Origin of the sequence: Cognatiluteimonas sedimenti, assembly GCF_022808325.1 — a bacterium.
GTDB classification, from domain to species: domain Bacteria; phylum Pseudomonadota; class Gammaproteobacteria; order Xanthomonadales; family Xanthomonadaceae; genus Cognatiluteimonas; species Cognatiluteimonas sedimenti.
This window is the reverse complement of record NZ_JALGCL010000001.1, coordinates 1,241,970-1,299,640: the sequence shown is the minus strand read 5'-3', so window position 1 is coordinate 1,299,640 and position 57,671 is coordinate 1,241,970. Positions and strand designations below refer to the sequence as shown.

The window sequence follows — 57,671 nt, the reverse complement described above, 5'->3', positions numbered from 1 at the left end:
TCATCGGCTTTTCGTCCACGCCCGACAGGGGCGCCTGGCGCAGCACGTCCAGCGGCAGCACGGTCAGGTCGAACGCCAGGTCCTCCGCCGAAAAGACCCAGACCGGGGCGTCGAGCGTGCGCTGCTGGTCCAGGCGCAAGCGCCGCGACCGCGCTTCGGCGGGGATGTCGCGTTCGTCCAGGAACCGGGGCACCGCGTCGGCATCGTCGCTGTACAGGTGCAGTGCGACCGGGGCATGGCTGTCGGCGGTGCCGTCCAGCACTGGGCCGACCAGCCGCGGCTCGAACGGCGCGAAGAACTCCAGTGCGCGCATCGCCGCCTCGCGCCGGGTCCGCAGGCCGGTGGCCTGGGCATCGCCGGCGAACAGGCGCTGGTATTCGCGCAACGCATCCTCGATCTCGCGGTTGCGCGGCAGCGAGGCGTCGTCGTGGATGCCGAGCCGGTCGGCGGCCTTGAGCTTGGCCTGGTGGTAGTCGCGGATGCCGCCTTCCGCCATCAGCCGCGCGGCCTCGTGGGCGAGGCGGTGGCGGCGTTCGCGGGTGCGGGTGAGCGCGTGCTGGTGGGCGTGCTGCCGGGCGTGGTGCATGGTGCGGCCTCCAGTCCAGTCGAACCCGCATCGACTCTACCGCATCCGGCGCCTGCTTCGTCCATCGACCGGCGCGTGGCCGGCCGCCTCGCGCCGGGCGGCGGCCGCTCAGAAGATGTCGAACGCTTCCTCGTCCTGGGCGGACTGGTCCTGGTCGGTCTCGACGTAGCTTTGCATCCGCTCGAGGTCCTCGGCCTTGACCCACTCGGTGATGCCGCCGCTGCCGCCCGGCAGCAGTTGCCCGCCGGCGCCGACCGCGACCTTGACCATGCCGTCGGGTGGATCGTTGCTCGCGATCGGCTTGTCCTTGAGCGCCACGCGCATGTAGTCGATCCAGATCGGCAGCGCGGCCTTGCCGCCGTACTCGCGGTAGCCCAGCGAGCGGAAATCGTCGCGCCCGACCCAGACCGTGGTGACGACGTCGCCGCCGAAGCCGGAGAACCATGCGTCGCGATGGTCGTTGGTCGAGCCGGTCTTGCCGGCCACGTCCTCGCGGCCGAGCACCTTGGCGGCGGTACCGGTGCCGCGCTGGACCACGTCGCGCATCATCGACACGAGCTGGTAGGCGACGCGGGCATCGATCGCGCGCGGGGCCAGCACCGTGTCCGCCGGCAACGCCACCGGCGGCGCCGCCGGTTTCGGTGCGTCCTTCGCGCCGGCAGCCGGCTTCGGCGCGGGCGCCGCGCCGCCTGGGCCGAGGTCGAACCCGGCGACCACGATGGCGGCCTGCACGGTGCCGGCCGTGCTGCTGCCGATGCCGCAGGCGCGGCACGCGGTCGCCGGCTTTTCCTTGAAGACCAGCTTGCCGTCGCGGTCGCGGACCTCGTCGATGAACCACGGCGTGATGCGGAAGCCGCCATTGGGGAACGTCGAGTAGCCGCGCGCGATCATCAGCGGGGGCAGCGACGCGCTGCCCAGCGACATCGACAGGTTCGGCGGCAACAGCGCCTCGTCGATGCCGAAATGGCTGATGTACTTGCGCGCGTAATCGATGCCGATGGCATCGAGCAGGCGCACCGAGACGAGGTTGCGCGACTGCACCAGCGCCTCGCGCAGGCGCATCGGACCGGCGAAATTGCCGCTGTCGTTCTGCGGGCGCCACATGTGCCCGCGGCGGTCCTTGAACACCACCGGGGCGTCGAGCACGATCGAGGCCGGGTTGAAGCCGCGCTCCATCGCGGCCGCATACAGGAACGGCTTGAAACTCGAGCCCGGCTGGCGCCGCGCCTGGGTGGCGCGGTTGAACTTGTTGCCGGCGAAGCTGAAACCGCCGACCAGCGCGCGCAGCGCGCCGTTCTCGGGATTCAGGGAAACGAGTGCGGCCTGGGCCTGGGGCAACTGGTCCAGCTGCCAGCGCGCTGCCGGGGCGGGCCGGGCCGTGGCCGCGGCAGCGCCGCCATCCTTGTCCTTGCCGGCCGTGGCCACCGGCGCTTCCAGCCGGCGCACGCGCACCAGGTCGCCGCGGGCGAGCAGCGCCGACGGGCTGCGGCCCGTCCAGCGGCTGCTGGCGGCATCCAGGGTGACCGTACTGGCATCGGCGAGGACCACATCGGCACTTCCGTCGCCGCTGCGCAGCACGATCGCGGGCAGCAGGCCGCCCTGCGCCGGGATTCCGTGCAGGCGCGCGGCGGCAGTGGCGGCGTCCTCGTCGGTGGCGAGGTCGAAATGCCGCTCCGGCGCCTTGCGCCAGCCGTGGCGATGGTCGTAGGTCTCCAGGCCGTCATGGACGGCTTTCTGGGCGGCGGCCTGCAGCACCGGGTCGATGGTGGTGGTGACGTGGTAGCCGCGGGTCAGCACGTCGCCGCCGAAGCGCGCGATCATCTCCCGGCGCACCATCTCCGCCACGTACGGCGCCTCCACTTCGATCGGGATGTCGTGCGGGCTGGCGTGCATCGGTGCGGCGCGTGCGGCGGCCTCCGCGGCGCGGTCGATGAAGCCGAGCTCGCGCATGCGCTGGAGGACGTAGTCGCGGCGGACGCGCGCCCGTTCGGGGTTGCTGACCGGGTTGCCGCTGGACGGGAATTTCGGGATCCCGGCCAGGGTCGCCATCTCGTCGAGGGTGAGTTCCCCCAGCTTCTTGCCGTAGTAGAACTCCGCGGCCGCGCCGATGCCGTAGGCGCGATTGCCGAAGAAGCTCTTGTTGAGGTACAGCTGGAAGATCTCGTCCTTGCTGAGCTCGCGCTCCATCTTCATCGCCAGCATCATCTCGGCGAGCTTGCGGGTGTAGCTGTACTCGGAGCTGAGGAAGAACTGCCGAGCCACCTGCTGGGTGATTGTGGATCCGCCGGGAACGCGCTTGTCGTCGGTGGTCGCCAGCAGCCACACCGCGCGCGCGATGCCCTTGAAGTCGATGCCATGGTGGCGATAGAAGCTGTTGTCCTCGATCGCGATGAAGGCCTGCTTCTGGCGTTCCGGGACCTGCGCGATGTCCACCGGGTACCGTCGGGTCTCGCCGAACAGGGCCATCAGGCGGCCGTCGCGCGCATACACGTACATCGGCTCCTGCAGCTCGACGTTGCGCAGCGACTGCACGTCCGGAAGCTTGGAGGAGACCACCACGTAGAGGGTGCCAAGGGCCAGCAGGCCAAGGAGCGAAACGGCGGCGAAAGCGAACAGGGCCCAGCGCAACAGGCGGCGAAACGGGGGCATCAGGCGGGATTCCTTGCGCGTGGGCGTATTGCGGGTGTCAAGCCCGCAGAGTATAGAGGACCCGCCTGCAGGCCCCGCCAGCGGCCGAATGCAGGCCTGGTCCGCGTTGATTCCGGACTGGGCGGGGGGTGATCGGGGCAGGGGGGAGTTGCCATGACGTAAAAAGTCCGTTATTTAATGCGACGGGGCACGTTGTGCGCGTAAGCGCCCGTGATAAGGGGAGAAAACGTGGGACTGATCACAAAAAGCCAGCCGCCCTTGGTCGGCGTCGACATCAGTTCGACCGCGGTCAAGCTCCTCCAGCTGTCGCGGACGGGCAATCGCTACCGGGTCGAGCACTATGCGGTCGAGCCGCTGCCGCCCAACGCGGTGGTGGAGAAGAACATCGTCGAGATCGAGGCGGTCGGCGAAGCCATCCGTCGCGCGATGGCCCGGTCCGGCAGCAAGGCCAGGTACGCCGCGGCCGCGGTCGCCGGTTCGGCGGTGATCACCAAGCTGATTCCGATGCCGGCGGACCTGGACGAGGACGACATGGAGTCCCAGGTCGAACTCGAGGCCGTCAACTACATCCCGTACCCGATCGAGGAAGTGAACCTCGATTTCGAGGTGCTGGGCCCGATGCCGGGCAATGCCGAGATGTCGCAGGTGCTGCTCGCCGCGTCGCGCTCGGAGAACGTCGAGAACCGCGCCTCCGCGCTCGAGCTTGGCGGGCTTACCGCCAAGGTGATGGACGTCGAGGCATTCGCGATCGAGAACGCGTTCGCGCTGCTGGGCGAAACCCTCAACGTGCCGCGCGACGGCGTGGTCGCCCTGGTCGACGTCGGCGCCACCATGACCACGCTCAACATCCTGCGCAACGGCCGCAGCCTGTACAGCCGCGAACAGGTCTTCGGCGGCAAGCAGCTGACCGACGAAGTCATGCGCCGCTACGGCCTGAGCTACGAGGAAGCGGGCCTGGCCAAGCGCCAGGGCGGGCTGCCGGAAAGCTACGAGATCGAGGTGCTGGAGCCGTTCAAGGAGGCGCTGGTGCAGCAGATCAGCCGCCTGCTGCAGTTCTTCTATGCGGGCAGCGAATTCAACCGCGTCGACCAGATCGTGCTCGCCGGTGGTTGCGCATCGATCCCGGGCGTGGCCGAAATGGTCGAGGAACAGCTGGGCGTCCCGACAGAGATCGCCAACCCGCTGGCGCAGATGACGCTCGGCCCGCGCGTGCAGGCGCACGCGCTGGCGCAGGATGCGCCCGCGCTCATGATCGCCGCCGGCCTGGCCCTGAGGAGCTTCGACTGATGGCACGGATCAATCTCCTCCCGTGGCGCGCCGAACGGCGCAAGCTGCGCCAGAAGGAATTCGTCACCATGCTGGGGCTGGCGGCACTGGCCGGCGTGGTTCTCTGGTTCGTCGTCAACACCTACTACAACAACCAGATCAGCGGCCAGAACGAGCGCAACGCCTACCTCCAGGACCAGATCACGCAGGTCGACAAGCAGATCAAGGAGATCGAGGAGCTCGACCAGAAGAAGGCCAAGCTGCTGGCGCGCAAGGAAGTGATCGAGCAACTTCAGGCGAACCGCTCGCAGATGGTGCACCTGTTCGATTCGCTCGTGCGCACCATCCCCGATGGCGTGACCCTGACCTCGATCAAGCAGGAAGGCGACAAGCTGACGCTTAGCGGCCGCTCGCAGTCCAATGCGCGGGTCAGCACCTACATGCGCAACCTCGAAGGCTCTGGCTGGATGACCAAGCCCGACCTGTCGATCATCGAGGCGAAGGATGGGGAACCGGGCCTGCCCTTCACGTTCACCCTGAGCGTGACGCTGGCCAATCCGAACGCACCCAAGGACAGCGACGGCGACGGCGTGCCGGATGCCCCGGCCGCGGTCGCCGCGCCGGCCGCAGGCACGCCCGACGGGGACGCAACAGCGCCGGCCGAGCCGCAGCCGCAGCCGCAGGCGGCCCCCGCGCCTGCCGCACCGATACCTGCGACTCCGGCATCCGCAACCCCGGCGCCGGCGGCGCCCGCACAGGGAGGAGCCGCGCCGTGAGCCAGAAAAAGATGGCCCTCAAGGACCTGAACCTCAACAACACGGGTTCTTGGCCGCGCGAATACAAAATCGGGTTTTGCGTGCTCGTTGGCCTGCTGATCTTCGGCCTGCTGTGGTGGCTGTTCATCCGCGACAAGACGTCCGAGCTCGAAGGCCTGGAGCGCCAGGAAAGCGACCTGCGCGCTGAGTACGAGACCAAGCAGGGGCGCGCGGCAAACCTCGAGCCGCTGAAGCTGCAATTGGCGCAGATGGAACAGCAGCTGCAACAGATGTTGCGGCAGCTGCCAAGCAAGACCGAGATGCCGGACCTGATCGTCGACATCTCGCAGACCGCGCTCGCCACCGGCCTGTCCAACGAACTGTTCCAGCCAGGGCCGGAAACCCCGAAAGAGTTCTACGCGGAGAAGCCGATCGCGCTGCGAATGGTGGGGACCTACCACCAGTTCGGCGCCTTCGTCAGCGGCGTGGCTTCGCTGCCGCGGGTCGTGATCCTGACCATGCACGACATCTCGCTGCAGCCCAAGAACGCGAACGCCGGCGGCATCCGCGCCGATATCCCGCTTGAGCTGGCCGGCACGGTCAAGACCTACCGCTACCTCGACGAGGAAGAGTCCGTCGAGCAGGAAAAGGCCGCGGCCGGGAAGGGGGGGCGCTGACATGCACAAGCATCCGATCAACGCGGTCCCGCGCACTTTCCAGGCCTTGGCCTTGTTGCTGCTCGTCACCACCCTCGGCGCCTGCGGTCGCAGCGTCAGCAGCACGCCCGGCGATGCGCCAAACCTGGAAAAGTGGACCGCCGAGGTCCGCAACCGCCCGGCGCCGCCGCTGGATCCCCTCCCGGTGATGCAGCAGTTCGAGACCTTCGAGTACGCAGCGCAAGGTCTGCGCGATCCGTTCAGTAACGCCTTTAGCGACCAGAGCAACGGCAGCGGGCCGCGCCCGGATCCGAACCGTCGCAAGCAGACGCTCGAACAGTTCCCGCTCGACAGCCTTGACATGGTCGGCACCATTGGCAGCGGTGGCGGGTTGGTGGCGCTGGTCATGGCGCCGGACAAGGTGACCTACCGCGTGCGTCCCGGCGTGTACCTGGGACAGAACGATGGCCGCGTGACCGCGGTGTTCGACGACCGGATCGAACTGGTCGAACTGGTACCCGACGGCGCGGGAGGCTGGCTGGAACGGCCGGCGTCGATTGCGCTCGAAGATCAATGATTGGGGGATAGGACGATGACCGTATTCAAAGCCACAAGCCGGCCTGCCCGGCGCCCCCTGCCTTCACGGGCGGCCATGCTTGGCCTCGCAGCGGGATTGCTCGCGGCACTGGGAGGCGTCCAAGCGGCACCGCAACCAGCCAGTGCAGGCGCGCTGGTGGCAGGCGCGCAGAGCGCGGTGCCCCTCGCCGCTGATCCCGCCAAGCAGGTGCCCGGCGCTCTGACCGTCGCCAACATCGACTTCAAGCGCGGTGAGGGCGGATCGGGGAAGCTGATCCTGCGGTTCAGCGGCGACGGCGCCGCGCCGGACCTGCGCAACCAGGGCTCGACGGTAGTCGTGGATGTGGGCAACGCCTCGCTGCCTGCGTCGCTTCAGAAGCCGCTTGACGTCACCGATTTCGCCACGCCTGTGCAGCGGGTCGACGCCAGCCGGGCCGGCGGCGGAACGCGGCTGGTGCTGAGCACCAATGGCCCGTTCGAGTCCCTGGCGTACCAGACGGGACGCGACTACATTGTCGAGATCGTGCCGCGCGCGGCGGCGCCGGTGGCTGCGGTCGGTGCCACGACCTCGATGGGCGCCTCCACTTCCACCTCCACCGCGCGCGCTTACAGCGGCCGCCCCGTGACATTCAACTTCCAGGACGTGCCGGTACGCACGGTGCTTCAGCTGATCGCCGAGGAATCCAACCTCAACATCGTCGCCTCCGACACCGTCGCCGGCAACGTCACCCTGCGGCTGATCAACGTGCCTTGGGACCAGGCGCTGGATATCGTGCTGCAGGCCAAGGGCCTGGACAAGCGCCGTAGCGGCAACGTGGTCTGGGTCGCGCCGCAGTCGGAGATCGCCAAGTACGAGCAGGACAAGGAAGACGCCCGCATCGCGATCGAGAACCGTGCCGAGATGGTCACGGAGTACATCCCGATCAGCTACGGCAATGCCGAAGACATCGCCAAGCTGCTGACCGATGAGGCCAAGGGCAGTACTGGTGGCGGCGGTGGTGCCGGTGGCGGCGCTGGCATCCAGAATCGTGGCTTCCTCTCGCCCCGCGGCAGCATCAGCTTCGATCGCCGCACCAACACCCTGCTCGTGATCGACATCCCGCAGCGGGTGCAGGCGATCAAGGACCTGGTGACGACGCTCGACACACCAGTCGACCAGGTGGTGATCGAAGCCCGCATTGTCATCGCCAACGATTCGTTCGCACGCGAACTGGGCGCCAAGTTCGGCATCAGCGGCAAGAACGACAACGTCTATTTCAACGACAAGGTTTCCAGCAACGTCAGCACCCAGAACTCCTACAACACGGCGGCAAACGCCAACAGCGCCAACCCCCCGCCGAATCCCCCGGTGATGGGTACGCTGACGCGGGGCTTGAACGTCAACCTGCCGTCGACGCTGGCTGGGGCCGGTTCCCTGGCACTGTCGATCCTCAATGGCGGTTATGCGCTGGATGTGGAGTTGTCGGCTCTGCAGACCGAAGGCCGTGGCGAAGTCATCTCCAACCCCCGCGTGGTGACGAGCAACCAGAAGGAAGCGGTGATCACCCAGGGTCAGGAGGTTGGATACCTGACCATCACCGGCGGCACCGGGCAGTCGCAGATCCCGCAAGTGCAGTTCAAGGATGCAGTGCTCGAGCTCAGGGTCACACCCACCATCACTGCCGATGGCCGCGTGTTCCTCAACATGGCGGTCAAGAAGGACGAAGTGCAGGGTTTCGTCGATACCGGCTTCGGCCAGGTCCCCACGCTCGCCAAGCGTTCTGTCAACACCGCAGTGCTGATGGAGGATGGGCAGACAGTGGTGATCGGCGGCGTCTACGAGTTCAAGGACCAGCAGAGCATGTCCAAGATACCGTTCCTGGCCGACCTTCCGGTCATCGGCAACCTGTTCAAGAAGCGCGGCCGCGACAAGAGCAAAGCCGAGTTGCTGATCATGGTGACGCCGAAGGTGCTTCGGGTCGCGCAACGACCGGCGCTCTGACCGTCGGACGAGCTGACGAAGGGGCCCAGGGGCCCCTTCGTCATTCCGGGGCATCGCTGGCGCCGGCCTGAACGCGCGTCGCAGGCGCTGAACCAAGCCGCCACGCATCGGTCAAACTGGTCCCGGCGCGCCCCGCGCCGACCGACCGGACCGCGATGGACAGCCGCAGCGACGACCCTTCCCGCCTCCACGACGCCTTCCGCGCATTGCGCGACGAGCTTGCAACCGAGATCGTCGGCCAGTCGGGGTTGATCGAACGCCTGTTGATCGCGCTGCTTGCCGACGGCCACCTGCTGGTCGAAGGCGCCCCCGGCCTGGCCAAGACCAGCGCGATCCGCGCGCTCGCCGCGCGACTGGAAGCCGATTTCGCCCGGGTCCAGTTCACGCCCGACCTGTTGCCGGCGGACCTGACCGGCACCGAGGTCTGGCGACCGCAGGACGGGCGCTTCGAATTCCAGCCAGGCCCGATCTTCCACCCGGTGCTGTTGGCCGACGAGATCAACCGTGCCCCGGCCAAGGTGCAGTCGGCGCTGCTGGAAGCGATGGGCGAACGCCAGGTCACCGTCGGCCGCCATACCTATCCGCTGCCCCGGTTGTTCCTGGTGATGGCGACGCAGAACCCGATCGAGCAGGAAGGCACCTTCCCGCTGCCCGAGGCGCAGCTCGACCGTTTCCTGATGTACGTGCGCATCGGTTATCCCGAAGCCGCGGCGGAAACCGAGATCCTGCGATTGGCGCGCGCTCGCGCGCGCGATGCACTGCAGCCCGCCGCCGTCGCCCCTTCGCGGATGCCGTTGGCCGACGTGTTTGCCGCACGCGCCGCGGTGCTGGACCTGCACGTGGCACCGCAGCTGGAGCGCTACCTTGTCGAAGTGGTGCTGGCCTCCCGCGATGCCGCGCGTTACGACGCCGATCTCGGGCGTCGCATCGCCTGGGGTGCGAGCCCGCGTGGCTCGATCGCGCTGGAGCGGTGCGCGCGCGCCCGCGCGTGGCTGGCGGGCCGCGACTATGTCACTCCCGACGACATCCGCCAGGTCGCGCCGGACGTGCTGCGGCACCGGGTACTGCCCAGCTACGAGGCAACCGCGGAGGGCTGGGACGGCGAGCGCCTGGTCGCCGCGTTGCTGGACAAGGTGCCGCTGCCGTGAAGCCGGGACTCGGCAAGCCGGGATCGGACGCGCGACATCGGCCAGTGCAGCCAATCCCCCCACTTGCATCGAAGGCCGCGAGGCTCCGCGGGCTGGCGAACAAGGTCGATGCGGGCCGCCGCAGGGTCCGGGATTGAGCGCGTCCGGTTCCCGCTCCGCGACGCCCGGCATCGAGCCCACGCTCGCGGAACTCGTGGCACTGCGCGCTGCCGCGCAGGGCCGGCGTCCACCGCGACGTGGACGCCTGGGCGTCAGCGGGCAGGCGCTGTCGCCGTTGCGCGGGCGCGGCATGGAGTACGCCGAGTCGCGCGAGTACGCCCTCGGCGACGACGCCCGCCGCATCGATTGGCGCCTGACCGCACGCAGCGGGAAACCGCACACCAAGCTGTTCCAGGCCGAACGCGAGCGCGTGACGCTGGTGGTGGCCGATACCGCGCCTGCGCTGTACTTCGGCACCCGCGTGCGCTTCAAGTCGGTGCAGGCGGCCCGTGCCGGCGCCATCGCGGCATGGGCCGCCGTGCGCGATGGCGACCGCATCGCCGCATTGCGCGGCAGCGCCACGGAAGCCCCGATCGCGCCCGCCGCCGGCCCCCGCGGGGCGCTGCGCGTGCTCGACGCGCTGGTGCGCTGGTATCGCGCACCGCCCGCCGATGACCTCGGCCTGGGCGTGGCCCTCGATCATGCGCAACGGTTGCTGCGGCCGGGCTCGCGCCTGCTCGTGCTCGCCGATCCCGCCAGCATCGCGGCGTTGCCGCCACGGCGTTGGCCGGCACTGGCGATGCACAACGAAGTGATCGTGCTACTGCTCAGCGACCCGCTGGAACGCAATCCCCCGCAGGCCAGCCTGCCGTTCCAGGCCGCCGGCCATCGCGTCGAGCTGGACCTGGCCGCCGCCGCGCAACGCCAGCGCTGGCGCAACGCTTTCGTCGCGCCGCTGGACGCCGCGCTGGCGCAATTGCCGGCACGTGGCGTGCGCGTGCAGGTGCTATCCAGCGAAGCGGCGAGCGACGCCTGGCTGCCGTTGCTGGGCCGGGCCCGGGCGGCATGACGGCGATGCCGCATTCCGATCCTGCGCTGGTGCTGCGCGACATCCACCAGCCGCCGGCGCCACCGTGGTGGCCGCCGGCCCCGGGCTGGTGGATCGTCGCGGCGCTGTTGCTGCTCGTATCGGTGGTCGCAGCGGGCATTGCGTGGCGCCGCCAGCATCGCCGGCGTGCGCTGCAACGCCTGTTCGACGACAGCGTGCGCGCCGCGGCGACGCCCGCGGCCCAGCTGGCCGCGGTGTCGGAGCTGTTGCGCCGCGCCGCGCGCCGCCGCGATCCGCGGGCCGACACCCTGCAGGGCGAGGACTGGCTGCAGTTCCTCGACCAGGGCAGCAATCCGCCGCTGCTGGCCGGCGACGCCGGGCGGCTATTGCTCGAAGGCGGCTTCCGCCGCGATGTCGACGCCGGCGCGGTCGCCGATCTGTTGCCGCGTGCCCGCGCCCGCTTCCTCGACTGGATGGCGCGATGAGCGACTGGTGGCCCGCGGCGTTCGACGGCTTTGCCTGGCCGTGGCTGCTGCTGGCCTTGCCGTTGCCGTGGCTGGTGCGCTGGCTGCTGCCGCCGGCGCGCAGCGCCTCGGCGGCATTGAAGGTGCCCTACGGCCCGCGCCTGGAGGCGATTGCCGGCACCATGGGCCCCGCGCGAGGCGCTGGCATCGGGCTGCTGGCGTGGCTGGCGTGGGCGATGCTGTGCGTGGCCGCAGCGCGACCGCAACAGCTCGGTGCACCGGTGGCACCGCCACAGGCCGGACGCGACCTGATGCTGGCGGTGGACCTGTCCGGCAGCATGAGCGACGAGGACATGGCCCTGGGCGGCGGCCTGGTCGATCGCCTGACCGCCGCCAAGGCGGTGCTGGCCGATTTCCTGGACCGCCGCGAAGGCGATCGCGTCGGCCTGATCGTGTTCGGCCAGAGGGCCTATGCGCTGACGCCGATGACGCTGGACCTGGACTCGGTGCGGCAGCAGCTCGACGACAGCGTGGTGGGCCTTGCCGGGCGCGAAACCGCGATCGGCGACGCCATCGGACTGGCGGTGAAGCGCTTGGCCGCGCAGCCGGCGCAGCAGCCATCGTCCGCAGAGCACGTGCTGATCCTGTTGACCGACGGCGTCAACACCGCTGGCGTGCTCGATCCGATCAAGGCCGCGGAGCTCGCCCGTGACAACGGCGTGCGCATCCACGCGATCGCCTTCGGCGGCAGTGGCGGCGGCATCTCGGTGTTCGGCCTGCCGATCCAGCTGCCCGGTGGCGGCGACGACATCGACGAGGCGACGCTCAAGCGCATCGCCCAGCTCACCGGCGGGAAGGAATTCCGCGCACGCGACACCGAACAGCTCGCCGGCATCTATGCCGAGATCGACCGCCTCGAGCCGGTACGGCGCGAGGGCCAACGCGTGCGCCCGAAAATCGAACGCTATCCGTGGCCGTTGTCCGCCGCCCTGGCGATCGGCCTGCTGGCGTTCGCCGTACCGCGACGAGGCCGCGCATGACCTTGGAAGCCATCGCCGCCGGCCTGGTCGCGCCCCATTTCCTGCGCCCGCAATGGCTGCTGGCGTTGCTGGCATTGCCGCTGCTCGCGGCGCTGTGGCGGCGCCGGCGCATGCGCCGCAACGCGTGGCGCGATGCGGTCGATCCGCACCTGCTGCCGCACCTCCTCGAGGGTCCTTCCGGCACGCAGGGACGGCTTGCCCCGTGGATCGGCCTTGCGGCCTTCGCGCTGGCGGTGTGCGCGCTCGCGGGGCCTTCGTGGCAGCGCATCGCGCAGCCGTTGTGGCAGAGCCGCGCGCCGCTCGTGGTGGCGCTCGACCTGTCGGACGCGATACTTGCCACTGACCTGCCGCCTTCGCGGCTGGCGCAGGCGCGGGCAAAACTGGCGACCTTGCTGCGCGAACGCAGCGGTGGCCAGGTCGGCCTGCTCGCCTACGCCGACGATGCCTACACCGTCGCTCCGCTGACCGACGACGGCGGCAACGTCGCCTTGTTCCTGGATGCGCTGGCGCCGGACATCATGCCGGCGCAAGGCCAGTCCAGCGACGGCAGCCGCGCCGACCGCGCGATCGAACGCTCGGCGCAGCTGTTGCGGCAGGCGGGGTTCGACCGCGGCGACATCCTGCTGCTGAGCGATCATGCCGATGCCCGCGCGCGCGATGCCGCGGCCGCCGCGGCGCGCGCGGGGTATCGCGTGTCGGTGCTCGGTCTCGGCACCAGCGCCGGCGCGGCCTATCGCGATGGCGCCGGGGTCATCGCGCAGGCGCGGCTGGATGCCGGCTCGCTGCGGGCGCTGGCGCGGTCTGGCGGCGGCGGGTACGCCACGCTTGCGGCTGGCGATGGGGATCTCGACGCACTCGGCGTGCTCGATCCCGGGCAGGCCGGCACCATCGCCGCGCAGGGCCAGAAGACCTGGCTGTGGCACGACCAGGGCTACTGGCTGCTGTTGCCGCTGTTGTTGCTCGCGGTGTTCGGGTTCCGCCGTGGCGGGGTGCTGGCGGCATTGCTCCCATGCCTGTTGCTGCTGCCGTGGCAACCGGCGCGCGCGGCCGGCAGCGACTGGTGGCAGCGCGCGGACCAGCAGGCGCACCAGCAGCTGGAGCAGGGCGCGCAGGCGTACCGTGGAAAGGATTTCGCCGCCGCCGAAAAGCACTGGCAGGGATTGCCTGGTGCGGACGCGGCCTACAACCTCGGCAATGCGCTGGCGAAACAAGGGCGCTACGAAGAAGCCATCGCCGCCTACGACGAGGCCTTGCGCCTGCAGCCACGCATGGACGACGCGATCGCCAATCGCAAAGCGGTGGAAGCGGCGATGCGGCGCAAGCCACCGTCGGGCGGACAGCAGGGCCCGCAGGACCCGCGGGACCAGGGCAAGTCCGGGCAGCAGGCCGGGAACCCGTCGTCGCAGGGCAAGCCGTCGTCGGGCAATGGCGGTCAGGGCGAGGCCAGGCGCGATCGGCAAGCGCCGTCGCAACCCCGGACGGCGCCGCCCCGGCAGGACAACGATCCGCAAGCAGCCCGGCCCGACGACGGCCAGGCCCAGCGCGCCGCCGATGCCGCGCAACGCGCGCGCATGCAGCAAGCCTTGCGCGATGCGGAGCGGGGCAAAAGCGCGAAACCGACGCAAGCGCAGCCAGCCACGGGCAAGCGCAGCGAGACTGCGTCCGAACGCGAGCGCCGGCTGGCCAACGAAGCCTGGCTGCGACGCGTGCCGGACGATCCCGGCGGCCTGCTGCGCGCGCGCTTCCGGCTCGAATACGAGCGCCGCCAGCAAGGAGGCAACTGAATGCCGCGTCCGACCCTCGCCCTGGCCATGATGCTGTTGTCGACGCTGTCGCTACTGGCACCACCGGCGCAGGCCCAGCAATTGCGGGCGTGGCTGGACCGCGACCGGATCGCGCTCGGTGAAACCGCCACCCTGAACATCGAGATCGACCGCGCCGATGCCGACGCGCCCGATTATTCGCCGTTGCTGGGCGAGTTCCGGCTCAGCGGCAATACCAGCAGCCGCAGCTTCCAGAGCATCAACGGCCGCAGCCGCGTGCGCACGCTGTTCGCGATCGCGCTGCAACCCAGGCGGGAAGGCGTGATCGGCATCCCGGCCCTGCTGGTGGCCGGCCAGCGCACGCAACCGCTGACGCTCACGGTGACGCCGCCGGCGGCAACGCCCGCGCGCGCCGGCGGCATGGTCTTCATCGAATCCGAGGCCGATGCCCAGCAACCCTACGTGCAGCAGGCCGTGGGTTACACGGTGCGGCTGTACTCCGCGACGCCGCTGGTCTCCGGCCAGCTCGACCAGGCCGAACCCGACGGTGCATCCCTGCAGCGCATCGGCGATGACGTGCAGTATTCCCGCGACATTTCCGGGCGCCAATACAACGTGGTCGAGCGCCACTACCTGCTCATCCCGGAACGCAGCGGCACGCTGGCCATTCCCGGCGCGCAGTTCCGGGGCCGGGGCGCAGGCGGGTTCTTCGATGACCTGTTCGGCGACGGCCAGCGCGAACTGCAGGCCAGCGGCGCGCCGCGGGTGCTGGACGTGCGCGCGATCCCCGCGGCCGCGGCGCAGCCTTGGCTGCCGCTGCGCGCGCTGTCCCTGCGCTGGGTGGCGACGCCACGGCAGGCCCGTGCCGGCGAGGCGATGGGGGTCACCGTCGAGCTGGAAGCCGACGGCGCCACCGCCGCGCAACTGCCGGAGCTGCAGTTGCCGCCGATCGCGGGCGCCCAGGTGTTCGCCGATCCACCGCAGTCCGACGAAAGCTTCGTCGATGGCCGGCCCCGGGTGAAGCTGGTGCGCCGGTTCTCGATCGTGCCGTCGCGGGCAGGCGCCTTGCACGTTGCCGGGCCGGAACTGCCGTGGTGGGACGTGCGCGCGGGCGGCGCGCGCACCGCCTCCCTGCCGGGCCTCGACGTGCGGGTGGCGCCGGGCGCCGCGGCGACGTCCACCGACCCCGCGCCTGCAGCGGCGACCGCCCGGGGCGATGACCGCGGCTGGATGCGCGTGCCGGGGGTGCAGGGCGAAGTGCGGCCGTGGGCGTTCGCGACGGTGGTGTTCGCACTGCTGTGGCTGATCACGTTCATGTGGGGGGTGCACCGGCATCCGCAGGCGCCGCCGGCGGCCGTCGCCGGCAACACGCCCGGCACGACGCCGGGCGCGCCCTCGGCGATGCCGCTTGCGCGCGCGCTGGACAAGGGCGACCTGGGTGACGTCGCCGATGCGCTGGTGGCGCTGGCGGTGCCGCCGGTCGCCGGCCTGGAGGCGCTGAAACCGCGGTTGTCCGACGCGCTCCAGCGCGATGCGATCGACGCGTTGCAGCGTGCGCGCTGGGGCGATGGCGATGGCGCGGCAGCGCGTGCCGTGCTGCGCAGCGCCTTCAAGCGCGGACCACGATGGCGCGAACCGGCCACGTCGCAGGCATCGCCGTTGCCGCCCCTGTACCCGCAACGCTGAGCAACGCAGCGCCACGCTGATCGCATCCCCGCGCAGCGAGGAGCCTGCTTCACCCCGGCAGCAACCGGTCCGTCGCTACGCCGCGGACTGCGTCAGCCCAGACAGGCCATCGGATCAGGTTGCGGCGGGCGGCGGATCGGCCAGCGGCAGTTCGCAGCGCAGGCGCAGGCGGTCGTCCTCGACGATCGCCTCGAGGTCGCCGCCGTGGGCCTGCGCGATCGCGCGCGCGATCAGCAGGCGCAGCCCCAGGCCTTCGTCGAAAGGCTCGGCCTGCGGTTGCAGCAGCAGCGCCTGCAGTTGCGCGGCGTCGGGCGGCGGGCCGGGGACGCGCACCTCGATGCGCACGCGGCCGTCCCCGCTGCGCAACGACAGCACCGGCGGGTTGCCGCGGTTGCCGGCGTAATCGAGCAACGCACGCAGCAGTTGCGTCAGCCGTTGCGGATCGCCATCGACGATCGCGATGTTGCCGTCCTCGTCCACCGCGGTGCCGGCCAGGCCGCTGCCGACCAGCGCGTAGTCCAGCAGCACCGCCGGCTCGCAGTGCTCGCGCGGGCCGAGCAGGCGTTGCTGGGCGGCCCGCACCCAGTCGTTCAACTCGTCCAGCATGCTGCCCAGGCGCCGCGTCTGGCGTTCCACCATCGCCAGCAGTTCCTGGCGGCGAAGCGGATCGAGGTCGTCGCGTTGCAGCAGGTAGCTGGCGGTCTGCAGCGGCGCCAGCGGGCCGCGCAGGTCGTGCGCGAGGCGGTCCAGCCACGGGGCTTCGACCGCGGGCAGCGGTGGCAGGGTGGGGGTCAAGCGGCACCCTCATCGCCGGGCTCGACCAGCAGGCGGCAGATCGCCTGGATCTCGGGCAGTTCCGGTGGCTTGACCAGGTGGCGGTCGAAGCCCGCGTCCCGGGTGCGACGGCGATCCTCCGGCTGGCCCCAGCCGGTGATCGCAACCAGCAGTACGTCCTTGCCGCGCGGCGCGGCGCGCAATGCCGCGGCCACGTCGTAACCGCTGCGGCCGGGCATGCCGACGTCCAGGAACACCACGTCCGCCGCGAATTCGGCGAAGTTGGCTTCGAACGCGGCCGGATCGTAGAGCGTGCGCACCTCGAGCCCGAGCAGCTCCAGCATCATCGCCAGGGTATCGGCGGCGTCGCGGTTGTCGTCGAGCACCAGCGCGCGGTGGCCGCGGGTGCTGGCGGGCACCGCGATCCCGGCTTCCGGTTCCACCTCGACCGACCCTGCGCCTGGCGCCTGCGCGCGTGGCAGGCGCACGCGGAACTCGCTGCCGTGGCCGGGGCCATCGCTGCGCACGCTGACTTCGCCGTCATGCATCTCCGCCAGCCGCCGCACCAGCGTCAAGCCGATGCCGAGGCCGCCGCGCGCGCGTTCGATCGCGGTGTCGGCCTGGGTGAACAGCTCGAAGATGCCGTGCGCCTGTTCGGGCGTGAGGCCGATGCCGCGGTCGCGCACCAGCACTTCGACGTGGTCGTCGCCGGCGCTGGCGACCAGGTCGATGCGACTGCCGGGGTCGGAATACTTGGCGGCGTTGTTGAGCAGGTTGGCGAACACCTGCGCCAGTCGCATGCGATCCACGAACAACGGCACCGGACGGGGCGGCAGTTGCAGGCGCAGCTCGTGGCCGCCCTGCAGGATCGGCGGGCGCGCGACCTCGATCGCGGCCTGCAGTACTTCGTCGAGCGTGGTCGCCTGGCGGCGCAACACCAGCTTGCCGCGGGTGATCCGGGCGACATCGAGCAGGTCGTCGATCAGCCGCACCAGCAGCGCCAGCTGGCGTTCCATCAGGCCTTGCAGCGGGTCGTCGGCGGCGTCCGGGCTGGACAGCCGGCGCACGTTGAGCGCGTTGAGCAGCGGCGCCAATGGGTTGCGCAGTTCGTGGGCCAGGGTGGCGAGGAACTCGTCCTTGCGCCGGTCCGCCTCGCGCAGCCGCGCCTCGGCCAGGGTGCGTTCGCCGATCTCGGTGCGCAGCTCCATGTTGCGCGCGGCCAGTTCGGCGTTGGCGGCGCGCAGCGAGGCGTTGAGGTGGTCGCGTTCACGCGCCTTCTCCGCCTCCAGCGCCGCGTTGGCCTGCTGCAGTTCGCGGCGCTTGCGGTACAGCTCGACCAGCACCACCACCTTGGTGCGCAGGATTTCCGGGATCACCGGCACCATCACGTAGTCGACCGCGCCGAGCTTGTACCCGCGCAGCCGGTCCATGTCGGTGACGTTGACCGCGGTGACGAAGATGATCGGGGTCTTCTCGAAGCGCGGATGCTGGTGGATCAGGCTCGCGGTCTCGAAGCCGTCCATCCCCGGCATGTTGACGTCGAGCAGGATCACCGCGTATTCGTCCTCCATCAGCAGCTTCAGCGCCTGCTCGCCGGAGGATGCCTCGACGAGCCGTTCGCCCAGCGGCTCGAGGATCGCGCGATAGGTCAGCAGCCGCCCCGGCTGGTCGTCGACCAGCAGGATGTTGACCGGCGACGGGCTCTGTTCGGGCGCGGGTGCCGGCGCATCGGTCGCCGCCGGTTTCAGCGATGCAGCCACTGTCGCAGCACTCCCAGCAACTGGTCGGTGACCACCGGCTTGGCGAGGTAGTCGGAAGCGCCGGCCTCCAGGCATTTTTCGCGGTCGCCCTTCATCGCCTTGGCGGTCAGGGCCACGATCGGCAGCGCGCGCGAATCGGGGTCGTCGCGGATCGCGCGCATGGTGTCGTAGCCGTCCATGCCCGGCATCATGATGTCCATCAGCACCAGGTCGATCCCGGGGTCGTCCGCGACCTTCTCGATCGCCTCCTGGCCGTTGCCGGCGGTGACCACCGCCATGCCGTGGCGCTCCAGCACGCTGGACAGCGCGAAGATGTTGCGCACGTCGTCGTCGACCACCAGCACGCGCTTGTCGCGCAGCGTTTCGTCGGAATCATGCAGGCGCTGGACCATACGCCGCTTGGCCGGCGGCAGGTCGGCGATCACGCGGTGCAGGAACAGCGCGGTCTCGTCGAGCAGGCGCTCGGGCGATTCCACGCCCTTGATCACCACCGACTTGGCCGCCTTCTTCAACCGCTGGTCCTCCTCGGCGCTCAGTTCCTTGCCGGTGAACACCACGATCGGCAGGTCCTGCAGCCCGGGCATGGCCTGGATCCGGTCGAGCAGGTCGAAGCCGGTCATGTCCGGCAGCCGCAGGTCCAGCACCACGCAGTCGTAGCCACCGCGTTCGAGCGCGGCCAGCGCCTCGCCGCCGCTGCCGAAGGTGTCGATGGCGACGTCGTCGTGGTGGATCAGTTCCTCGATGCTCATGCGCTCGGCGGCGTCGTCCTCGACCACCAGCAGGCGCTTCACCCGCGGCAACGTGTATTCCTTGATCCGCTGCAACGCGGCGCCGATGGTCTCGTTGGTCGCCGGCTTGGCGAGGTAGGAGAAGGCGCCGCGTTCGATGCTGTGGTGGCGCTCTTCCTCGACGGTGACGATCTGCACCGGGATGTGGCGGGTCGCCGAATCCTGCTTCAGGCGCGCCAGCACCGTCCAGCCGAGCATGTCGGGCAGGAAGATGTCGAGCGAGACCGCGCTGGGCTTGTACTCGCGCACCAGGCGCAACGCCTCGGCACCGCGGTTGGCAACCAGCACCTTGAATCCCTGCGAGCGGGCGTGGTCGCGCAGGATCGCGGCGTAACGCGGGTCGTCCTCGACCACCAGCAAGGACGGTTCCCCGGGCACGAGGCTGGCGCGGTCGTCGGCGATATCCGCGGACGGCGCCTGGCTGCCGGGGAGCGGCGCCAGGCGCGGCGGTTCGGCGTGCGTGCGTTCGGTCGCCGCTTCGCCGGCACCCACGTAGTTCAGCGGCAGGTACAGGACGAACGTGCTGCCCTTGCCCGGGGCGCTGCGCAGGCGCAGTTCGCCGCCCAGCAGGCCGGCGATCTCGCGGCTGATGGCCAGGCCAAGGCCGGTGCCGCCGTACTTGCGCGAGGTGCCGGCATCGGCCTGCTGGAATGCCTCGAACACGATCCGCTGTTTCTCCGGCGAGATGCCGATGCCGGTGTCGCTGACCTCGAACGCTACCACCGTCGGCGCCTGGTCGAGGACCGCATGGCCAGGCGACCACCCCTCCCTGGCCACGCGCGCGGACAGCCGCACGCTGCCGTGTTCGGTGAACTTGAAGGCGTTCGACAGCAGGTTCTTGAGGATCTGCTGCAGCCGCTTGGGATCGGAATTGAATGCAGTGCCAAGCTCCGGCGCGAAATCGACCGAGAACTCCAGGTGCCGGCGCTCGGCCTCGTGGCGGAAGCCGCGCTCCATGTTCTCGCGCAGGTGGGCGAAGGAAATGTCCTCGCTGTCGACCGTGACCGTGCCCGACTCGATCTTGGACAGGTCGAGGATGTCGCTGATCAGGTGCAGCAGGTCGGTGCCGGCGGCGTGGATGGTCTTGGCGAACTCCACCTGGCGCGGGCTCAGGTTGGTGTCCGGGTTCTCGGCCAGCTGCTGGCCCAGGATCAGGATCGAGTTCAGCGGCGTGCGCAGCTCGTGCGACATGTTGGCGAGGAACTCGGACTTGTAGCGCGAAGTCAGCGCCAGCTCGGCCGCTTTCTCCTCGAGCGCGCGGCGGGCATGCTCGATTTGCTGGTTCTTCTGTTCCACCTCGGCCTTCTGCTCGGCCAGCAGCGCGGCCTTGAGCGCGATGTCCTCGTTGGTCTGCTGCAGTTCCTTCTGCTGCGACTGCAACTCGCCGGCGAGCTGCTGCGACTGCGACAGCAGGTGCTCGGTGCGCATCGTCGCCTCGATCGTGTTGAGCACGATGCCGATGGAGCCGGAAAGCTGCTCGAGGAAGGTGCGCTGGGTCGGGGTGAACTCCGCCAGCGACGCCAGCTCGATCACCGCCTTGACCTGGTCCTCGAACAGCACCGGCAGCACGATCACGCTGCGCGGCACGGCATTGAGCAGGCCCGATTCGATCTGCACCGTGTCCGGCGGCACGTCGTCGATCAGGATCAGCTGGGCCTGCGCCGCGCATTGCCCGACCAGGCCCTCGCCGAAGCGCAGGGTGCGCGCGGCCGGGGAACGATCGGCATCGGCGTAGCCGGCGAGCTGGCGCAGGCGGCGGTCGCGCGGGTTGCCTTCGTGCGCCTCGACGACGTACATCAGGCCCTGCTGCGCATCGACCAGCGGCGCAAGTTCGGACAGCAGGTTGCGGCCGAGCGTGAGCAGGTCGCGCTGGCCTTGCATCATGTCGGAGAACTTGGCGAGGTTGGTCTTCAGCCAGTCCTGCTCGCGGTTGGACTCGGTGGTGGCACGCAGGGTGCCGATCATCGAGTTCATGTTGTCCTTGAGGTCGGCGAGTTCGCCGCGCACGTCCACGGTGATCGAGCGCGTCAGGTCGCCCTGGGTCACCGCGGTGGCGACCTCGGCGATCGCGCGCACCTGGGTGGTGAGGTTGGCGGCGAGCTGGTTGACGTTGGCGGTGAGGTCCTTCCAGATGCCGGCGGTACCCGGCACGTTGGCCTGGCCGCCCAGCCGGCCTTCGACGCCGACCTCGCGCGCGACCGTGGTCACCTGGTCGGCGAAGATCGCCAGCGTGCCGGTCATGCCGTTGATGGTCTCGGCAAGCTCCGCGATTTCGCCCTTGGCCTCCACCGTCAGCTTCTTGTGCAGGTCGCCGTTGGCTACCGCGGTCACCACCTTGGCGATGCCGCGCACCTGCGCGGTCAGGTTGGTGGCCATCGAGTTGACGTTGTCGGTGAGGTCCTTCCAGGTGCCGGCGACGCCGGGCACCTGCGCCTGTCCGCCGAGCTTGCCCTCGGTGCCGACGTCGCGCGCCACGCGCGTGACTTCCGCGGCGAAGCCGTTGAGCTGGTCCACCATCGTGTTGAGGGTGTCCTTGAGCTGCGCGATCTCGCCCTGTGCATCGACCGCGATCTTGCGCGAGAGGTCGCCCCTGGCCACCGAGGTCGCGACCTCGGCGATGTTGCGCACCTGGGTGGTGAGGTTGGACGCCATCGAGTTGACGTTGTCGGTGAGGTCCTTCCAGGTACCGGCGACCCCGGGCACCTGCGCCTGGCCGCCGAGCTTGCCTTCGGTGCCGACCTCGCGCGCCACGCGCGTGACCTCCGCGGCGAAGCCGTTGAGCTGGTCCACCATCGTGTTGATGGTGTCCTTGAGCTCGAGGATCTCGCCCTTGACGTCGACGCCGATCTTGCGCGAGAGGTCGCCCTTGGCGACCGCGGTGGTGACCTCGGCGATGTTGCGGACCTGCGCGGTGAGGTTGGACGCCATCGAGTTGACGTTGTCGGTCAGGTCCTTCCAGGTGCCGGCGACGCCGGGCACCTGCGCCTGGCCGCCGAGCTTGCCTTCGGTGCCGACCTCGCGCGCCACGCGCGTGACCTCCGCGGCGAAGCCGTTGAGCTGGTCCACCATCGTGTTGAGGGTGTCCTTGAGCGCGAGGATCTCGCCGCGCACGTCGACCGTGATCTTGCGCGAGAGGTCGCCCTTGGCGACCGCCGTGGCGACTTCGGCGATGTTGCGCACCTGGGTGGTGAGGTTGGACGCCATCGAGTTGACCGAATCGGTCAGGTCGGCCCAGGTACCGGCGACGCCAGGAACGACGGCCTGGCCGCCGAGCTTGCCCTCGGTGCCGACCTCGCGCGCCACGCGCGTGACCTCCGCGGCGAAGCCGTTGAGCTGGTCGACCATCGTGTTGATGGTGTTCTTGAGTTCCAGGATCTCGCCGCGCACGTCGACCGTGATCTTGCGCGACAGGTCGCCCTTGGCCACGGCGGTGGTCACGTCGGCGATGTTGCGCACCTGCAGGGTGAGGTTGGACGCCATCGAGTTGACGTGGTCGGTCAGGTCCTTCCAGGTGCCGGCGACGTCGGGCACTTCCGCCTGGCCGCCGAGCTTGCCCTCGGTGCCGACCTCGCGCGCCACGCGCGTGACCTCGGCGGCGAAGCCGTTGAGCTGGTCGACCATCGTGTTGATGGTTTCCTTGAGCTGCAGGATCTCGCCGCGCACGTCCACGGTGATCTTGCGCGACAGGTCGCCCTTGGCGACGGCGGTGGTGACCTCGGCGATGTTGCGCACCTGCGAGGTCAGGTTGGACGCCATCGCGTTCACCGAGTCGGTCAGGTCCTTCCAGGTGCCGGCGACGCCCGGCACGATCGCCTGGCCGCCGAGCTTGCCCTCGGTGCCGACCTCGCGCGCCACGCGCGTGACTTCCGAAGCGAAGCCGCGCAGCTGGTCGACCATCGTGTTGATGGCCTCCTTGAGCTGCAGGATCTCGCCGCGCACGTCCACGGTGATCTTGCGCGAGAGGTCGCCGTTGGCGACCGCGATGGTGACCTCGGCGATGTTGCGCACCTGCGCGGTCAGGTTGTTGGCCATCTGGTTGACCGAGTCGGTCAGGTCCTTCCACACCCCGGACACGCCCTTGACCTTGGCCTGGCCGCCGAGCAGGCCGGCGGTGCCGACCTCCAGCGCCACGCGCGTGACCTCGGACGAGAATTCGCCCATCTGCTCGATCATGCGGTTGACGATGTTGGCCGAGCGCAGGAACTCGCCCTGCAGCGGGCGGCCGTTGGCTTCCAGGGGCACGGTGCGGGTGAGGTCGCCCTTGGCGACGCCGGCCATGGCCTCGGTCATGGTTTCGACCGGGCGCACCAGGTCGTCGATCAGGTGGTTGACCGATTGTTCCATGTCGGCCCATGCGCCCTGGCGATTGGCGGGAGCGACCCGTTGCCGCGTCTGGCCCTCGCGCCCGACCTTCTGCCCGACCCGGGCGATCTCGGCGGCCAGCCGGCGGTTGGAGCTGACGATCTCGTTGAAGCTCGCCGCCAGCTTGCCGGCGATGCCGTCCCAGTGCAGCGGCAACTGCACCGAGAAATCCCCGGCGTTGGCATCCTGCATCGCCGCCAGCAACTGCAGCAGCGGGTCGGCCGGGATGGCGGCGGCCGGCTGCTTCGGCGCGGACACGCCTGCGCTGCGCGTGCGGCGGCGTGCGGTGGTGCTGTCGTTGCTCACGCGATCCCCCTGAACCACGGTCCACGGGCCCCGGGCGGGACCTGATCGGACAAGGTAGCCGAAGCAATGTCGTCAACGCGTGCACATGGCCTTCACCTGCGTCCGGGCGGGATCCGGCGCTGGTGTAAGCTCGCGGCGGTTCGCGGGGAATGCCGCTTTTGGAAGACACCATGCCTGGAAACAGCCACGACGCGCCGCGCGCGCGCATGCCCCTGCACTGGAAGATGGCGATCGGGTTCGTCTCCGGATTGCTGCTGGGGCTGGTCGCGTACTACACCAGCGGCGCCGATGCGCCGTGGGTGCAGGGATTGACCACCTGGGTCACGCAGCCGGTCGGCACCGTGTTCCTGCGCCTGATCTTCATGCTGGTGATCCCGCTGCTGTTCTCGGCGCTGGTGGTGGGCGTGGCCGAGATGGGCGACATCCGCGCCCTCGGCCGGATCGGCTGGAAGACCCTGGCCTACACCGTGATCGTGTCCGGCATCGCGGTCGTCATCGGACTGTTGCTGGTGAACTGGCTCGAGCCCGGCGCCGGCGTGGACCCGGCGACCGCGCAGCAACTGCTCAGCGAGGGCGCGCAGCGCGCGCAGGCGATCGTCAGCGGCGGCAAGGAGCAGCCGCAGGGCCTGGACATGCTGCTGGCCATCGTCCCCGACAACATCGTCGGCGCGGCGGCGAGCAATTCGATCCTCGCGGTGATGTTCTTCGCGCTGATGCTCGGCATCGGCCTGGTGCTCACCGACAGCGCGCCCTCGCGGGTGCTGCTGCGCGGGATCGAGGGCCTGTTCGAGGTCTCGATGACCCTGATCGGGCTGGTGATCCGGCTGGCGCCGTACGCGGTGTTCTGCTTCATGTTCAACCTCGCCGCGCTGTTCGGCTGGGACCTGCTGGCGCGGCTTGGCGCCTATGTCGGCGTGGTGCTGCTGGCGCTGTCGATCCACATGTTCGTGGTGTATTCGCTGGCGCTGAGGTTCGTCGGCGGCTGGTCGCCGCTGAAATTCTTCCGCGGCGTGCAGGAGGCGATGGTGATGGCGTTCTCGACGGCCTCGTCCAACGCCACCCTGCCGACCGCGCTCAGGGTCGCCGACGAGCAGTTGCACCTGCCACGCAAGGTCTCGCGATTCGTGCTGACCGTGGGCGCCACCGCCAACCAGAACGGCACCGCGCTGTTCGAGGGGGTGACGGTGTTGTTCCTGGCCCAGTTCTTCGGGGTCGACCTGTCGCTGGCGCAGCAGGTCACGGTGATGTTCGTCTGCATCCTCGGCGGCATCGGCACCGCCGGCGTGCCGGCCGGTTCATTGCCCGTGGTGGCGCTGATCTGCGGCATGGTCGGGGTGCCGCCGGAAGGCATTGGCCTGATCCTGGGCGTGGATCGCCTGCTCGACATGTGCCGGACCACGCTCAACGTCACCGGCGACCTGGTGGCGGCGACGGTGGTCTCGCGCGGCGAGGTCGACAGCCACGGCGTGCTCGACGACGCGGCGGGGACGACCCCGGCCTGAGCTGCGTCAGTGGGCGCGCGCGGCCGGCTTCTGCGGGAACACCAGCACCAGCAGCGCGATCAGGCCCAGCAATGACGCCGATGCCGCGTAGCGGCCCAGTTCCAGTCCGCCGTGGCTGGCGGGCTTGTCCAGGAAGTCGCCGACCACCGCGCCCAGCGGCCGCGTCAGCACGAACGCCGCCCAGAACAGCGCCGTGCGCGACACCCGGGTCGTGAACCGGAGCACCGTCACGATCGCGAGCAGTCCGCCGAAGATGGCTGCACCACCGAGGTAACCAAACCCCGCCGAATCGGCGGTCCAGTCGCCCAGCGCGGTGCCGAGCGTTTGCGAAAACATGATGGTCACCCAGTAGAAGATTTCGGACCGGGGCGAGTTGACGGAGCCCACGTCCACCGTGCCCAGCGTGCGGTACCAGGTGAACAGCGATGCGACGAGCAGAGCGAAAAGCAGCAGGGCCCCGCCTGCGTACCCGATCCCCAGGGACCGGTCGGCATAGTCGGCCAGCGTGGTCCCGACCGTGGTGGAGGCGATGATCGTCACCCAGTAGATGGCCGGGTGGAACTTCTTCGCCGACACCTGCACGGCCACCGCGGCCACGAACAGCACTGCGAAGATGGCTGTGCCGACGAGGTAGCCCAGATCCATCGACATCGATACGGCATCGCCGCCGGTCTCGCCCAGCGTGGTCGCGAGGATCTTGATCATCCAGAACAGCAGCGTGACTTCGGGGACTTTGCTCAGCGCGGCACGGTTTTCGGCATCCATGGTCGTCTATTGAAGGGGGAATGGGCGAACGAGGGCGGATGCAGCAGGGCCCGGCATTACGGTTGGCGCGCATGGGTGCCTGGCGAGCGGCGGCTCTCCGGGCGCTTGGGGCACGGAGACGGTCGGTCGGTGGTTCCGCTTGCGTCGCAAAGATCTCCCGGCCACGGACTCGACTGGGCTTTCGGGATGTTCCGCGGCTTGCGTACTCATCTCCCAGCCCGCTGTCGCTCGATGGGCGAGCGCGCCGGGGAGACGGATTCAGAACTGTTTCGCATAGCCCACCATGACGCCATGGCCCGGCAGCAAGCCCATGATCAGCGGCGTCTTTCGGTGGTGCGCATACAAGCCCCAGGCGACGCCGATCGCGGCGCCCGCCAGCACGTCGCTTTGCCAGTGCCCCTGCACCTTGACCCGCGCGATCGCGTCGTAGGTTGGCAGAAGCGCCAGGGCCCATACGGCGGGATGGTCGTGTCCGTACCCGGTGATGAACGGCGTCACGATCGAACTGATCTCGGCGACCTCGCCACTGGGAAAACTGCCGTAGCCGCGTCCGTCGAAGAAATCATTGGGGTCGCTGTTCTGGATCGGCCGCTCGCGCGAAAACGCCAGCTTCGCCACCGAGGTCGTGCCGGCGGTCAACACCATCGCATCCAGCGCCTGGTCGAAAGTCCGGCCGATGCGCGAGTCGTCATCGGCGAACACGGCGCCGCCGATGACGGTCAACGCCGCACCCAGTGCGAAGTCCTTCTGGTAACTGCGCTTCCAGATGCCTGAATCGTCGTAGGCCACGCGGTGGTCGATGCCGAACGGGCCGCCAGAAGCACGTGCACAGGCGGGCGCCAGCAGCAGGCCGAGTGTCAGCAGGAGACCTGCCGTCATGGAACCGGATGCGGCAACGAGGTCGATGCGAGTGCCCATGGCCATCTGCCGGATAGAGACGTCCACGCTGCACGCAGGCGGGTTAGGAGGCCCTCAGGCATTCCTCAGGCAGCCGTTATGCGACGCGGCCCGTGGGCGCGTCCCGTGGCCGGATCGACGCGACAGCACGCCGCCGCGATGGGACAATGGCCGGGCCCGCGGTTCGCCGGGTGCCGCCCATTCGAGCCATGACGACGCCTTCCCCTGTGCAACCCAGCCGCCGCGACCGCGCCAATGCCCTGCGTTTCCTCGCCATCGACGCGGTCGAGGCCGCCAAATCCGGCCATCCGGGCATGCCGATGGGCATGGCCGACATCGCCGAGGTGCTGTGGAACGACTACCTGCAGCACAACCCGAACAACCCGAAGTGGTTCAACCGCGACCGCTTCGTGCTCTCCAACGGCCACGGCTCGATGCTGCAGTACGCGCTGCTGCACCTGTCGGGCTACGACCTGTCGCTGGACGAGTTGAAGAATTTCCGCCAGCTCGGCAGCAAGACCCCGGGCCATCCCGAGAACTTCGAGACTCCCGGCGTGGAAACCACCACCGGGCCGCTCGGCCAGGGCTTCGCCAACGCGGTCGGCATGGCGCTGGCCGAGAAGCTGCTGGCGCAGCGCTTCAACCGGCCCGAGCTGGCGATCGTGGACCACCGCACCTGGGTGTTCATGGGCGACGGCTGCCTGATGGAAGGGATCTCGCACGAGGCCGCGTCGCTGGCCGGCACCTGGGGGCTGGAGAAGCTGGTCGCCTTCTGGGACGACAACCGCATCTCCATCGATGGCAACGTCGAGGGCTGGTTCACCGACGACACTCCGGCGCGCTTCGAGGCCTACGGCTGGAACGTGATCCGCGACGTCGACGGCCACGATGCCGATGCGATCAAGGCCGCGATCGAGGCGGCGATGCGGTCGGAAGGCAAGCCGACGCTGGTCTGCTGCCGCACCACCATCGGCTTCGGTTCGCCGCACAAGGCCGGCAAGGAATCCGCGCACGGCGCGCCGCTGGGCAAGGACGAGGCCGCCGCCACCCGCGAGGCGCTGGGCTGGCCGCATCCCGCGTTCGAGGTGCCGCAGGAGATCCGCGACGCCTGGCGCGCCGGCAATGCCGGGCTGGTGCGCGAGCACCAGTGGGGGCAGCTGTTCGACGCCTACGCCGCGCGCCATCCCGAAGAGGCCGACGAGCTGGTGCGGCGCTCGCATGGCGACCTGCCCGAAGGCTTCTCCGCGGACGCCGATGCCTTCATCGCGAAGTTGCAGGTCGAAGCCCACGGGATCGCTTCGCGCAAGGCTTCGCAGCTGGCGATCGAGGCGTACGCGCCGCTGCTGCCGGAACTGGTCGGTGGCTCGGCCGACCTGGCGCATTCCAACCTGACCTTGTGGAAGGGCAGCAAGTCGGTCGCCGGCGATGACGCCGACGCCAATTACGTCTATTACGGCGTGCGCGAATTCGCGATGACCGCGATCAGCAACGGCCTGGCGCTGCACGGTTGCTTCATTCCCTATGACGCCACCTTCCTGGTGTTCAGCGACTACGCCCGCAACGCGGTGCGGATGAGCGCGTTGACGGGGGCGCGCGCGATCCACGTCTACACCCACGATTCGATCGGCCTCGGCGAGGACGGTCCCACCCACCAGCCGGTCGAGCACCTGGCGTCGCTGCGCTACATCCCACGCAACGACGTCTGGCGCCCGTGCGATGCGGTCGAGTCGGCGGTCGCGTGGAAGGCCGCGATCGAGCGCACCGATGGCCCCAGTTGCCTGGTGTTCTCGCGGCAGAACCTCGCCCACCAGGCGCGGAGCGAGGCGCAGGTCGCCGCCATTGCGCGCGGTGGCTACGTGCTCAAGGACAGCGATGGCGCGCCGGAACTGATCCTCATTGCGACCGGCTCGGAAGTGGGGATCGCGATGCAGGCGGCCGCCGCGCTCGGCGATGGCGTGCGCGTGGTGTCGATGCCGAGCACCTGCGTGTTCGATCGCCAGGATGCGGCGTACCGCGAATCGGTGCTGCCGAAGGCTTGCCGCAGGCGCGTGGCGATCGAGGCCGGCGTCAGCGATTTCTGGCGCAAGTACGTCGGCCTGGATGGCGCCGTGGTCGGTCTCGACACGTTCGGCGCTTCGGCGCCGATCGAGGCGCTGATGCCGCATTTCGGCTTCACCGCCGACAACGTCGCCGCCGTCGCCCGCGCCGTTTAACCAGGCCTGGTCCAGCCCGGTCCCGTTGCGTCGGGACGGGGGCTTGACAGCAACGATTACAAGCGTAAATTCATGTCATGGGTTTACAGGTGTAATCGAATGCAGGTCAGCGAAGCCGAATCGGTGGTCATGGAGGTCCTGTGGACGGCCGAGGCAGGCGGCCGCGCGCCACTGGCGGCCGAGGACGTCGTCGCCGCGCTCGCCGACCGCCAGGACTGGCAGGAGGCCACGATCAAGACCCTGCTCAATCGCCTGCTGAAGAAGGGCGCGATCAAGGCGTCCAGGGACGGTCGCCGCTACCTCTATACGCCGGTGCTCAGTCGCCAGGCCTGGCTGCTGGACGAGAGCGAAGGACTGCTGCAGCGCCTGTTCGATGGCCGGGTCGCGCCGCTGGTGGCGCATTTCAGCCGCCATCGCAAGCTCGACCGCGCCGACATCACGGCGCTGCGCAAGCTGATCGAGGAGATCGACCATGCCGGCGACTGACTTCATCGGCCCGTTGCTGGAAACCACGCTCGCCAGCAGTCTGGCCATCGTGCTGGTGCTGTTGTCGCGGCGCGCGTTGCGGACGGGGTTCGGCCCGCGCATCGCCTATGGCGCGTGGGCGCTGGTGCCGGTGGCACTGCTGGCGGTGCTGCTGCCGGCGGCGCCGGCGCCGATCGCGATCGCGGTGCCGACGGCCGCGGGTCTTGCCGCTGCACCGGCACGCGCGCTGGCTGCGGGCGCGGCGATGCCGGACCTGCGCGGGCTGTTGCTGTTGGCGTGGGCGCTTGGAGCGGCATTGGCGACGATCGCGTTCGCCTGGCGGCAACGACGCTTCCACGAAGGCCTGGGCCGGCTGCGCGCGCATGGCGACGGGCTGCAGGCAGACGCCAGCGAAGGTTTGCCCGCGGCCATCGGCTGGTGGCAGCCGACGGTGGTGTTGCCCGCCGATTTCGAGACCCGCTACAGCGCCGGCCAGCGCGCCCTGATGCTCGAGCACGAGCGCACCCACATCGCCCGTGGCGACCTCCACGCCAACGCCTGCGTGGCCGCGTTGCGCTGCCTGTTCTGGTTCAACCCGTTGTTGCACTACGCCGCGCGCCGGTTCCATCACGACCAGGAACTGGCCTGCGACGCCTGCGTGATCGCACGCCATCCGCGCGCGCGCCGGGCTTACGGCGAGGCGCTGCTGCAAGCTCAATGTGCAGCCCAGGGAATCCCCGTGGGCTGCCAGTTCGGCTTCGGCCATCCACTCAGGGAGAGAATCGCCATGCTCGTCAAACCCGTTCCGTCGCCGCGGCGCTTGCTGGCCGGCGCCGCGCTGGTCGCTACCCTGGCCCTGGGCGCAGGCGTCACCGCCTGGGCCGCGCAGATGCCTGGCCAGGCAACCGCCGTGCCGCCGCCGCCCGCGCCGCCGCCGGCTCCGGCAGCGCCGGCCGCCCCGGTTCCCCCGGCGCCGCCCGTTCCCCCTAACGCCGCCGGCCTGCAGGCGCTGCCGCCGCCGCCCGCACCGCCGCCGCCGCCGCCGCCGCCGGAGCTGCCGCTGGTCGTAAGCAAGCAGGCGCCAGCCTATCCCCCGGGATTGAACGACAAGGGGATCGATGGCGAGGTGATGCTGGTCCTGGACGTCGCCCCCGACGGCAGCGTCGGTAACGTGGTGGTCGAGCGTTCGCAGCCGGCGGGCCTGTTCGACGCCGCCGCGGTCGAGGCCGCGCGCAAGTGGAAATTCAATCCCGGGATGAAGGACGGCCGCGCCGTCGGCGGCCGCGTGCGGGTGCCGATCTGGTTCAAGTCCGAACCCAAGGCCGCGGCCCCTGCGGCGAAGGGCTGATCACGCCATGGTGGCACGGGCACGCGCAGGCGATGCCGCGCGTGCCACTCAGGCGAACAGCAGCTTCGCCGCGGCCACCAGCAGCACCACGCCCAGCACGCGCCTCAGGCCGCGCACCGGCAGCCAGTGCAGCCCGAGCTGGCTGCCGAGCAGGGCGCCGATCGCGACCACGCCCAGCCACAGCGGCAGCATCGACGGCAGCGTGCCGGTGGCGTGCAGCAGCCCGGCCAGACCGGTGAGCGAATTGATCCACACGAACGCGACCGAGGTGCCGCTGGCTTCCCGCGTTGGCATCCAGCGCGCGAACAGCAGCAGCGGCGTCAGGAAAATCGCCCCCCCGGTGCCGGTCAGGCCCGACAGCACCCCGATCGCCGTACCGGCCACCAGGCCCGGCAGCCAGGGCACGCGTCGGCCCGCGGTCTCGGCGTCCTCGCGCTCCGCGCGCGCGGCGTGATGGAACACGCCGATGGCGGCGACCAGCAGCACCATGCCCAGCAGCAGCGAATAGCTCTCGCGCGGCAGCTGGACCTGTGCGGCCAGGAACGCGGCGGGCGCCGACGCCAGCACGAACGGCAACACGTTGCGCCAGCGCACGTGGCCGCCGCGCCACCAGCGCAGCAGGCCGATGCCGCCGACCAGCAGGTTGAGCGCAAGGGCGGTCGGGCGCACCTGCTCGGGCGCGAAGCCGAGCAGCGCCATCGCGGCGATGTAGCCGCTGGCGCCAGCATGGCCGACCGAGGCGTAGAGCGTGGCGACCGCGAAGAACAGCGCGGCCAGCAGCAGGTCGGTTTCGCTCACGCGATGCCGTCGGCTGGCGGGATGACCTGCAACGGAACCTGCAGGTAGCGCCTGCCGGCCGCATCCGCATCGGGCAGGCGGCCGCCGCGGATGTTGACCTGCAGCGCCGGATACAGCAGCACCGGCACCGGCAGGCCGGCATCGCGCTCGGTGCGCGCCGCGACGAACTGCGCCTGCGTTGTCGTCGCGTCGAGCATGCGGTTGTCGCGCCGGGATTCGGCGACGCCGACGCTGGCCCGCGGCGAGCGGCCCGCGGGCGGATAGTCGTGGCACAGCCACAGCACCGTATCGCCGGGCAGGGCATGCAGGCGGCGGATCGACGCGTAAAGCTGTTCGGCGCTGCCGCCGGGGAAATCGCAGCGCGCGGTGCCCACGTCCGGTGCGAACAGGGTGTCGCCGACGAACACGTTGTCCTCGATGCGGTAGGACAGGCTGTCGGCGGTATGCCCCGGGGTCGCCAGCACCTCGATGCGCAGGGCGCCCGCCTCGATCACGTCGCCGTCCACCAGCAGGGCATCGAACGCATCGGCGATGGTGCGGTCGCCGGGAGCGATGCCGAAGACCCCGCAGAAATGCGCCTGCACCTCGCCGATGCCGGCGCCGATCAGCACCGGCGCCGAGGTGCGTGCGCGCAGGAAGGCCGCCGAACTGAGATGGTCGGCGTGGGCATGGGTCTCGAGGATCCGATGCACGTGCAGCGAGTGCGCGCCCACGTAATCCAGCACTGCCCGTGCGCTGTCGCTGGACACGCGCCCGGCCTTGCCGTCGTAGTCCAGCACCGGGTCGATCACCACCGCATCGCGGCCGCGGCTGGCGACATGGCTCCAGGTGCCGGTGTCGGCGTGGAAGAACGACTGGATCTGCAGGCCGTCGTCGCTCACGATCCCTCGCACAGCGGCGCATCGCCGCCGCAATAGATGCCGTGCAGGGTAGCAATGACGGCTTGCGCCGGGCCACTGGCCAGCGAGTAGTAGATGCTCTGGGCTTCACGACGCGTCGTCACCAGCCCGTCCTGCCGCAGCAGGGCCAGGTGTTGCGACAACGCCGACTGGCTCAGGTCCAGCCGCGCATTGAGTTCGCCGACCGAACGCTCGCCTTCCGCCAGCAGGCACAGCAGCATCAGCCGCTTCTCGTTGCCGAGCGCCTTTAGCAGCTGCGCGGCGTCGCCGGCGTGGACACGCATCGCTTCGGGATCGATCGTGGGCATCAGCGCATGGTCGGGCGCAGCCCGGCCACAGTCCAGTCGCTGGCGCCGCCGGTCGTGCAAGCGGCCTCGTGGCGCGCGCCCCGGGCCGCGCCCCCTGCGGTGCAGGCCGTTCGGCGGAGGCCTTCGGCGGGTTGGTCCCCCGCGCGGGCGTGCGCCGGTGCCCGAACGGCGACCGGCAACACAGGCCTGCCGCGCCGCACGGCGCTGGCCCCGGCGCTGGCCCCGGCGCCGGATTCGGCACGTTTCCTGATATCGATCAAGACACCCGCGCGCAGGCGGGCGTCGAATGCCCGTGGAGGCATTTGCCGGCATATGCATCCGGGCCCTGCGGCCCGGTTCGCGGCGGTTGGCGACATGGCGATTGCTCCTTCTGCAGCGTCAACAATATCAGTTGACACTAATATAAGATATAACTAATATAAATCCCGACACAGCGGCGCCACGGCGCCGGAGGATGCTGAAGATGGCCAGGATCGTGGTGCTAGGCGCAGGGCTCGGCGGCATGGCCGCGGCCTACGAATTGCGCGAAACGCTGGGCAAGGACCATCCGGTCACGGTGGTCGGGCTGGGCGACCGCTTCAGTTTCACCCCGTCCAACCCGTGGCTGGCGGTGGGCTGGCGCAAATCCGGGGATTTCACCCTGGATGCCGCCGAGCACCTGGGCCGCAAGGGCATCGCCTTCGACGGCTCCGGGGCGCAGCGCATCGATGCCGACGGCCGCCAGGTGCATACCGCTGCCGGCCAGGTGCTGGATTACGACTACCTGCTGGTCTGCACCGGACCCAAGCTCGCGTTCGAGGAAGTCCCGGGCACCGGTCCCGACGGCGGCCTGACCCAGTCGGTCTGCACCACGCCGCATGCGCAGCACGCCTGGGAGGCGTACGAACGCTTCCTCCAGGACCCGGGCCCGATCGTGGTCGGCGCGGTGCAGGGCGCCAGCTGCTTCGGACCGGCCTACGAGTTCGCGCTGATCCTCGATGCCGACCTGCGCCGCCGCAAGCTGCGCGACAAGGTGCCGATGACCTACATCACCAGCGAACCCTACATCGGCCACATGGGCCTGGGTGGCGTCGGCGATTCCAAGGGCCTGATGGAGTACGAACTGCGCCAGCGCCACATCAAGTGGATCACCAACGCCAAGGTGCAGGAAGTACGACCCGGCGAAGTCGTTGCCGTCGAGCACGACGGCAAGGGCCAGCCGCAGGACGAGCACGTCGTGCCGTTCAAGTACGCGATGCTGCTGCCGGCGTTCAAGGGCGTGGATGCGGTCGCCGCGGTCGAGGGGCTGTGCAACCCGCGCGGCTTCGTGATCGTGGACAAGCACCAGCGCAGCCCGAAGCATCCGCGGATCTTCGCCGCCGGCGTATGCGTGGCGATCCCGCCGGTGGAGGCGACGCCGGTTCCCACCGGTGCGCCCAAGACCGGCTTCATGATCGAGTCGATGGTCACCACCATCGTGCGCAACATCCAGGCCGAACTGCAGGGCAAGCCGGCCGACTTCGAGGGCACCTGGAACGCGGTGTGCCTGGCCGACATGGGCGATACCGGCGTGGCGTTCGTCGCCCTGCCGCAGATCCCGCCGCGCAACGTGACCTGGGCCAGGGAGGGCAAGTGGGTGCACCTGGCCAAGGTCGGCTTCGAGAAGTACTTCCTCTACAAGATGCGCCACGGCACGTCCGAGCCGATCTACGAGAAATACATCATGGGACTGCTCGGCATCGAGCGGCTCAAGGGCGCGAAAAAATAGGCGTCCCCACGATCTTCCCTCCCCCTTTTTTCCCCGGAGCAAGCACATGAAAACACCGATGTCCCTGGATCGCGCCATCATGGCCTTCGCCGGGGTGATGGTCCTGGCCAGCGTCGCGCTGACGCAGCTGGTCTCGCCGTGGTGGTGGCTGCTCACCGCCTTCATCGGCCTCAACTTGTTCCAGTCGGCGTTTACCGGTTTTTGCCCGGCGGGCATGGTCATGCGCAAGCTCGGGATCGGCCGGAACGCAGAGGGCGCGAGTTGCTGCCGTTGAACCGCATGCGCGCGACTCTCGCGGCTGCGTTGCTGGCCGCGCTGGCCGCGTGTGGCGGCGAACCGTCACCGGCCGCGCTGCCGCCACTGCCGAAGCTGCAAACGCTGGTCGTGCAGGCGCCCGCCGGCGACCGCGGTCGCAGCTGGGATGGCGTGGTCGAGGCGGTGCGCCAGGCCGACCTGTCGGCGCAGACCGCCGGGCGGGTGACCGTGGTCAACGCGGACGTGAACGACCGCGTCGCTTCCGGCACGGTGCTGTTGCGGCTGACGGCCGTGGAGCAGCAGGCCGGCGCCAATACCGCGCGGGCGCAGTTGCGCGCCGCCGAGGCCGCGGCGGCGGAAGCGGAGTCCAACTATCGCCGCTTCGCCGCGCTGGCCGGTGGTCAGTACGTGTCGAAATCGCAACTGGACCAGGCGCGCGCGGCCCGCGACAGCGCGGTGGCCGGGCGCGACGCAGCGCGCGCACAACTGGCGCAGGCGGGCCAGCAGGCTGACTACACGGTGGTGCGCGCGCCGTTCGACGGCATCGTCAGCGCCCGGCGGGTCGAACCTGGCGAAAGCGTCAACCCGGGCCAGCCGCTGATGTCGGTGTACGCGCCAGGCGCGCTGCGGATCGAAGTGCAGGTGCCGCAGTCCGAGGCCGACGCGATCCGCGGCGCCGGCCGCGCGCAGGTCGTGTTCGCCGACGGGCGCGCCGTCGCCGCGGCCGCAGTGGTCGTGTTTCCGGCCGCCGACCCGTTGACCCACAGCGTCGGCGTGCGCGTGGCGTTGCCCGACATCGGCGACGCTCCAGTGCCCGGCGCCACCGCCAAGGTGGTGTTCCCGATCGCCACCGGCGCCGCTGCGCCGACGAACAGCATCCCGGCGTCGGCGCTGGTGCAGCGCGGCGAGGTCAGTGGCGTGTATGTGTTGCGGGACGGCAGGCTGTCGCTGCGGCAGCTGCGCCTGGGCGATCGCCGCGGCGACCGGGTCGAAGTCCTGGCGGGCTTGGTGCGCGGCGAGACCATTGCCGCCGACCCGGTCGCCGCGGTGCAGGCGCTGGCGGCGCAACGCAAGGCCGCCGGAGGCAACCGTGAGTGACCCCGGCCACGGCCGGCTGGGCCTGCCGGGCCGCCTGGCCGCCGCCTTCCAGGCCAACCCGCTGACGCCGATCCTGGCGCTGCTCGGCCTGTTGCTGGGCCTGGTGGCGGTGCTGGTCACGCCGCGCGAGGAAGAGCCCCAGATCGACGTCACCATGGCCAACGTCATCGTGCCGTTCGCGGGCGCCAGCGCGCGCGACGTCGAGCAACTCGTCAGCACGCCGCTGGAGCAGAAGCTCTCGGAAATCGAGGGCGTCAAGCACGTGTACTCGATCAGCCGCCCGGGCATGGCCGTGCTGTCCGTGGAATACACGGTCGGCATCGAGCGCCAGCCGGCGATCGTGCGCCTCTACAACCAGGTCTATTCCAACCAGGACTGGTTGCCGCCGGGCGTGGGCGTGGGCCAGCCGCTGATCAAGCCCAAGGGCATCGACGACGTCCCGGTGATGGCGGTGACGCTGTGGACCGACGACCTGCAACGCGGGCCCACCGAACTGGCGGAAGTCGCGCACACGCTGGAAACCGAGTTCAAGCGCGTGCCCGGCACGCGCGACGTCTACACCGTCGGCGCGCCCGACCGGGTGGTGGCGGTGACCCTGGATCCGGCGCGGCTTGCCGCGTACGGATTGGCGGTGCCCGACCTGGCCCAGGCGCTGCAGGCGGCCAATGTCGTGCGCCAGGTCGGCGAACGCGTCGCCGGCAATGCCGCGGTGCCGGTAACCGCCGGCACCTTCCTGGCCAGCGCGCGCGATGTCGCCGACCTGGTGGTCGGGTTGTCCGGCGGCAAGCCGTTGCGCTTGTCCGACGTTGCCACGGTGCGCGCCGGAGGCGACCTCGCCACGCGCTACGCCTGGCATGGCGCACCGCCCGGACGCGCCGGCCCGATCGCGGGACTGGCGCCCGCGGTGACCATAGCGGTCGCCAAGAAGCCCGGCAGCAATGCCGCCGACATCACCGGCGCGGTTGCCGCGCGCCTGCGCCAGGTGCAGGACGAACTGATCCCCGACGGCGTGCATGCCACCGTGACCCGCGATTACGGCCAGACCGCCACCGACAAGGCGATGAAGCTGATCCAGAAGCTGGTGTTCGCCACCGGCTCGGTGGTGCTGCTGGTGCTGTTCGCGCTGGGCTGGCGCGAGGCGATCGTGGTCGGCAGCGCGGTGGTGTTGACGCTGGCGGTGACGCTGTTCGCGTCATGGGCGATGGGTTTCACCCTCAACCGCGTCTCGTTGTTCGCGCTGATCTTCTCGATCGGCATCCTCGTGGACGACGCGATCGTCGTGGTCGAGAACATCCACCGGCACATGGCGCTCGGAGGCAAGAGCCTGCGCGAGGCGATCCCTCCGGCGGTGGACGAAGTCGGCGGCCCGACCATCCTGGCGACCTTCACCGTGATCGCCGCGCTGATGCCGATGGCCTTCGTCTCCGGCCTGATGGGGCCGTACATGCGCCCGATCCCGATCAACGCCTCGGTCGGCATGCTGCTGTCGCTGGCGATCGCGCTGGTGGTGACGCCCTGGCTGTCGCTGAAGCTGCTGGGCAGGCACCTGCCCGCCACGGACGACGGCGACCATGCCGGCGAAGCCGAAGCGGCCCGCGAAACAAGGCTGAAGCGCATGTTCTCCAGGCTGATGCGCCCGTTCCTGGATCCCGCGCGCGGCGGCCGCCGGCGCCTGTGGCTGTTCGGTGGCATCGCCGCGCTGGTGCTGCTGGCCGCGTCGCTGGCGGTGTTCCAGGCGGTGGTGCTGAAGATGCTGCCGTTCGACAACAAGTCCGAACTGCAGGTGGTGGTGGACCTGCCCGAGGGCCGCACCCTGGAAGCCACCAACGCGCTGCTGGTGGAACTGGCCGCGGTCGTGGACAAGGTGCCCGAGGTGCTGGATTACCAGGGCTATGCCGGCACCGCCGCGCCGATCAACTTCAACGGCCTGGTGCGGCAGTACTTCCTGCGCAGCGGCGGCAACGTCGGCGACCTGCAGGTCAACCTGGTCGACAAGCACCAGCGCGAACGCCAGAGCCACGACATCGCGCGCGCGCTGCGGCCGCAACTGGACGCGATCGGGCGGCGCCACGGCGCATCGGTGAAAGTGGTCGAAGTGCCGCCCGGGCCGCCGGTGCTGGCGCCGCTGGTCGCCGAGTTGTATGGCCCCGACTACGCGGCCAGCCGCAGGCTGGCCAAGGCGCTGGAACAGCGTTTCCGCGCCACCGAAGGCATCGTCGATGTCGATACCAGCGTCGAAAGCGATGCCCCGCGCGAGGTGCTGGTGGTCGATCGCGCGCGCGCCGCGCGCCTGGGCGTGCCGCAGTCGGCGATCGCCGACGCGCTGGCCGCGGCCTTGACCGGCCTGGACGCCACCTACGTGCACGACGGCGCGTCGAAATACCCGCGACCGGTGCGCCTGCGCCTGCCCGCAGGCGACCAGGCCACGACGCAGCGCCTGCTCGCGCTGCAGGTACGCGGCGGCCAAGGCCAGCTCGTTCCGCTGTCGGAGCTAGTGGCGGTGCAGGAGGCGCCGTGGGACGGCGCCATCCACCACAAGGACCTGCTGCCGGTCGTCTACGTCACCGGCGACGAGGCCGGCCGCCTGGACAGCCCGCTGTACGGCATGTTCGACCTGGTCGGCCAGCTGCGCGAACACCGTGTCGGCGGGCAGGAAATCGCGCAGAGCTTCGTCGCCCAGCCCGCCGACACCAGCGGCTTCGCGGTCAAATGGGACGGCGAATGGCAGATCACCTACGAGACCTTCCGCGACATGGGCATCGCCTACGCTGCCGGCATGGTCCTGATCTACCTGCTGGTGGTGGCGCAGTTCCGCAGCTACCTGGTGCCGCTGGTGATCATGGCGCCGATTCCGCTGACCGTGATCGGGGTGATGCCGGGGCACGCGCTGCTGGGCGCGCAATTCACCGCGACCTCGATGATCGGCATGATCGCGCTGGCCGGGATCATCGTGCGCAATTCCATCCTCCTGGTGGACTTCATCAACCAGGAAACCGCGCGTGGCGTGGCGCTGGCCGATGCCGTGGTGGATGCCTGCGCGGTACGCGCCAAGCCCATCGTGCTGACCGGGCTGGCCGCGATGCTCGGCGCGTTCTTCATCCTCGACGATCCGATCTTCAACGGATTGGCGGTCTCGCTGATCTTCGGCATCCTCGTCAGCACGGCGCTCACGCTGGTCGTGATCCCATTGCTGTACTACGCGTTGTTGCGCGCGCGCCCGAAAGCGGCGCCGCGCGAGGAGGCCGCATGACCGATCCGCTGCTCGTCGCCTGTCCGCACTGCCAGTCGCTCAACCGCGTGCCCGCAGGGCGCCTGGACGCGCGCCCGGACTGCGGGCGCTGCCACCAGCCGCTGTTCACCGGTCAGCCGCTGGCGCTGGACGCACCGGGCTTCACCGCCCACGTCGAGCGTGGCCAGCTGCCGGTGCTGGTCGACTTCTGGGCGCCGTGGTGCGGGCCGTGCCGGATGATGGCGCCGCAGTTCGAGCAGGCCGCCGCGCAACTGGAGCCGCGCGTGCGCCTGGCCAAGGTCGACACCGAAGCGCAACCGGCGCTGGGCAATCGCTTCGGCATCCGCAGTATCCCGACGCTGGCGCTGTTCCACCATGGCCGCGAACTTGCGCGGCAGGCCGGTGCGATGGGTGCGGCCGACATCGTGCGCTGGACGCGCGCGCAGTTGCCATGATGGCCGGTGACGGCTGCGCGGCGTCGCCTGTCCTTCCACACTTTCCGAGTAGCACCACGATGCACCCATCCCGATCCCATCCCGTATCCGCTTCCGCCGCCACCTGCGCCACGCCGGTCAGGTGCGGGCGCGGCGTGCCGCGCATTGCCGCCATTGCATTCGCGCTGCTGCTCGCGGCCGGCTGCGCCTCCAACCCTCCGGAGGTGACGACGCCGACGGTGGCCGTGGTCGAAGTGTTGCCAGGCCTGTACACGGCGGGCCAGCCCGCGCCCGGCGACTGGAGCGCGATCGCCGCCCGCGGCGTCGCCACGGTCGTCAACCTGCGCACCGGGGAGGAACTGGCGGGTCGCGACGAAGGCTCCGAGGTGCGCGCGGCGGGGCTGCGGTACGTGCAGATCCCGGTCGCCGGTGCCGATGGCATCACCGTCGACAATGCGCGCCTGCTGCACGATGCGCTCGCGCCAGGCCACGGCCAGGTGCTGGTGCATTGCGCCAGTGGCAACCGCGCCGGCGCGCTGCTGGCGCTGGAACAGGCTGAATTCGACGGCGTGCCGGTGGATGCGGCGCTGGCGCTGGCGCGCAAGGCCGGGATGACCAGTACCGAGCCGCGGCTGCGGGAGGCGCTGGGCCTTGGCCGGTAGTTCGACCATGGACGACGCGCGGATCACCGTCGTCGGCGCCGGTTTCGCCGGCCTGACCGCGCTGCGCACCTTGCGCCGGCAGGCGCCGCGCGCGCGCTTGACGCTGGTGGCGCCGGTCGCCGAGTTGCAGTACCTGCCGGGCACCATCTGGTTGCCGTCGGGGCAACGCCGGCGCGAGGACCTGGTAGTGCCGCTGGAGGGATTCCTGCGCCGCGAGCGCATCGATTTCCATGCCGCGCATGCCACCGGGCTTTCGGCCGACGGCCGCCGGCTCCGCACCGATGCCGGCGACGTGGACAACGACGGCCTGGTGATCGCCACCGGCGCGCGTTTCCTGCGCAAGCTGCCGGGCATCGAGCACGCCATCATCCCCTGCGAAGGCGTGGTGGCCGGCGAGGCGATCCGCGACCGGTTGGCCGCGCTCGACGGTGGCACCCTGTGCTTCGGCTTCGGCAGCAATCCGAACGAGCCGATCGCGATGCGCGGCGGGCCGGTGTTCGAGTTCGTGTTCGGCATCGATACCCTGCTGCGCAGGCAGGGGCGCCGGGACAAGTTCCGGCTCGTCTTCTTCAGCCCCTCGCAGACGCCCGGCCAGCGGCTTGGCGAGCGCGCGGTGGGAATGCTCCTTGGTGAAATGCGCAAGCGCGGCATCGACACGGTGCTGGGCGAGAAGCCGCAGCGTTTCGAGGCCGGCGCGGTGCGGCTGGAACGCACCCGCATCGACAGCGACCTCACCCTGTTCATGCCGGGCCTGACCGGCCAGGCCTGGCTGGACGACACCGCGCTGCCACGCTCGCCGGGCGGCTTCGTGCAGGGCGAGGCCAGCTGCCGCGTGCCCGGCTTCGCCCGCACCTATGTCGCCGGCGACGGCGGCAGCTTCCCGGGCCCGGACTGGATGCCCAAGCAGGCGCACCAGGCCGACCTGCAGGCCGAAGTCGCCGCCCGCAACCTGCTGCGCGAGCTGCGCGGCGAGGCGCCTGCGGAGTCGTTCCGCAGCGAGCTGGTGTGCATCGTCGATTCGCTCGACCGCGGCATGCTGGTGACGCGGCGCGAAGGCGGCAGCCGCGTGCTGCCGCCGCTGCGGGCGATGCACTGGGCCAAGGTCGCGTTCGAGAAGCGTTACCTGCGCCGATACCGTTGATCGCGCCGGCCGCGACGCGGCGCGGGCACCCGGCGGCGCCGGGTCAATCGCCCAGGGTCGCGTCCAGCACCTGCGCCAGCCGCCACGCGGCCTGGCGCACGCGCTGCTCGGCCAGCGGGCGGTAAGCGTCGAGGTAGGCAATGTCCAGCTTGTGCCCCTGCGGATACAGGTGGCGCGCATCCACCAGGCGGCAGGACTCGGCCGCCCACGCCATCGGTCCGGTGGCCGGGCCGTCCGCGGGCATCGGCGGCCACGGCAGCGCGTCGAGCCGCGCCGCGTACTGCCGCAGCGACAGCTTCGCGCTGCCGAGGATGTAGTAGTCCCACACCGAGTGCAGGTTGGTCCCCATCACCCCGTCCACGTAGCGGTTGCGGGCGTAGGCCTCCGGTGCAAGGTCGGTGCGCAGGCTGATCTGGTACTTGTTGCCGCCGAGGTCGTCGTGGCTGTTGGCGTGCATGGGTTGGTGCACGTCGCCGACGAAGTGGACGATGAACTTGAGCGCGTCGCGTCGCACCGGCAGCGGCTGGCTGCGGTCGGCCAGGATCGCGCGCTGGCGCTCGATCGCGCCGGTCACGCAGTTGCCATCCGGGCAGTCGCGCGCGGGCTCGAACCGGCAACTCTGGTCGGTCGCATTGATGTAATGCCAGCGCGAGGTCGCCTTGAATTCCGCCGGGTCGAGGTCGCGCAGGCGGTCGGCCCAGTCGGCGACCCCGGCCAGGGTCGGGTCGGGCTCGCCTGCCAGCAGCAGCTTCACCTGCGCCCCGGCCACCGGGTCCAGGTGGCGCTCGGCCAGCTCGCCGACCAGGCGATGGCCCAGCGCGCTCCAGGCCATTGCCGCGGGGCTGGCGGCGACGACCAGCACGGCGGTCAGGGCGAGGACGGCGGTCTTGCGCATGGCGGGAATCCGTTTGCTGGCCGGAAAGGGGCGGGGGCAGGCTAAAATACCCGGATTCCCGCAGGTTTTGTCCCCATTCGTCCCCTTCAGGAGCTGTGCGTCATGGCGATCAAGGTAGGCATCAACGGTTTCGGCCGCATCGGGCGCAACGTGTTGCGTTCGGCGGTGCAGAATTTCGGCAACGACATCGAGGTCGTTGCGATCAACGACCTGCTGGAGCCGGGCTACCTCGCCTACATGCTGCAGTACGACTCGGTGCACGGCCGCTTCAAGGGCGAGGTAGCGGTGGATGGCGACCACCTGCTGGTCAACGGCAAGCGCATCCGCCTGACCCAGGAGCGCGACCCGGCCAACCTGAAGTGGGGCGAGGTCGGCGCCGAGGTGGTGATCGAATCCACCGGCCTGTTCCTGACCAAGGAAGCGGCGCAGAAGCACATCGACGCGGGCGCGAAGAAGGTGATCCTGTCGGCGCCGTCCAAGGACGACACGCCAATGTTCGTCTATGGCGTCAACGACGGGAAGTACGCGGGCGAGGCGATCATCTCCAACGCCAGCTGCACCACCAATTGCCTGGCGCCGGTGGCCAAGGTGCTCAACGACAAGTGGGGCATCAAGCGCGGCCTGATGACCACGGTGCATGCCGCCACCGCCACCCAGAAGACGGTCGACGGCCCGAGCAACAAGGACTGGCGCGGCGGCCGCGGCATCCTCGAGAACATCATCCCGTCGTCCACGGGTGCGGCCAAGGCGGTCGGCGTGGTGATCCCGGAACTCAACAAGAAGCTCACCGGCATGTCGTTCCGGGTGCCGACGTCCGACGTCTCGGTGGTCGACCTCACCGTCGAGCTGGAGAAGCCCGCGACCTATGCCGAGATCTGCGCGGAGATGAAGGCGCAGTCCGAAGGCCCGCTGAAGGGCATCCTCGGCTACACCGAGGACAAGGTCGTGGCCACCGATTTCCGCGGCGACACCCGCACCTCGGTCTTCGACGCCGATGCCGGCATCGCGCTGGATCCCACTTTCGTCAAGCTGGTGGCGTGGTACGACAACGAGTGGGGCTACTCCAACAAGTGCCTGGAGATGGTGCGGGTGGTCGCGAAGTAATCACACCGCCGCGGTGGATGCACGAAGAGCCCCGCGATTGCGGGGCTTTTTCTTTGGTGCTTGGCGCAATTCCGGGGAGAGCGCCTGCGGGAACGTTTTGGTCGCATGCCTTCGCTGCGACTTGACGGGCCCCGGCGTGGCCGCCACCCCTTCGGGGCGAATGTCCCCCGGCCTGCGGCCTCCTCCTTTATTTCGCCCCGAAGGGCTGGCGGCCACGCCGGGACGTCGGATCGCAGGCTTGCTCGAAGTCTTGCGCTGCTTTGACTTGTGGGTCGCTGCGCAAGCCGCAACGCGGGGGGTGCGGATGCCCTTGGGCGCGAAATCAAGGAGGAGGCGTCGGCCAAAGGCCGGCGCCGGAGGACATTCGCACCCAAGGGCATCCGTACCCGACGCGCTCGCGCATGTCCGTACCCGACGCGCTCGCGCATGTCCGTACCCGACGCGCGCGCGTATGTCCGTACCCGGCGCCCTGCGCATGTCCGTACCCGGGCCCCGGCGGGCATCCGTTCCTGGCGCCCGGTCGATTCAACCGCCGCGGCGCTTTTCACTCAGCCGCGAAGAGAAGGTCCTTTTGCTGTTGCGTGTCACCTGTCCGGCGCCGAGTCAGCCGAAGCTGCGCATCTTCGGCCATGCCTTCGCCCAGTCGAATCGCAGGTCGCGGCAGACGTAGATGTCCGGGTGCCCGCTTTCCTCGTTCTCCACGCCGTGCGGAATGCGCACGCGAGCGGCCAGCGTGCAGGTCGCGGGCGTATCGCGGATGCCCTCGGCGTCGTCCCCAAGCACGATCACCGTGGTCGGCGGTGGATTGCCGTAGCCGCGTGCCCAGTACGAGTTGATGCCGCTGATCGCCGTCGGCAACCCAAGTCGCGGCCCGTAGCGGTTGACCGCGCCGGCCTCGCCATAGTTGTTGGCGTAGATCGCGGTGCGCGCGCGTTCCTCCGGTGGCAGTGCGCGGTAGACCGCGGCGACCTGCGCCACCAGTTCCGGCCAGCCGACCTGCTCGGCGAAGTTGTCGTGGAACTGGCGGCTGATGCGCCAGCCGTGCGAGCCGATCGGCGCCAGCGGCAACCCGATCAGTCCGGTCGTCGCCACCGCGGCAAGCAGTACCAGTGCCGCCGCGCCGCGGGCCAGCGTGGCCGTGCGCGGACGCAGGCGCGCGATGCCGCGTTCCAGTGCAACGACGCCCGCCGCCACCAGCATCGGATAGGCCGGCGCCAGGTAGTAGTCACGCGCGCCGGCCACCCGGAACAGCAGCAGCGCGGCCAGGTACAGCCACGCCAGTGCGCGCCAGCGCTTCGCTGCCCCGGCGAATGCGAGCCAGGCCAGCCCCGCCAGCCACAGGGGTGCCAGCAGCGGGCTGGTGCCGACCAGCAGTTGTCCCGACAGGAAACCGCCGGTGCGACCGATGCGGACGTCGCGCGCATGGATGTGCTGGACGAAATCCAGGTAGATGAAATCGTGCTGCCACTGCCACCATGCATTGGGCGCGAACACCAGCAGCGACACGAGCACGCCCAGCCACGGCCAAGGGCTGGCGAGTCGCCGCCGCAACGGCGTGGCCAGGATCGCGACCGCGATGCCCGCTGCACAGAACAGCATCGTGTAGCGCGTCATCATCCCCAGGCCGATCACCAGCCCCAGTGCCAGCCACCAGTACCGGCCCCTGGAAGGATCGCCATCGTCGGCGTTGGCCAGTTTCAACAACAGCCACGCCGCCATCACCCACCACAGGTAATCCGGGCTGGTGTACTGCAGCATCGAGCCGGCGAGCATCGCGAACGGCCCGCACCCGACCGCGATCGCCGCCACCAGCTGCGCGGCGCGACGCCCACCCAGTTCGCGCGCGATCAGGCCGGTGAACAGCATCGCCAGCGCCTGCGCCAGTGCGGAAGGCGCGCGGAAGGCGGTCAGCGAATCGCCGAACAGCTGCATCGAGACATGCGCCAGGAACGGCACCAGTGGCGGATAGGCGACATAACCCCATGCAAGGTGACGGGCGTCGTCGAGCACCGCCAGTTCGTCGCGGTGGAAGCCGTACTGGCCGTTGGCCAGCAGGTGCAACAGCAGCAGCGCCAGCGCCAGCGCCAACAGCAGCAGGGTGGTGCGGCGCTGCGAAGCGCCGGGAGCGATCGGCATCGATGGTCGCCTGGGGCCGGAGGGCTGCATTAGGCAGGCGCGGCTGGCGCTTGGCAATCGCGGCCGTGCCGCGCCCTGGCGGCCCCGGCCGCGAGCGGCGCGGCTCAGCGCTCCAGCAGCGGCAGCTTGTTGGGCACGCCGTCCCATTCGTCGGCGTCGGGCGGCGCCGGGATCTTGCGGTCGATCACCGGCCACAGCGGCGCCAGTTCGGCGTTGATGGCGAGGAAGTTTTCCTGCCCGGCGGGGACGTCGTCTTCCGGGAAGATCGCGTTGACCGGGCATTCGGCGACGCACAGCGTGCAGTCGATGCAGCTTTCCGGGTCGATCACCAGGAAGTTCGGGCCTTCGTGGAAGCAGTCCACCGGGCAGACTTCGACGCAGTCGGTGAACTTGCACTTGATGCAGTTTTCGGTGACGACGTGGGTCATGCACGCGTTCCGTCGCGCCGGGCCTGCAAGTATGTTCCCGGCGATCTGCGCGCGCCATGACCTGGATCAGCGCCCGTGCCAGGCGGCAATGCGATAATCGGCCGCCCACCGGCCTTGCCTGCCATGCCATCCGCACCCGCGCCAGACGCAACCGCCATCGCCCGCCTGGTCGACCGCTTCTACGACCGCGTACAGGCCGATCCGGTACTCGGCCCGGTCTTCAACCCGATCGTGCACGACTGGCCCGGACACAAGGCGTTGCTGACCTCGTTCTGGTGTTCCGTCGCGTTGCGGGCGGCGACCTATCGCGGCAATCCGATGGCGGTGCACCGGCCGTTGCCCATCGATGCGGCGCATTTCGACCATTGGCTGGCACTGTGGCGCGACACCGCGCAATCGCTGCTGCCGGCGGAGCAGGCCGAAACGATGGTCGATTACGCGCAACGCATCGGGCGCAGCCTGCGTTACGGCCTGGGAATCGACCGCAACCTGCGTCCGCTGGGATTGCCGGTCGCCCGCCAGGGGTGATCGGTGGCCGCGCACGGCGGCTGGGCAGGAAGGGGAAGGGCATGATCGGAATTTGCGCCGACGCGGCGCCGGCGGGGACAATGCGCCTCCGCACACCACGCGCCGGGAGCCCCATGTCCATCCTCCGCATGACCGACCTCGACCTTGCCGGCAAGCGCGTGCTGATCCGGGAAGACCTGAACGTGCCGATCGACGAAGACGGCGAGATCACCTCCGAACAGCGCATCGTGGCGGCACTGCCGACGCTCAGGATGGCGCTGGCAAGCGGCGCCGCGGTGATGGTCACCTCGCACCTGGGGCGGCCGAAGGAAGGGGCGTGGAGCCAGGCCGATTCGCTGGCGCCGGTGGCCGCGCGGCTGTCGCAGCTGCTGGGGATGGAGGTGCCGTTGCTGCGCGACTATCTCGGTGGCGTCGAGGTCGCGCCGGGGCAGCTGGTGCTGCTGGAAAACTGCCGCATGAATGTCGGCGAGAAAGCCGACGATGAAGCGCTGTCGCGCCAGTACGCCGCGCTGTGCGACGTGTTCGTGATGGATGCCTTCGGCACCGCGCATCGCGCGCAGGCGTCGACCCACGGCGTGATCCGGCAGGCCAAGGTCGCCTGCGGCGGACCGCTGCTGATGGCCGAGCTCGATGCGCTGGGCAAGGCACTCGATGATCCGGCGCGGCCGCTGCTGGCGATCGTCGCCGGCTCCAAGGTCAGTACCAAGCTGGAACTGCTGGCCTCGCTGGTCGGCAAGGTCGACCAGCTGATCGTCGGCGGCGGCATCGCCAATACCTTCATCGCCGCCGAAGGCCATGGCGTCGGCAAGTCGCTGGTGGAAATGGACCTGGTCGACACCGCGAAGAAGATCATGGCGGAAGCCCGGGCGCGCGGCGCGCAGATCCCGGTGCCGACCGACGTGGTGGTCGCGCCGCGCTTCGCCGCCGACGCTCCGGCGACGGTCAAGGCCGTGGATGCGGTCGGAACCGACGACATGATCCTGGACATCGGACCGGAAACCGCGGCGCGCTACGCGGCGATGATCGCTGGCGCCGGCACGCTGGTGTGGAACGGGCCGGTTGGCGTGTTCGAGTTCGACGCATTCGGTCACGGCACCGAAACCCTGGCACGGGCGATCGCGGCATCGGACGCGTTCTCCATCGCCGGCGGTGGCGATACCCTGGCCGCGGTCGAAAAGTACGGCATCGCCGACGCCGTTTCCTACATCTCCACCGGTGGCGGTGCGTTCCTGGAGTTCCTGGAAGGCAAGGAGCTGCCGGCGGTGGCGGCATTGCGGACGCGCGGTTGAACGTGTTCCGGTACGCGATGATGCGATGCCGATTCCGTGCCGCGACGATGGCGCGCTAGGTTTACGCGATTGCCGGCCGCGGGTGCCCGCGCTGATGTGGATTGCGGAATCGGTTGCGCCAACCCCGGCATCGTCACCGCATTCCGGGGGCCGGCAGGCCGAACAGCTGGATGTCGCCTGCCTCGCCGCCGACCCGATAGCGCTCGCGCAACAATTCCTCGCTGGTGAATCCGAGCCTCGCCAGCAGCAGGCGTGAGCCGGCATTCCGCGGATCGATGCCGGCCTCGATCCGATGCAGGCCGAGCGTGCGGAACCCCCACTCCAGCGCAAGCGCGACCGCCTCGCGCGCCAGGCCGCGGCCCCAGTGGTCGGAACGCAACGCGTAGCCGACCTCGGCGCGACGGTGGCGCGGGTCGAACCGGAACAGCGAACAGGTGCCGATCACCGCATCGTCCACGCGGGCGGCGATCATCCATTGCAGCGCCTTGCGCGCGGCGAAATCCTCGACGATCTCGGCGATCCTGCCTTCGGCTTCGCCGCGCGCGGCCATCGGCGACCGGCTCCAGTAGCGCATCACCGCCGGATCGGAGAACAGCGCGAACAGCGCATCGGCATCCCCTGGGCACGGGCCGCGCAGGCATACGCGCTGGCCGCGCAGGCGCGGGAACGCCGGCAGTGCGTCGAGGGCAGCGGCAATATCGATGCGGCAGGCGTCGGTCATCGCGGGCTCGCACGGCTGTGCTAGCGTGCGCCACGGAGAATACGCGACATGAGCCAGCATCGCCGCCGTACCAGGATCCTCGCCACGCTCGGGCCGGCCACCGACCCGCCGGGCATGCTCGATGCGCTGTTGCGCGCGGGCGTTGACGTGGTGCGGCTGAACTTTTCGCACGGCGACCCGGCCGCGCAGGTCGCGCGCGCGCACGCGGTGCGCGAGGCGGCGCTGCGGGTCGGGGTCGAAGTCGGCATCCTCGCCGACCTGCCCGGGCCAAAGCTGCGGATCGAAGGTTTCGCCACCGGGCGCGTGCAGTTGCGGGCCGGCGAACGCTTCGACCTGGTGGCGCGCGCCGATGCGCCGCCGGGCAGCGAGCGCGAAGTCGGGATCAGCTACCTCGGCCTGCCGAACGATGTCCACGCCGGGGACACCCTGTTGCTCGACGACGGCATGGTGCAACTGCAGGTGGAGCGCATCGAGGGCGAACGCATCGTCACCAGCGTGCTCAACGATGGCGCGCTGTCCGACCGCAAGGGCCTGAATCGCCTTGGCGGCGGCCTTTCGCTCGGCGCCCTGACCCAACGCGACCGCGAACTGATCGCGGTCGCCGCGGAACTGGGGGCCGACTTCATCGCGGTGTCGTTCTGCCGCAACGCCGCCGACATGGAGGAGGCGCGGGCGATCGCCCGCGACCATGGCAGCGATGCGGCGCTTTGCGCCAAGATCGAGCGATCCGAGGCGATCGAGAACCTGGCCGAGATCATCGACGCCAGCGACGCGGTCATGGTCGCGCGCGGCGACCTCGGCGTGGAGATCGGCGATGCCGAGCTGCCGGGTCTGCAGAAGAAGATCATCCGCGAATCGCTGGCGCGCAGCCGGGTCGTGATCACCGCCACGCAGATGCTGCAGTCGATGGTCGACAGCCCGATCCCGACCCGGGCCGAGGTGCTCGACGTCGCCAACGCGGTGATCGACGGCACCGACGCGGTGATGCTGTCGCAGGAATCGGCGGCCGGCAACCATCCGCTCAAGGCGGTGGAGGCGATGGCGCGGATCTGCGTCGGCGCGGAGAAGCAGTTCGAGCGGGACACCGATTTCGAGAAGGCGCAACGCGACCTTCAGCGCGCCGACCAGGCGATCGCGATGGCGGCGATGTTCCTGTCCGAGCACATCGGCGTGCGCGCGATCGTGGCGATGACCGAATCCGGCGGCACCGCGCGCTACCTGTCGCGTTTCCGCTCCAACGTGCCGATCTTCGGGTTGTCGCGGCATGCCGGCGCCCGCCGGCGGATGGCGTTGATGCGCGACGTGTTCCCGATTGCCTTCGACAGCCGCGGCCTGGCCACCCGCGAGGCCGCGCGCGAGGCGCTGAAGTCGCTGTTCGACGCCGGCCTGCTGGCCGAGGGCGACCGCGTGATCCTCACCAGCGGCGACCACATGGAGCAGCACGGCGCGACCAATACCCTGCGCCTGCTGCAGGTCGGCCCCGGCGGGCTGGCGCAGGGGTTGGGGGAGATTTGACCCGCGCGGTTCCGCGTGCTATCCCGCGCAACTGAAGTATTCGGTTGGCGACCGGCATTGCCGCAATTGCGTTTGGAGGTGATTGGGATGAACAGGCAACGGATCTTCGCTGCCCTCGTGCTCGGCCTGGCCTTGTCGGGTACGGCCCTGGCGCAGGAAAAGCAACGCATCGCCAACGAAGGCACCATTGGCGACAAATGGATGCTGGCCGACGGGTTGCAGCTGGCGACCGCGACCTATCCGGCGTCCCTCGCTCCCCGTGGCGGCAGCGCGTGCATTGCCTTGGGCTACCTGATCGGCAAGGACGGCACCACGTCCGATTTCGCGGTGCTCAAGCAATGGAACAGCGAAGCCGGCGAGGTCGCACCGGTCGAAGGGTATTGGCAGGCCTTCGCCCAGGCCGGCGCCGACGCGGTGTCGCAATGGCGCTTCAAGGCGCGCCCCGGGGTCGACGTGGTCGTCCCGACCTACACGGTCGCGACCCTGGGGTTCCAGGGCGGCAAGCAGCCCATGGATGCCGCCACCCTGCGCGGGCATTGCCAGATCAAGGATCTCGCCGACCAGCTGGCACGCGTCAAATCGAAGCGTTTCGAGCGTGGGGACACCACCAAGCAGGATATGGAAAAGCACCGCTTGCGCCAGCAGGAGCAGCAGGTCGAGGACACACTGCGACGTGCGAATTCACCGCCACGCGGCGGTTGACCGCGCGCGGAACCTGGCATCTGCCGGATTCGGCGCGCCACACGCGTGCCGGCCGCGCACGACATTTTCCGAAGCCGCTCGCGCGGCCATCTGGATTCTGGCGTAAGCCACTGTTTGGTAATGAACTTTTGCCTGCGCGACCGGGTATAATCGCGTTTTTCCACAAACGCCGCCGCAGGACACCATGAGCATCGAACAGCTTGCCGAAACCGCCCTGGCCATGGTCGCCGCGGGCAAGGGCATCATCGCCATCGACGAGTCCAACAACACCATCGCCAAGCGCTTCGCCGGCGTGGGCGTGGAAAGCACCGAGGAACATCGCCGCGCCTACCGCGAGATGCTGTTGACCACGCCGGGCCTGGGCGAGCACATCTCGGGGGCGATCCTGTACGACGAGACCATCCGCCAGTCGACCGCCGCCGGCGTGCCCTTCACCAAGGTGATGATGGACAACGGCATCATCCCGGGCATCAAGGTCGACAAGGGCCCGCAGCCGCTGGCCGGCTTCCCGGGCGAGGTCGTCACCGAGGGCCTGGACGGCCTGCGCGAGCGCCTGAAGGAGTACTACCAGCTCGGTGCGCGCTTCGCGAAATGGCGTGCGGTGATCAACATCGGCGAGGACATCCCCTCGGGCAGCTGCATCGAGGCCAACTCGCACGCGCTGGCGCGCTACGCGGCGCTGTGCCAGGAGCAGGGGCTGGTGCCGATGGTGGAACCGGAAGTGCTGATGGACGGCAGCCATGACATCGAGACCTGCTATGAGGTCACCGAGGTGGTGCTGCGCTCGCTGTTCGATGCGCTGTACCAGCAGAACGTGATGCTCGAAGGCACGATCCTGAAGGCATCGATGGTGATTTCCGGCAAGGACTGCGACGAACAGGCGTCGGTCGAGGAGGTGGCCGAGTCCACGCTGATGTGCCTGAAATCGACGGTGCCGGCGATCCTGCCCGGCATCGTGTTCCTGTCCGGTGGCCAGTCCGACGAGGACGCCACCGCGCACCTGGATGCGATGAACCGCATGGGCCCGAATCCGTGGCCGCTGAGCTTCAGCTACGGCCGCGCGATGCAGTCGGCCGCGCTGAAGATCTGGTCGCAGGACCTGGCCAACAATGTCGCCAAGGCCCAGGCGATGGTCCACGAGCGTGCCCGCGACAATGGCATGGCGGCGCTGGGCAAGTGGTCGAAGGCCGCGTAGGCACGGCTCGCACGGATCAGGAAAAACGCCGGCCTTGCGCCGGCGTTTTTCGTTCCAGGGCCGTTGCCTCGGATCCCGCCCGGGGGCTTGGATTCAACCCAGCGACGCCAGCCACTCGTCGTCGGAGCCCTCGTTCACGCCCTCAAGCAGGAAAGTCGACAGGTAACGCTCGCCGGTATCGGGCAGCATCGCCAGGATCACGTCGCCGGCGCTGGCCGACTTCGCCACTTCCAGCGCCGCGGCGACGGTTGCGCCGGCGGAAATACCGACGAACACGCCTTCCTCCCGCGCCAGCCGGCGCGCGGTATCGCGCGCGAGCACGTCGTCCACCGGCACGATCGCGTCGGCGACGTCGCGGTTTAGCACCTCCGGGACGAAATCCGGGGTCCAGCCCTGGATCTTGTGCGGCTGCCAGTCCTTGCCGGCAAGCAGCGACGCGCCCGCCGGTTCGCAGGCGGTGATCCGCACTTCCGGCCGCGCCAGCTTCAACATCTCGCCGACACCGGTCAGGGTGCCGCCGGTGCCCCAGCCGCTGACGAAGTGGTCGAGCCGGCGTCCGGCGAAGTCGCGCAGGATTTCCGCCGCCGTGGTCTGCCGGTGGTAGCCAGGATTGGCCGGGTTGGTGAACTGCCGCGCCAGGAACCAGCCGTGTTTGGCCGCCAGTTCCTCGGCGATGCGGACCATGCCGGTCCCGCGCTCGGCCGCGGCGCTCAGGATCACCTTGGCGCCGTAGGCGCGCATCAGCTTGCGGCGTTCGATCGAGAAGGTCTCGGTCATCACCGCGACGAACTTGTAGCCGCGCGCCGCGCAGACCATCGCCAGCGCCACGCCCGTGTTGCCGGACGTTGCCTCGATCACGGTGTCCCCGGGCTTGAGCAGGCCACGCGCCTCGGCATCCAGGATGATGGCGAGCGCCAGGCGGTCCTTGACCGAACCGCCGGGATTGAAGCTTTCGACCTTGGCGTAGAGGGCAACGCCGGACGGCGCCATGCGATGCAGGCGTACCACCGGGGTGTGGCCGATGGTGTCGAGGATGCTGTCGTGGATCATGGGGGGTTTCCGGTTGGGGGAGGGGCTGCCTGATCGCAAACGGCATCCGCCACGCAGACCGGCAGCGGGCTGCAAGGCGCCTGGCAAAAACGCGGCCGCATGGCCAGACTGCCGCGAAAGGCGTGAACGTGCCATCGGCAGGCCCGCAAGCGGCGGGGCGGGCCTCCTGGCATGGGTGCGGGACATGGGCAGCCGCTAGAATCGGTGGTCCCTTGCAGACCAACCGAAAAATGCCGACTCGCTTTCGTTCCATGCCCACCGCGCTCACAACAGTCACGGCGATGCTGGCGATCTGCGCGCTGGCGGGCTGCGGCAAGGCGGAGCGACCCGCGCCCGGGGAAGCGCCGGCGATGGTGACCACCGTGCGGGTCGCACCACAGGCGTTCCACGACACCCTGCAGGCGCTCGGCACCGCCAGCGCGCACGAATCCGTCACCATCACGGCCAAGGTCAGCGAGACCGTGCAACGGGTGCACTTCGACAGTGGCGACGAGGTCGGCAAGGGCGCGTTGCTGGTTACCCTGTCGGGGCAGCAGCAGCAGGCGGCACTCGCGCAGGCGCAGGCGGCGGCGGTGGAGGCGGAGCGGCTGTACAAGCGCCAGTTCGAGCTGGCTTCGCAGCAACTGATCGCGCGCTCGCAACTGGACAGCCAGCGCGCCGCGCGCGACTCGGCGCAGGCGCAGGTGGCGCAGGTGCGCGCGCAACTGGGCGACCGCGTGATCCGCGCGCCATTCGCCGGCGTGCTTGGCATCCGCCAGGTCAGCCCCGGCGCGCTGGTCACGCCGGGTACGCCGATCGCCACGCTCGATGACCTGTCGAGCGTCTACGTCGATTTCCCGATGCCGGAGGCGGCGCTGGCGCAGGTCGGCGCAGGACAGCAGGTGCGTGGCCGCACCGAGGTCTACGGCGGCCGCGACTTCGCCGGCATGGTGGAAACCGTGGATGCACGGGTCGACCCGGCCACGCGCGCGGTGACGGTGCGCGCCGCGTTCGCGAATCCGGACCGGGCGCTGCGGCCGGGCATGCTGGTCACGGTCCAGGTGCAGCGCCCGCAGCGCGAGGCACTGCTGGTGCCGGAGATCGCCGTGGTCCAGGTCGGGCAGACGTCGTTCGTCTACCGGGTGAAGGCCGACGCCACGGTCGAGCAGGCGCGGGTCGTCCTCGGCGCACGGGCCGACGGCAAGGTCGAGGTCCGGCAGGGCCTGCGGGCCGGCGACCGCATCGTGGTCGACGGCACCGGCAAGCTGCGCCCCGGCGCGAAGATCGCGGAAGCGGATGCTGGCGCGCAAGCCGGCGCGCCCGCGCCCGCTGCGGCGCCCGCGCCCGGGAACTGAGCGATGAAGCTGTCGGATACCTCGATCCAGCGGCCGGTGTTCGCCACGGTGATGAGCCTGCTGCTGATCGTGCTGGGGATCATGGCGTTTTCGCGGCTGACCCTGCGCGAATTGCCGGCGATCGATCCGCCAATCGTCTCGGTCGACGTCAGCTATCCGGGCGCCTCGGCGGCGGTGGTCGAGACCCGCATCACCCAGGTGCTGGAGGATGCGCTGTCGGGCATCGAGGGGATCGAGACACTGCAGTCGCGCAGCGTCAACGGACGCTCGTCGGTGACCCTGGAGTTCACCCTCAACCGCGACATCGAGGCCGCCGCCAACGACGTGCGCGACGCCATCAGCGGCGTCGCCGACCGCCTGCCCGACGAGGCCGATCCGCCGGAAGTCGAGAAGGCCGACAGCGACTCGGACACCATCATCTGGCTCAACATGAGCTCGACCACGATGGACACGCTGGAGTTGTCGGACTACGCCGACCGCTACGTGGTGGATCGGCTGTCGAGCCTGGAGGGCGTGGCCCAGGTGCGCATCGGCGGGCGCCAGCGCTACGCGATGCGCGTGTGGCTGGACAGCGCGGCGATGGCCGCGCGCGGGATCACCCCCGCCGACGTCGAATCCGCGTTGCGTGCCGAGAACGTCGAACTGCCGGCCGGGCGCCTGGAATCGGGCAGCCGCGACTTCACCCTGCGGGTGGAGCGCAATTACCGGACCGCGGAAGATTTCTCCAGGATCCCGCTGCGCGAAGGCGCGGGCGGCTACGTGGTGCGGCTGGGCGACGTTGCCAGGGTCGAGCTCGCCTCGGCCGAGCGTCGCGCCTACTACCGCAGCAACGGCCAGCCCAACATCGGCCTGGGCATCATCAAGACCTCGACCGCGAACGCGCTCGACGTTACCCGGGCCGCGAGAGCCACCGCCGCGGAGATCCAGAAGTCGTTGCCGCAGGGCACCAACATCTTCGTCGCCTTCGACGACACCGTGTTCATCGAGGCCTCGATCGAGCGCGTGTACGCCACCCTGGCAGAGTCGATCGCGCTGGTGCTGCTGGTGATCTGGTTGTTCCTGGGCAGCTTCCGCGCGGCGATGATCCCGGCGCTGACGGTGCCGGTGTGCCTGATGGCGGCGTTCATCCCGCTGTACGCGTTCGGCTATTCGATCAACCTGCTGACGCTGCTGGCCCTGGTGCTGTCGATCGGGCTGGTGGTCGACGACGCGATCGTGGTGCTGGAGAACATCCAGCGACGGGTCGACCTCGGCGAGCCGCGCTTGCTGGCGGCGGTGCGCGGCACCCGCCAGGTCGCGTTCGCGGTGATCGCCACCACCACCGTGCTGGTGGCGGTGTTCCTGCCGGTCGGCTTCATGGAAGGCAACACCGGGCGCCTGTTCCGCGAGTTGTCGGTGGCGCTGGCCGGGGCGGTGGCGTTGTCGGCATTCGTGGCGCTGACCCTGACCCCGATGATGTCCTCGAAGCTGCTGCGCCCGCACGCGCAGGAGAAAAGCACGCGCGTGCATCGCTGGGCCAATGCCCGCCTGGCGCAGCTGGCCGATGGCTACCAACGCGCGCTGCGGGTCACCCTGGGCCGCTACTGGCTCATCGGTGGCCTGCTGCTGGCCGCGGGCGTGCTGGCATACGCGCTGTTCAAGCTGGTGCCGTCCGAGCTCGCCCCGGCCGAGGACCGCGGTGCGTTCTTCGTCTCGATCGTGGGGCCCGAGGGCGCCGGCTTCGACTACACCGTCAAGCAGGTGCAGCAGGTCGAGAAGATCTTCGCCAGCAGGGTCGGCGGCGACGGCCCGATCCGCCGCTACAACACCCGCGCGCCCGGCGGCTTCGGCGCCAGCGAGGAGATGCACACCGGCAACGTGATCGTGTTCCTGGAGGACTGGGACAAGCGCGATCAGTCGACCGCGCAGGTCGCCGAGTCGCTGCGCAAGGACCTCGACGGCCTCACCGGCGTGCGCGCGCAACCGCGGGTGGGCGGCGGGCTGGTCGGCAGCCGCGGACAGCCGGTGCAGATCGTGCTGGGCGGGCCGGAGTACGCCGAGATCGCGCGCTGGCGCGACATCGTGATGCAGAAGATGGAAGCCAACCCCGGCTTCTTCTCGGTCGATTCGGACTACAAGGAAACGCGCCCGCAGATGCGCGTGCGCATCGACCGCCAGCGTGCGTCCGACATCGGCGTCAGCGTGTCCGACATCGGTCGCGCGCTGGAGACGATGATGGGCGGGCGCCAGGTCACCACCTTCGTGCAGGACGGCGAGGAGTACGACGTCATCGTCCAGGCCGGGCGCGAAGGCCGCGCCGCGCCGGCCGACCTGCAGGCGGTGCAGGTGCGCGCGCGCAATGGCGAGCTGGTGCCGCTCTCCAACCTGGTCACGCTCGAAGAGCTGGCCGAGGCCGGCAGCCTCAACCGCTTCAACCGCCTGCGCGCGATCACCATCAGCGCCGGCCTGGCCCCCGGCTACACCATGGGCGAGGCGCTCGCCTTCCTCGATGGCGTGGTTGCCGCGGACCTGCCCGAGTACGCCCAGGTCGACTGGAAGGGCGAATCGCGCGAGTACCAGAAAGCCGGCGGCGCTGTGCTGCTGACCTTCACCCTGGCGCTGCTGGTGGTGTACCTGGTGCTGGCGGCGCAGTTCGAGAGCTTCATCCATCCGCTGGTGATCATGCTGACCGTGCCGCTGGGCGTGCTCGGCGCGCTGGTCGGGCTGTGGGTCACCAGTGGCACCCTCAACCTGTTCTCGCAGATCGGCATCGTGATGCTGGTGGGGCTGGCGGCCAAGAACGGGATCCTGATCGTCGAGTTCGCCAACCAGCTGCGCGATGCCGGGCGCGGCGTGCGCGAGGCGATCGTCGAATCGGCCGGGGTCAGGCTGCGACCGATCCTGATGACCTCGATCGCGACCATGGTCGGCGCCATTCCGCTGGTCGCCGCGGGCGGGCCGGGTTCCGCCAGCCGCGCGACCATCGGCGTGGTGGTGATCTTCGGCGTCGGCTTCTCGACCCTGCTGTCGCTGTTCGTGGTGCCCGCGTTCTATGCGCTGCTGGCGCCCTACACGCATTCGCCCAAGGCGATCGAGGCCCGGGTGCGCGAACTGGATGCAAGCATCCGGCCGGTCGAGGACGAGGCGTGAGCGGGGAGCTGCGCCTGCACGGGCTCAATGCGGTGCGCGCGGTGTTCGCGCGGCGGCCCCAGGCGATCCGCAAGCTGTACCTGGCAGAAGCACGGATTCCGCAGCTGCAGCCAGTGCTGAAGTGGTGCGTGGCCAACCGGATCGGCTACCGGGTCGTCGCGGAGGACGACCTGCGCAAGCTCGCCGCGAGCAGCCACCACGAAGGCGTTGTCGCCGACGTGCTGCGCGAGGAACCGCAACCGCTGGCGCACTGGCTGCGCGCGCTGGGCGACGGCCCGCACTGCGCGTTGTGGCTCG

The 57,671-nt window shown here is 69.8% G+C and carries 45 protein-coding genes and 1 pseudogene (2 of these 46 cut by a window edge); 31 read left to right on the top strand and 15 right to left on the bottom strand.

Annotated features, from left to right (window positions below; genetic code table 11):
- Together MQC88_RS06155 and MQC88_RS06150 are read right to left on the bottom strand one after the other, a co-directional pair.
- Positions 1 to 586, bottom strand: the 5' portion of a protein-coding gene (locus MQC88_RS06155) for a hypothetical protein (RefSeq protein ID WP_243319981.1). It extends 92 nt beyond the left edge of the window; the window shows 586 of its 678 coding nt (coding positions 1–586); its start codon is at positions 584 to 586; the stop codon falls past the left edge of the window.
- 108 nt (positions 587 to 694) lie between these two features.
- The gene (locus MQC88_RS06150; protein WP_243319980.1) at positions 695 to 3,235 is read right to left on the bottom strand and encodes a penicillin-binding protein 1A; all 2,541 of its coding nucleotides are present in this window, start codon (positions 3,233 to 3,235) and stop codon (positions 695 to 697) included.
- Between the two features lie 228 nt (positions 3,236 to 3,463).
- On the opposite strand from MQC88_RS06150, the gene MQC88_RS06145 reads away from it, so the two are divergent.
- The 11 genes from MQC88_RS06145 to MQC88_RS06095 all read left to right on the top strand — a co-directional run bounded on the left by MQC88_RS06145 (position 3,464) and on the right by MQC88_RS06095 (position 15,597).
- Positions 3,464 to 4,522, top strand: coding sequence for a pilus assembly protein PilM (locus MQC88_RS06145; protein ID WP_243319978.1), 1,059 nt, complete (start codon positions 3,464 to 3,466; stop codon positions 4,520 to 4,522).
- Positions 4,522 to 5,277 (top strand): PilN domain-containing protein, encoded by a 756-nt coding sequence (locus MQC88_RS06140; protein WP_243319977.1) that lies wholly within the window; start codon positions 4,522 to 4,524, stop codon positions 5,275 to 5,277. Before MQC88_RS06145 ends, MQC88_RS06140 begins: the two co-directional genes overlap by 1 nt.
- Before the next feature lie 11 nt (positions 5,278 to 5,288).
- The gene (locus MQC88_RS06135; protein WP_254713269.1) at positions 5,289 to 5,933 is read left to right on the top strand and encodes a type IV pilus inner membrane component PilO; all 645 of its coding nucleotides are present in this window, start codon (positions 5,289 to 5,291) and stop codon (positions 5,931 to 5,933) included.
- Between the two features lies 1 nt (position 5,934).
- Positions 5,935 to 6,489 (top strand): pilus assembly protein PilP, encoded by a 555-nt coding sequence (locus MQC88_RS06130; protein WP_243319974.1) that lies wholly within the window; start codon positions 5,935 to 5,937, stop codon positions 6,487 to 6,489.
- 15 nt (positions 6,490 to 6,504) lie between these two features.
- On the top strand, positions 6,505 to 8,469 hold the full coding sequence (locus tag MQC88_RS06125) for a type IV pilus secretin PilQ (protein ID WP_243319972.1): 1,965 nt from the start codon (positions 6,505 to 6,507) through the stop codon (positions 8,467 to 8,469).
- Positions 8,470 to 8,624: 155 nt separating this feature from the next.
- The gene (locus MQC88_RS06120) at positions 8,625 to 9,617 is read left to right on the top strand and encodes an AAA family ATPase (RefSeq protein ID WP_243319970.1); all 993 of its coding nucleotides are present in this window, start codon (positions 8,625 to 8,627) and stop codon (positions 9,615 to 9,617) included.
- A gap of 133 nt (positions 9,618 to 9,750) precedes the next feature.
- On the top strand, positions 9,751 to 10,665 hold the full coding sequence (locus MQC88_RS06115; protein WP_243319968.1) for a DUF58 domain-containing protein: 915 nt from the start codon (positions 9,751 to 9,753) through the stop codon (positions 10,663 to 10,665).
- Between the two features lie 5 nt (positions 10,666 to 10,670).
- Positions 10,671 to 11,129, top strand: a complete 459-nt coding sequence (locus tag MQC88_RS06110; RefSeq protein ID WP_243319966.1) for a DUF4381 family protein — start codon at positions 10,671 to 10,673, stop codon at positions 11,127 to 11,129.
- Entirely contained in the window at positions 11,126 to 12,148 is a 1,023-nt protein-coding gene (locus tag MQC88_RS06105; RefSeq protein WP_243319964.1) for a vWA domain-containing protein, read from the top strand. The genes MQC88_RS06110 and MQC88_RS06105 overlap by 4 nt, the downstream gene beginning before the upstream one ends.
- Positions 12,145 to 13,932 (top strand): VWA domain-containing protein, encoded by a 1,788-nt coding sequence (locus tag MQC88_RS06100; protein WP_243319961.1) that lies wholly within the window; start codon positions 12,145 to 12,147, stop codon positions 13,930 to 13,932. Before MQC88_RS06105 ends, MQC88_RS06100 begins: the two co-directional genes overlap by 4 nt.
- On the top strand, positions 13,933 to 15,597 hold the full coding sequence (locus MQC88_RS06095; protein ID WP_243319960.1) for a BatD family protein: 1,665 nt from the start codon (positions 13,933 to 13,935) through the stop codon (positions 15,595 to 15,597). It begins immediately after the preceding gene.
- 114 nt (positions 15,598 to 15,711) lie between these two features.
- Here the strand turns inward: MQC88_RS06095 and MQC88_RS06090 are convergent, their stop codons facing one another.
- From MQC88_RS06090 to MQC88_RS06080, 3 genes are read right to left on the bottom strand one after another with little or no spacing between them, the layout of a single operon-like run.
- Positions 15,712 to 16,392 (bottom strand): sensor histidine kinase, encoded by a 681-nt coding sequence (locus MQC88_RS06090; RefSeq protein WP_243319957.1) that lies wholly within the window; start codon positions 16,390 to 16,392, stop codon positions 15,712 to 15,714.
- The gene (locus MQC88_RS06085) at positions 16,389 to 18,131 is read right to left on the bottom strand and encodes an ATP-binding response regulator (protein WP_243319956.1); all 1,743 of its coding nucleotides are present in this window, start codon (positions 18,129 to 18,131) and stop codon (positions 16,389 to 16,391) included. The genes MQC88_RS06090 and MQC88_RS06085 overlap by 4 nt, the downstream gene beginning before the upstream one ends.
- Positions 18,116 to 23,587 (bottom strand): HAMP domain-containing protein, encoded by a 5,472-nt coding sequence (locus tag MQC88_RS06080; RefSeq protein WP_243319954.1) that lies wholly within the window; start codon positions 23,585 to 23,587, stop codon positions 18,116 to 18,118. Before MQC88_RS06080 ends, MQC88_RS06085 begins: the two co-directional genes overlap by 16 nt.
- Positions 23,588 to 23,736: 149 nt before the next feature.
- Between MQC88_RS06080 and MQC88_RS06075 the strand changes: the two genes are divergently transcribed.
- A complete protein-coding gene (locus MQC88_RS06075; RefSeq protein ID WP_425491562.1) occupies positions 23,737 to 25,089 on the top strand; it encodes a dicarboxylate/amino acid:cation symporter in 1,353 nt (450 codons plus the stop codon).
- A gap of 6 nt (positions 25,090 to 25,095) precedes the next feature.
- Here MQC88_RS06075 and MQC88_RS06070 read toward each other — a convergent pair whose 3' ends face one another.
- Positions 25,096 to 25,854 (bottom strand): COG4705 family protein, encoded by a 759-nt coding sequence (locus tag MQC88_RS06070; RefSeq protein ID WP_243319951.1) that lies wholly within the window; start codon positions 25,852 to 25,854, stop codon positions 25,096 to 25,098.
- 258 nt (positions 25,855 to 26,112) lie between these two features.
- Entirely contained in the window at positions 26,113 to 26,733 is a 621-nt protein-coding gene (locus MQC88_RS06065; protein ID WP_243319950.1) for a phosphatase PAP2 family protein, read from the bottom strand.
- Positions 26,734 to 26,960: 227 nt separating this feature from the next.
- On the opposite strand from MQC88_RS06065, the gene tkt reads away from it, so the two are divergent.
- From tkt to MQC88_RS06050, 3 genes are all read left to right on the top strand, one after another.
- On the top strand, positions 26,961 to 28,964 hold the full coding sequence (tkt, locus tag MQC88_RS06060; protein WP_243319948.1) for a transketolase: 2,004 nt from the start codon (positions 26,961 to 26,963) through the stop codon (positions 28,962 to 28,964).
- A gap of 99 nt (positions 28,965 to 29,063) precedes the next feature.
- A complete protein-coding gene (locus MQC88_RS06055) occupies positions 29,064 to 29,450 on the top strand; it encodes a BlaI/MecI/CopY family transcriptional regulator (RefSeq protein ID WP_243319947.1) in 387 nt (128 codons plus the stop codon).
- On the top strand, positions 29,437 to 30,777 hold the full coding sequence (locus tag MQC88_RS06050) for a TonB family protein (RefSeq protein ID WP_243319945.1): 1,341 nt from the start codon (positions 29,437 to 29,439) through the stop codon (positions 30,775 to 30,777). The genes MQC88_RS06055 and MQC88_RS06050 overlap by 14 nt, the downstream gene beginning before the upstream one ends.
- A gap of 48 nt (positions 30,778 to 30,825) precedes the next feature.
- Here the strand turns inward: MQC88_RS06050 and MQC88_RS06045 are convergent, their stop codons facing one another.
- Genes MQC88_RS06045 through MQC88_RS06035 form a run of 3 tightly spaced genes read right to left on the bottom strand, consistent with a single transcriptional unit; the run spans position 30,826 to position 32,782 of the window.
- Positions 30,826 to 31,575 carry a sulfite exporter TauE/SafE family protein gene (locus MQC88_RS06045; RefSeq protein WP_243319944.1) on the bottom strand — a complete coding sequence of 250 codons (750 nt, stop codon included), beginning with the start codon at positions 31,573 to 31,575 and terminating at the stop codon, positions 30,826 to 30,828.
- Entirely contained in the window at positions 31,572 to 32,456 is an 885-nt protein-coding gene (locus MQC88_RS06040) for an MBL fold metallo-hydrolase (protein ID WP_243319942.1), read from the bottom strand. The genes MQC88_RS06045 and MQC88_RS06040 overlap by 4 nt, the downstream gene beginning before the upstream one ends.
- A complete protein-coding gene (locus MQC88_RS06035; RefSeq protein ID WP_243319940.1) occupies positions 32,453 to 32,782 on the bottom strand; it encodes an ArsR/SmtB family transcription factor in 330 nt (109 codons plus the stop codon). Before MQC88_RS06035 ends, MQC88_RS06040 begins: the two co-directional genes overlap by 4 nt.
- Positions 32,783 to 33,245: 463 nt before the next feature.
- On the opposite strand from MQC88_RS06035, the gene MQC88_RS06030 reads away from it, so the two are divergent.
- The 7 genes from MQC88_RS06030 (at position 33,246) to MQC88_RS06000 (ending at position 41,348) form a co-directional block, all read left to right on the top strand.
- The gene (locus MQC88_RS06030) at positions 33,246 to 34,529 is read left to right on the top strand and encodes an NAD(P)/FAD-dependent oxidoreductase (protein WP_243319937.1); all 1,284 of its coding nucleotides are present in this window, start codon (positions 33,246 to 33,248) and stop codon (positions 34,527 to 34,529) included.
- 46 nt (positions 34,530 to 34,575) lie between these two features.
- Positions 34,576 to 34,803, top strand: coding sequence for a YgaP family membrane protein (locus MQC88_RS06025; protein WP_243319935.1), 228 nt, complete (start codon positions 34,576 to 34,578; stop codon positions 34,801 to 34,803).
- A gap of 5 nt (positions 34,804 to 34,808) precedes the next feature.
- A complete protein-coding gene (locus MQC88_RS06020) occupies positions 34,809 to 35,882 on the top strand; it encodes an efflux RND transporter periplasmic adaptor subunit (RefSeq protein WP_243319934.1) in 1,074 nt (357 codons plus the stop codon).
- A complete protein-coding gene (locus MQC88_RS06015) occupies positions 35,875 to 39,132 on the top strand; it encodes an efflux RND transporter permease subunit (protein ID WP_243319932.1) in 3,258 nt (1,085 codons plus the stop codon). The genes MQC88_RS06020 and MQC88_RS06015 overlap by 8 nt, the downstream gene beginning before the upstream one ends.
- Positions 39,129 to 39,566 (top strand): thioredoxin TrxC, encoded by a 438-nt coding sequence (gene trxC, locus MQC88_RS06010; protein WP_243319929.1) that lies wholly within the window; start codon positions 39,129 to 39,131, stop codon positions 39,564 to 39,566. The genes MQC88_RS06015 and trxC overlap by 4 nt, the downstream gene beginning before the upstream one ends.
- A 134-nt stretch (positions 39,567 to 39,700) precedes the next feature.
- Positions 39,701 to 40,207: a protein tyrosine phosphatase family protein gene (locus tag MQC88_RS06005; RefSeq protein WP_243319928.1), complete on the top strand. Its 507-nt coding sequence runs from the start codon at positions 39,701 to 39,703 to the stop codon at positions 40,205 to 40,207.
- A complete protein-coding gene (locus tag MQC88_RS06000; protein ID WP_243319925.1) occupies positions 40,197 to 41,348 on the top strand; it encodes an NAD(P)/FAD-dependent oxidoreductase in 1,152 nt (383 codons plus the stop codon). Before MQC88_RS06005 ends, MQC88_RS06000 begins: the two co-directional genes overlap by 11 nt.
- A 43-nt stretch (positions 41,349 to 41,391) precedes the next feature.
- On the opposite strand, the gene MQC88_RS05995 is transcribed toward MQC88_RS06000, so the two are convergent.
- A complete protein-coding gene (locus MQC88_RS05995) occupies positions 41,392 to 42,243 on the bottom strand; it encodes a S1/P1 nuclease (protein ID WP_243319923.1) in 852 nt (283 codons plus the stop codon).
- 102 nt (positions 42,244 to 42,345) lie between these two features.
- On the opposite strand from MQC88_RS05995, the gene gap reads away from it, so the two are divergent.
- Positions 42,346 to 43,347: a type I glyceraldehyde-3-phosphate dehydrogenase gene (gap, locus tag MQC88_RS05990; protein WP_243319921.1), complete on the top strand. Its 1,002-nt coding sequence runs from the start codon at positions 42,346 to 42,348 to the stop codon at positions 43,345 to 43,347.
- Between the two features lie 603 nt (positions 43,348 to 43,950).
- Here gap and MQC88_RS05985 read toward each other — a convergent pair.
- Together MQC88_RS05985 and fdxA are read right to left on the bottom strand one after the other, a co-directional pair.
- Entirely contained in the window at positions 43,951 to 45,483 is a 1,533-nt protein-coding gene (locus MQC88_RS05985) for a glycosyltransferase family 39 protein (protein ID WP_243319919.1), read from the bottom strand.
- A 104-nt stretch (positions 45,484 to 45,587) separates the two neighbouring features.
- Entirely contained in the window at positions 45,588 to 45,911 is a 324-nt protein-coding gene (gene fdxA / locus MQC88_RS05980) for a ferredoxin FdxA (protein ID WP_243319915.1), read from the bottom strand.
- Positions 45,912 to 46,034: 123 nt separating this feature from the next.
- Between fdxA and MQC88_RS05975 the strand changes: the two genes are divergently transcribed.
- Both MQC88_RS05975 and MQC88_RS05970 read left to right on the top strand, forming a co-directional pair.
- Entirely contained in the window at positions 46,035 to 46,439 is a 405-nt protein-coding gene (locus MQC88_RS05975) for a group III truncated hemoglobin (RefSeq protein WP_243319913.1), read from the top strand.
- 113 nt (positions 46,440 to 46,552) lie between these two features.
- Positions 46,553 to 47,728: a phosphoglycerate kinase gene (locus MQC88_RS05970; RefSeq protein ID WP_243319911.1), complete on the top strand. Its 1,176-nt coding sequence runs from the start codon at positions 46,553 to 46,555 to the stop codon at positions 47,726 to 47,728.
- Positions 47,729 to 47,861: 133 nt separating this feature from the next.
- On the opposite strand, the gene MQC88_RS05965 is transcribed toward MQC88_RS05970, so the two are convergent.
- On the bottom strand, positions 47,862 to 48,449 hold the full coding sequence (locus MQC88_RS05965; protein ID WP_243319909.1) for a GNAT family N-acetyltransferase: 588 nt from the start codon (positions 48,447 to 48,449) through the stop codon (positions 47,862 to 47,864).
- Positions 48,450 to 48,497: 48 nt separating this feature from the next.
- Here MQC88_RS05965 and pyk point away from each other — a divergent pair, with 48 nt between their 5' ends.
- The 3 genes from pyk (at position 48,498) to MQC88_RS05950 (ending at position 51,861) form a co-directional block, all read left to right on the top strand.
- Positions 48,498 to 49,964, top strand: a complete 1,467-nt coding sequence (gene pyk / locus MQC88_RS05960) for a pyruvate kinase (protein ID WP_243319907.1) — start codon at positions 48,498 to 48,500, stop codon at positions 49,962 to 49,964.
- Between the two features lie 87 nt (positions 49,965 to 50,051).
- The gene (locus tag MQC88_RS05955; protein WP_243319906.1) at positions 50,052 to 50,666 is read left to right on the top strand and encodes a hypothetical protein; all 615 of its coding nucleotides are present in this window, start codon (positions 50,052 to 50,054) and stop codon (positions 50,664 to 50,666) included.
- Positions 50,667 to 50,850: 184 nt separating this feature from the next.
- Positions 50,851 to 51,861 (top strand): class I fructose-bisphosphate aldolase, encoded by a 1,011-nt coding sequence (locus MQC88_RS05950; protein WP_243319904.1) that lies wholly within the window; start codon positions 50,851 to 50,853, stop codon positions 51,859 to 51,861.
- Between the two features lie 93 nt (positions 51,862 to 51,954).
- Here MQC88_RS05950 and cysK read toward each other — a convergent pair whose 3' ends face one another.
- Positions 51,955 to 52,911: a cysteine synthase A gene (gene cysK, locus MQC88_RS05945; protein ID WP_243319903.1), complete on the bottom strand. Its 957-nt coding sequence runs from the start codon at positions 52,909 to 52,911 to the stop codon at positions 51,955 to 51,957.
- Positions 52,912 to 53,162: 251 nt separating this feature from the next.
- Between cysK and MQC88_RS05940 the strand changes: the two genes are divergently transcribed.
- The 3 genes and pseudogenes from MQC88_RS05940 to MQC88_RS05930 form a co-directional block, all read left to right on the top strand.
- Complete coding sequence (locus MQC88_RS05940; protein WP_243319901.1) at positions 53,163 to 54,245, top strand: efflux RND transporter periplasmic adaptor subunit; 1,083 nt, start codon at positions 53,163 to 53,165, stop codon at positions 54,243 to 54,245.
- 3 nt (positions 54,246 to 54,248) lie between these two features.
- Positions 54,249 to 57,374 (top strand): efflux RND transporter permease subunit, encoded by a 3,126-nt coding sequence (locus MQC88_RS05935; protein WP_243319899.1) that lies wholly within the window; start codon positions 54,249 to 54,251, stop codon positions 57,372 to 57,374.
- Positions 57,356 to 57,671: pseudogene (locus MQC88_RS05930) on the top strand (TrmH family RNA methyltransferase); its annotated part runs 425 nt beyond the window's last position; the annotation flags it as partial. The gene MQC88_RS05935 and the pseudogene MQC88_RS05930, both read left to right, overlap by 19 nt.

What these genes read in the sequence shown, in the direction of transcription:
- MQC88_RS06150 (WP_243319980.1), bottom strand. Translation starts at nt 3,235, where the DNA reads ATGCCCCCGTTTCGCCGCCTGTTGCGCTGGGCCCTGTTCGCTTTCGCC.
- MQC88_RS06140 (WP_243319977.1), top strand. Translation starts at nt 4,522, where the DNA reads ATGGCACGGATCAATCTCCTCCCGTGGCGCGCCGAACGGCGCAAGCTG.
- MQC88_RS06135 (WP_254713269.1), top strand. Translation starts at nt 5,289, where the DNA reads ATGGCCCTCAAGGACCTGAACCTCAACAACACGGGTTCTTGGCCGCGC.
- MQC88_RS06130 (WP_243319974.1), top strand. Translation starts at nt 5,935, where the DNA reads ATGCACAAGCATCCGATCAACGCGGTCCCGCGCACTTTCCAGGCCTTG.
- MQC88_RS06125 (WP_243319972.1), top strand. Translation starts at nt 6,505, where the DNA reads ATGACCGTATTCAAAGCCACAAGCCGGCCTGCCCGGCGCCCCCTGCCT.
- MQC88_RS06120 (WP_243319970.1), top strand. Translation starts at nt 8,625, where the DNA reads ATGGACAGCCGCAGCGACGACCCTTCCCGCCTCCACGACGCCTTCCGC.
- MQC88_RS06110 (WP_243319966.1), top strand. Translation starts at nt 10,671, where the DNA reads ATGCCGCATTCCGATCCTGCGCTGGTGCTGCGCGACATCCACCAGCCG.
- MQC88_RS06105 (WP_243319964.1), top strand. Translation starts at nt 11,126, where the DNA reads ATGAGCGACTGGTGGCCCGCGGCGTTCGACGGCTTTGCCTGGCCGTGG.
- MQC88_RS06100 (WP_243319961.1), top strand. Translation starts at nt 12,145, where the DNA reads ATGACCTTGGAAGCCATCGCCGCCGGCCTGGTCGCGCCCCATTTCCTG.
- MQC88_RS06095 (WP_243319960.1), top strand. Translation starts at nt 13,933, where the DNA reads ATGCCGCGTCCGACCCTCGCCCTGGCCATGATGCTGTTGTCGACGCTG.
- MQC88_RS06075 (WP_425491562.1), top strand. Translation starts at nt 23,737, where the DNA reads ATGCCGCTTTTGGAAGACACCATGCCTGGAAACAGCCACGACGCGCCG.
- MQC88_RS06070 (WP_243319951.1), bottom strand. Translation starts at nt 25,854, where the DNA reads ATGGATGCCGAAAACCGTGCCGCGCTGAGCAAAGTCCCCGAAGTCACG.
- MQC88_RS06065 (WP_243319950.1), bottom strand. Translation starts at nt 26,733, where the DNA reads ATGACGGCAGGTCTCCTGCTGACACTCGGCCTGCTGCTGGCGCCCGCC.
- tkt (WP_243319948.1), top strand. Translation starts at nt 26,961, where the DNA reads ATGACGACGCCTTCCCCTGTGCAACCCAGCCGCCGCGACCGCGCCAAT.
- MQC88_RS06055 (WP_243319947.1), top strand. Translation starts at nt 29,064, where the DNA reads ATGCAGGTCAGCGAAGCCGAATCGGTGGTCATGGAGGTCCTGTGGACG.
- MQC88_RS06050 (WP_243319945.1), top strand. Translation starts at nt 29,437, where the DNA reads ATGCCGGCGACTGACTTCATCGGCCCGTTGCTGGAAACCACGCTCGCC.
- MQC88_RS06035 (WP_243319940.1), bottom strand. Translation starts at nt 32,782, where the DNA reads ATGCCCACGATCGATCCCGAAGCGATGCGTGTCCACGCCGGCGACGCC.
- MQC88_RS06030 (WP_243319937.1), top strand. Translation starts at nt 33,246, where the DNA reads ATGGCCAGGATCGTGGTGCTAGGCGCAGGGCTCGGCGGCATGGCCGCG.
- MQC88_RS06025 (WP_243319935.1), top strand. Translation starts at nt 34,576, where the DNA reads ATGAAAACACCGATGTCCCTGGATCGCGCCATCATGGCCTTCGCCGGG.
- MQC88_RS06020 (WP_243319934.1), top strand. Translation starts at nt 34,809, where the DNA reads ATGCGCGCGACTCTCGCGGCTGCGTTGCTGGCCGCGCTGGCCGCGTGT.
- trxC (WP_243319929.1), top strand. Translation starts at nt 39,129, where the DNA reads ATGACCGATCCGCTGCTCGTCGCCTGTCCGCACTGCCAGTCGCTCAAC.
- MQC88_RS05995 (WP_243319923.1), bottom strand. Translation starts at nt 42,243, where the DNA reads ATGCGCAAGACCGCCGTCCTCGCCCTGACCGCCGTGCTGGTCGTCGCC.
- gap (WP_243319921.1), top strand. Translation starts at nt 42,346, where the DNA reads ATGGCGATCAAGGTAGGCATCAACGGTTTCGGCCGCATCGGGCGCAAC.
- MQC88_RS05985 (WP_243319919.1), bottom strand. Translation starts at nt 45,483, where the DNA reads ATGCCGATCGCTCCCGGCGCTTCGCAGCGCCGCACCACCCTGCTGCTG.
- fdxA (WP_243319915.1), bottom strand. Translation starts at nt 45,911, where the DNA reads ATGACCCACGTCGTCACCGAAAACTGCATCAAGTGCAAGTTCACCGAC.
- MQC88_RS05975 (WP_243319913.1), top strand. Translation starts at nt 46,035, where the DNA reads ATGCCATCCGCACCCGCGCCAGACGCAACCGCCATCGCCCGCCTGGTC.
- MQC88_RS05970 (WP_243319911.1), top strand. Translation starts at nt 46,553, where the DNA reads ATGTCCATCCTCCGCATGACCGACCTCGACCTTGCCGGCAAGCGCGTG.
- MQC88_RS05965 (WP_243319909.1), bottom strand. Translation starts at nt 48,449, where the DNA reads ATGACCGACGCCTGCCGCATCGATATTGCCGCTGCCCTCGACGCACTG.
- pyk (WP_243319907.1), top strand. Translation starts at nt 48,498, where the DNA reads ATGAGCCAGCATCGCCGCCGTACCAGGATCCTCGCCACGCTCGGGCCG.
- MQC88_RS05955 (WP_243319906.1), top strand. Translation starts at nt 50,052, where the DNA reads ATGAACAGGCAACGGATCTTCGCTGCCCTCGTGCTCGGCCTGGCCTTG.
- MQC88_RS05950 (WP_243319904.1), top strand. Translation starts at nt 50,851, where the DNA reads ATGAGCATCGAACAGCTTGCCGAAACCGCCCTGGCCATGGTCGCCGCG.
- cysK (WP_243319903.1), bottom strand. Translation starts at nt 52,911, where the DNA reads ATGATCCACGACAGCATCCTCGACACCATCGGCCACACCCCGGTGGTA.
- MQC88_RS05940 (WP_243319901.1), top strand. Translation starts at nt 53,163, where the DNA reads ATGCCCACCGCGCTCACAACAGTCACGGCGATGCTGGCGATCTGCGCG.
- MQC88_RS05935 (WP_243319899.1), top strand. Translation starts at nt 54,249, where the DNA reads ATGAAGCTGTCGGATACCTCGATCCAGCGGCCGGTGTTCGCCACGGTG.